The sequence below is a fragment of the Croceitalea vernalis genome (genome assembly GCF_031846405.1).
GTDB lineage: Bacteria > Bacteroidota > Bacteroidia > Flavobacteriales > Flavobacteriaceae > Croceitalea > Croceitalea vernalis.
In genome coordinates, this window is the sequence record NZ_JAVRHU010000003.1 from 318,358 (window position 1) to 376,028 (window position 57,671).

A 57,671-nucleotide genomic window follows, 5' to 3' on the forward strand; every position below is an offset into this window, starting at 1 on the left:
TTGAAATCATAAATTTCCAAACCAATTTCTGAATGATTTTTTTCTATGGTGGAACAGACCGATTCATCAGCTCCAACTATCTCTATAGTCTGTACGGTAGATTCAGCAAAATCAACATTTATCATTTCTTCTTTTCTATTTTTTATAAAATACTTCCGCCTGTTCATTGTGCTGCGTAGCAACAATATATCTTTTATGGTTTTGATCTATAACCTCAATCAAGTGATTTGATTGCTCAGGTACATAAAAACCTGAATCTTTGCTCGGTACAACTTTAAAAAAACCATCCTTTCGAAGTACAAGAATACCTGTTAGGGCATCAAATTTACCGTAGTTTGATTCTGCGGAGTGATCATTGCCAACAGCAAGAAAGTCAATTTGGCCATCAGCATCAAAATCATCAGTCAATATGGTATTAATTGGAGCCACTTGACATTCTTTTGGTAAAGGCAGTAATCTAAATTTACCATTGCCCAAATTTTCAGCATAACAGCTTTCAAAAATATGGGCTGGTAGGGTTTCTTCTGACCAATTTTTTATCTTCATTAGTTTTTCAAAATCTGTTTTGGCAAAAGATTCATACGTGGGATAATCCTTTTTTAAAATTGTTAACTGTTTCATTATATCATCTCTTGTATGAACAGGTAGCAGTTTTTCACCGTTTTCGGTATCAAAATATTTTGCCAATACAGGATCGAAACTACCATTTTGATCAAAATCATTACTGTATACAACTATTGGTTGATCTTGTGTGGGCGACAAAAAACCGTTGACTCCCTGATTTGCCATGATAAAATCAATATCATTATCGTTATCAAAATCGGCTGCTGCTATGTGATTCCACCAACCTGAAGTATTTAAATGCTTGTCACTTTGATCTAACCATTGCACTAAAAGCGGCTCCAGGTTTCCTTTGTTATTTTTGAAGGTTGTGATTTCCATAAATTCTCCGACTACTATTAAATCTTGCCAAGAATCATTATCGATATCTGCCCAAACAGCATGGGTAACCATTCCAATTTCAGAGAAGAACGATTCAAATTTTGATTTAAATTGGGCATTTTCATTTATTAGAAACGAACTACTTGGTGCTGAAGGGTACTCTTTTGGCACAAGTCTTGTTCCCACAAAAAGATCAACATCGCCATCTTTATCAAAATCATTTGGCGCTAAAGTGCTTGTACTTTTAAATGACTTGGGTAGGATGTCTTTATTTTCAACAAAAAAACCTTTACCATCATTGAGATAAATTCTGTCTTGGTAATTTTCTGATTCTTTGTCAAATCTATTTCCACCACTACCAACGTAAAGATCCAAATCGCCATCGGTATCAATATCAAAAAAAACTGCTTGCGAATCATCATAAGCCGAGTCTAATAATTGTTTGGGTTCATAGTTGCCATTTTGATTCTGAAACCAAATGCTACTCGGATTGCCAGAGCTAGCTCCAACAAATATCTCATCACCATCAACACCATCTATATTTGCTGCAATAATGCATGACCCCTTTGAAGTATACTGTTTTGATAACAATCCTTGAAAAGTATATTCATTATTCGCTTTATCTTTTTGTTCATACTCAAATACTCCTTCCGCTCTTGCAAATAAAAAATTGTCTTGTTGTTGTGGTAAAATATTTTCCTCTGCCTCAACCTCTTGAAGACTCAATTTTTGATTTGTTTTGACATCATACTTGGTGGTCACTTTACCGTTTGGCCATATTACCTTCAAAGAATCAATTGCGCTCTTTTTTACACCGAAATGTACAGTAGGTTCTACCGAAGATAAATAACCTCTGATAGTAGACTGATATTGCGTTTGCACTTTACCATTATGATATAACTTGATTTTTGCTCCAATGGCTTTTGTATTATTTTTTCCTCCTATCAAATTAAGACGTAAAAATCTATTTTCTTTATTTTCTGATGCCTTGTTTTCAAGTACAAAAGCATTTTCATTAATATTATTGACAATCAAGTCTAAATCGCCATCCAAATCTAAGTCAGCGTAAGCCGTTCCATTTGAAAAGGACGCTTTCTCTTCAACCCAACTTTTCGAAATATCTTTGAATTCTCCATTAGCCTCTTGTTTATAAAAGAAGTTTGGCAAATAAATTCCTGGCATCTTTGCTATCGATTCTTTCAATCTTCTCTCTTTAGCTTCGGGAGTACCAAAAACAGCATTCTCGTTGGAGTAATTAATAAAATCTAAATCAGTAATGTCTTTTACATACCCGTTCGAAATAAAAATATCTTTGAAACCGTCATTGTCAAAATCAATCATTAACGGTGCCCAGCTCCAATCAGTACTTGAAATTCCTTTTTGAAAACCAACCTCACTAGCTTTTATAGGTTTATCATTAATAAAACCATTGCCTAATTGCAACGTATTGCGTACGTATTGAGAAGAGTAATCATTTCGTTGTGAAAGTAGATACTTGTCATAATTCATACTGCCTAACATCAACTTTTGTCTCTTATATTGTTTTGGCAACATATCCAAAACCAGAATATCAGGAAAAGCATCATTATTGATATCAGCAATATCAACACCCATTGCATTATAGGTTTCATGAGCTAGATACGCTTTGCTTGACTCAACAAATTTATGAGAGGAGTTTTTGTTAGATGCTATATTAATCCACATTAAATCTTCCGTAATAAAATCGTTTGAAACATATAAATCAGGAAGATTATCATTGTTAAAATCATTTATTCCAACACCAAGTCCAAATCCTTTTTTGTTGATATTTAAACTATCTGAAACATTTTTGAACAAGGGGTGGTCTACTCCTACTACCTTATCATTTCTCAATAAATAATCTTTTAAGTGATCCGGGAGGTATCTCTTTGGATATGGAGTATTCTTGTCATAAGTTGTATTTCCGTTATGCACAATATAAACGTCTAAATCGCCATCTAAATCGTAGTCAAAAAAAACGGATTGCTGGGCATAATGGCCATCATCTAGCCCATAGTCTTTTGCTTTTTCAACAAACTTTGGTACACCATCTTCATTTAAACCCATATTCACAAATAACAAATTCGGACAATCATTATTACATGAACTTCCGCCAACATTTAAATAAATGTCATCCCATCCATCAGAATTAATATCGACAATGGCTACGCCTGTAATCCACGATTTGGTAAAAAAATCAGCTTCTTCTGAAATGTCTGTAAAAACTAAATCTCCATTATTCAAATATATTCTTGAAGAAACTTGATTGCCTGTGAAAACAACATCAGGAAGTTCATCATTATTAAAATCTCCAATACCGACACCACCACCGTTGTAACAGTATTGAAAATCAATAATATTGACATCGTCAGTTTCTGTTATGTTATTCGAAAAATTAATATTAGTTGTCTTTGCTGAATGATGAACAAATAAAAAATCTTCAGGTGCAGAGCTACAACCGATTAAGAGAAGTAGCAGCAAAAAAGAAGGAAACCTTATCATAATATGATGTTGAATGAAATATAATTAAAGCCAAGTATTCGCAAAAATACTTGGCTTAAAACTGAACTTAAACTAACTCAACAATTATTAATACCCTGGGTTTTGTACAAGATTAGGATTTGCATCTATTTCAGAAGCAGGTATCCAAACCAATTCATGCTTGTTGGCCTGAAAAGTGCCTCCACTCAAAGATTTTGGGTGTGCACCATGCAAAGAAGTGGCACCCAAATAATCATTTGCCAAGCCCCAACGCACAAGGTCAAAAAATCTATGCCCTTCACCTGCAAGTTCCATGGCGCGCTCCTCAATGATTGCTTGGCGCATGGCTACTTGATCTAAATTTAAATCGGTAATGGTTGAAAGCCCTGCTCTCAGACGAACTTGATCTACGTATGGACCAGCAAGATCAGGTTGGTTACTTTCATTTAATGCTTCAGCCAACATTAACAAAACGTCAGCATATCTTATAACTCTCCAATTGTTTCCAACATTAGTACCTAGAAAATCTACTTGATCTCTAGTTCCTAAATCAAGACCAGCATATTTCTTTGAAAAAATCGGCTCCATGCCAGCATCATTCGCAGTAGCAATGTCATCAGCAAAATCTGTTAAGAAATCTGTACCTCCATATCCTGTTGATCCAGGGTAATCGTAAGCTAAAGTTTCATTCCTTCTTACCTCATCATTATTGGTTTCAAATAAATCTTTTAACCAAGAGTTGACTACATGACTTCTATCAGGGGACTTTGCTGGTGGAGCGTAATCAATATGAAAATTACCCATAGTTCCAGTACCCGGTATGTCAGTACCCCATGCAAAACTTGTCTGCCCTAAAAATTGAAGTTCAAAAACAGATTCTTGATTATTCTCGTTAGTAGTGCTAAAATTTTCGCCATACTGAGCTGTTGGCAATAAACTATATTGTCCCACTAAACTTTGTAAAGCAGTAGCCGCTGCAGGATAATCTTTCATATACAAATAGCTCTTTCCTTTAAGCGCTGTTGCTGCTCCTGAGGTCGGTCTACCTAAGTTATCACCGTCCCAACTTGCCGGTAAAAGTGACTCTGCCATTTCTAAATCGGAAATAATCTGATTCCAAATTTCAGATGCACTGGCTTGATCAACCAATACATTATCCAAATCTGGAAGTCCAACAACCAATGGCACACTACCGTAAATATTAACCAAGTACCAGTAATCAAAAGCTCTCAAAAAATAGGCCTGACCTACCAAACTGTTTCGAGTATCTGTATCTGGAATTCCTTCTTCATTAACATTTTCGATGATATTATTGCAACGGGCAATAGATTTGTATGCTTGTTGCCAAGGTTCAGTTGCCCAACGAGCAGAACCTGGTTCTCCCTGAAAAGTTGACATAGCGGTATTTCCGCCAAATGGGAATACATTGAATTCATCTGATCTTAACATAGCTCCAGTATGGATAATTCTACCCCAAAAGAAAGTATCTGTAATAGGGTGGAAAGCACCATTTACAGCCGCTTCAACTTCAGCAACTGATGACCCAAAATTGGCAGTAGAGGTCGCATTATTATTTTGCTGATCTAACAGTTCATCTGAACAGCCCGACAGGACAACAAAGGCCGTGAAAAACATCAACATTTTTATTGATTTCAAAATCTTTTTCATTTTATAACTTATTTTATATTAAAATTTTGCTTGTACGCCGAACATGATAGTTCTCGCATTAGGATAAGCCCTTGCATCAACCCCTCTACTTAATAAAGGATTTACTGGAGTTCTAAAACCTGGCACACCAGTATTTCTATTAGCTCGTCCGCCATCAGTAGAGGCAACGTCAGGATCATATCCGCTGTATCCAGATATGGTAAATAGATTTTGGATATTAACAGAAAGACGTAATGATTTAAACCAATCAAATCCTCCAACACCATCTCTAAAATTATAACCAACGTCTAAATTACGTAATCTGAAATAAGAACCATCTTCAACAAAGAATGAAGAAGGTGCCTTATTACCTGCCGGATCTGCAATAGACGCTCTTGGTATATTGGTATCTGTATTTGAAGGTGTCCATGAATTCAATACATCGGTCAACTTACCTCCGTCTTGCCATAAAATAGCATAATAACGTCCTACATTATAAATTTCATTACCCTGAACTCCAGTAAAAGCCAATGCGAAGTCAAAATTTTTATAAGCCCCATTCAAATTTATACCGTAAATAAAATCAGGAACAGGGTCACCAATATTAACGATATCGTCTCCATCAATTAACCCATCACCATTTTGATCTACACGAACAAAATCTCCGGTCGTAGGATTAACTTTATCTTCAACAACATAACCGTAATATGCTCCAATTGCTTCTCCTGTAGAAGTACGATTGACAACTCGTAAATCTTCATCAATTGCTGGGCCCAATATTGGATTAGGAATATCGCCTGCTTCGCTTTTCAAAGTAAATGCAATGTTTGCATTAGCGTTAAAAGTAAAATCGCCTGCTGTTTTTCGATATCCGTATTCAAGTTCCAAGCCTTGATTAATTAATGTACCTGCATTTCGGGTAACTGGCAAACTAACACCTGTAGTTGAAGGAACATTAATTGCTACCAAAACATCTTCAATATCTTTAGAAAAATAATCAACTGTTAAGTTCATTTTATTATCAAGGAAGGCCATATCGAGACCTATGTCAAAAGTTTTGGTTGTTTCCCAAACCAAATCAGGGTCTGCCAATGTTGTTTGAGCCAAACCATTGACCAAACCACCGCCAAAAGAGGTATTTGATTGATTAGCTAAAAATACTGCAGAAGTTGGGTAGAATACATCTGGATATGAACCAAGTTCACCGTAAGAAGCTCTTAGCTTGAAGTAATTTATTTTTTCTGAATTCCAAAAATCTTCATCACTTATATTCCATCCAGCAGAAAAAGAAGGGAAATACCCTACTCTGTTCTCTTCAGCGAATCTTGAGGAAGCATCTCTTCTTAAAGTAGCAGAAAGCAAATATTTTCCATCATAACCATAATTGACTCTTCCGAAATAAGATTCTAGACCTGCTATGTTATCAGCACCTATCAAAATGTTATTTTCAGAAGAAGGCAGAGCCCCAACATTTCGAATTAAGTTTGAAGGTGTACCCTGACCAAAAAGACCCCCTATTTGTTGATTCTCTTTAAAAAAAGTATAACCACCTACAATTCCTATTTTGTGCTGATTGAACTCTTTATCATATGATATGGTAGGTTCTACCAAAATATTAACATCATTTTGAGAGACATCAGTCAAATCATTCTCATTGTTCACATTAAATACAGCATCAGTGGCACTCATAAAATAAGTGGGTGTAAATTGAAAAAATCGGGTATTGGTATAATCCAAACCAAAGTTCAAAGATGCTTTTAAACCATCAACTATTTCATAGTCAAGTTTAGCACTTCCATATATGTTTCGTGACGTGATTAAATTGTCTTCTAAAGAAGCTAAACCGTACTGATTGACCCCACCAGGACCATGAATATCTTGATTGGGGGCCTCAAACCCCCCTTCATTGGCACTATTCGTAGTAGCAAGCGTAGGTACTGAAACACCATCCCAACCGAACCAGTTATTTTCTTGAGTTTTACGCTCAGTGATGCCTAAAGACTGAGTCAATGTTAACCTACCAAATTCTGATCTGGTGTTGACCCTGAAATTAATTCTTTTAAATCCTGAGCCAACCAAAATACCTTCTTGACTAAAATAATTTCCTGAAGCAAAATACGAGGTGTTTTCTCCACCACCGCTAACAGAAAATCCAATATCCTGAACAGCACCATTTTTGAGATTTTCATCTTGCCAGTCGGTGTTTACACCATTAAAAGCAACCGTAGTAGCTTCACCATCATTAGCAAACCTTTGGTTTAAGAAGTCAGTATATTGTTGACCGTTGATATAATCTAGCTTTTTACTAGCCGAATCAAAACCAATTCTAGCATCAAAAGTTACCTCAACATCTCTATTCTTTTGACCGTGGTTGGTTTTAACTATAACCACTCCGTTGGCAGCTCTTGAACCATAAATAGCTGAGGCTGAAGCGTCTTTCAAAACCGAAATATTTTGAATATCACGCGCATGAATGTTCTCCATATCATCTACAAACAAGCCATCAACAATAAATAAGGGATCGGCATTACTAAGTGAATTCACACCTCTAATAAAAAAGTTTGAACGCCCCCCGGGTCGCCCCCCCGGCGTTTCAATCTGAACACCTGAGAGTTTACCTTGCAACGCTGCAGAAGGATTACTGGCCACAACGTTTACAATGGCATCTTTTTTAATAGTCGCCACCGAACCTGTAAGTTCTCTTTTGTTTGAAGTACCATAGCCAACAATAACGACCTCATTCAATGCCTCGGCATCAGGTTGTAAAGTGACATTTAAGGTACTTCTTCCTTCAATTGAAATCTCTTGGGTTGCATAACCGATATAACTAAATATCAGTACGCCTTGAGAATCTACATTTGAAATGGAGTAGTTTCCATCAAAATCTGAAGTAACACCATTTGTAGTACCCTTCACTACAATGTTTACCCCAGGTAATGGTCCGTCTGCATCCGAGACAGTACCCGCAACTTGTGTAGCTTGAGCAAATACAACACTACTAAAAAGTGCTATTGCCAAACCCAGAAATTGTTTGAGCGTTTTTTTAGTCATAAGAATTAAAATTTAGTTAATTATTCAAATAAGAAAGTTAGTTATTATAGTAATTTAGGCTATGATAGTCTATGCTACTGTGCAAATATATACTTATTCTTGAAATATCAAAATTTTCTTATCCTAATTTTACGATATTGAAATTATTTTAGATTATAAATGTCAATACCATAAAATCTTTGACAATTGATATAATCCCTAAAGTGAATTTCTTTTAATAAGTGCAGATGGCATAATTACCTTTATATTGCCTCTATCCTTAATGTGGGTAGCAGCCTTTTTTGCCATTTCTTTGAAATCAGTAGATATAGTAGTAATACCTCCAAATATCATTTCCTTTACTACGTGGTCATTGTGCGATAATATACCTATATCTTTTCCTACTTTATATTCACTATTTCTAACGTCTTTCAATACATCCCATAAATAAGTATCACTGACAAAAAAATACAAACGCCCCTTCTTTACAGAACCATTTTTATATTTCTCAACTACAGAACCAGTGATATTATAATCTGTACAAAACCGATTAAAGGCATTCAGTATACCCAACGGATAATCGGCATCATTTCTAAAGAAAAGAACAAACTTTTTATAAAGTTTGATTTTTGGAAGCAATTCAATTAGCTTGGTATAGGTTGATTCTTCAAACTCCTGTGAGATATAAGAATAGGTTGGGTCAAGTTTGATGAACCTATCGATAATCAATAGTTTTGATGATGCTATCAATTCAATAAGTGGTCGCAAACTTTGATTTGGTATAGGTGCAATCACGTACATACCATACTTACCTTGGATATTATGAAAAATACTAGTGAAAATTGTAACATTACTATGATGAAAGAAGACATCAATCTGATACTTTTTACCTAGCTCTTTACGAAAAGAATTATAAAAATCTTCTTGAAAACGCTGAAAAGAAAACATTAATAAAGCTACTTTTGAAACAACCTTAGTTTCGTTACTAATTATAAAGTACCCTTTTAATTTTTTAGATTCTACCAAACCTCTATCTTTCAAATCTTCATAGGCCTTTACAATAGTTTTTCTTGCAAAACCTAATTCTGCAACCATCTGATTAATGGAAGGTAATTTGTCACCTATGTTTAAAACTTTTTCATCTATTGCTTGAATAATGCCTTCAACCAACTGTTCATGTTTTGATAACGTGTTTATTTCTGCTAAATCATTTATTTTATCAAACAATGTCATATGCTATTCTAGTCCTTTTAGAAAGGAGTAATATATAAAAAGAATTCAATATATTGTTTCACTAGCTTGCATACAATAGCGAAATTTCACTAACACTAACACTAATACATGCCAAGGATATTATTTTAATTGAATTGTTTGATAAGATGAAAGTTCATGGCGTGTCAGTAGTACTTAGTAAAATGACAGCATTCAACGATTAATCATGTATAATTAAGAGATGGTTTAAATGTACTCTTTACATTAGGCTTGTTGACCTTCGTTTCATTATTGCAGTTAAACCCCTAATACGTACTTTAAAAAGTTAGACTCTATACAAAATCCGCTTTTTGTTAAGAGTTAAATTCCAATAAAAGAGATTTTTCAGAAACAATCTAAAAGTTCAAGAAAACAACTAATTATCTTTTATAAAGGGAATAGTCCCCAAATCCTTACCCTTAAACTTTGCGCTTGGATTCTGTTTCGATTTTATAGTGTTCGGGAAGATAAGGGTCAGGTAAAATCGAAATAGGGCGCACTTGCTAAGATTTAAAATTAACTTTCATTTTAATTAAGGTATTTCACTTCTATCAATAAGCTACAAAAAGGAACAAATATTATTTAGTAAAAAATACTTTTCAAATTTTAACAAAAAGGCATAAATAATATTTTTTGCAACAAATTTTTTCAGTGTTTACAGGGTCTCCCGCGCTTTTTGTTGCAAATTACTAAAAAAAGAAAAATCGAAATACTTATAATTAATTGATAATCAATTAATTAAAATTCGTAACATCGCTTTAGCGTGTTACCCTCTTGCTTTACATCTTCGTCCTGCAGGCAGGACAAAAAATGTAAACGCTGTCCGTCTTTAAACGATACAAAATTAAAGCAATAAAAATTAATCCCTATTTACCTTTTATATTCAGTTCATATTTTCTTTTTTGAAATAACATATTAAAACAATTAAACTTAAATGTGATGGATTTACTAATGAAATTCATCTTTGCTTAAAGTTGAGGCGAACTACATTCATTTTATTTTTCTTTAAATGGATGGTGTTCAAGATTTTTCAAATGATGCGCTTTGTCCAATCACGATAAGTATCGGAAGAAGGGCAATGGGCGGAGTTTGTGGATGATCTTAACCCAATTCACGGGGTTCTCATTATGCAACCTTTAGTATAAGAAGAATCAAAATCTATACATATCGTTTTTATTATGTAAAGAAAAATCGATTTTCTATACATAAAGAATTATCTTTGTATAGAAAATTAAAAAATCTATACATAGTGTCTCAAGAGAACGGATATAACTTATCGGAGTTACCATTATCCATTGACATGGAAAGTAAAGCTGTATTAAAAAGCTTGCCAGCTGCTCATGCTGCTCTGGCTGAGCTCAAAGGGCTTGCAGCTACAATTCCAAATCAAACAATATTAATCAATACTCTGGGACTACAAGAAGCAAAGGATAGTTCTGCAATAGAGAATATTATTACTACTCATGATGACCTTTACAAATCAGAATTAAATTTAGATGTCTTTAGGTCTCTAGATGCAAAAGAAGTACAGAACTATATTGAGGCATTAAAACATGGATTTGCTTTGACCTCTAAAAAAGGAGTCTTAAACAATAGGGTAATATTGGAAATACAGGAAGTATTGGAAAAAAACAATGCTGGATTTCGCAAATTACCAGGTACTGCACTTAAAAATAGTACAACGGGAAAAACGGTATATACCCCACCTCAAAACTTAACCGATATTCAAAGGCTCATGAAGAACCTTGAGCAATTTATCAATGACAATAATTTAAGTGATTATGACCCAATCGTGAAAATGGCTATCATACACTTTCAGTTTGAGAGCATCCATCCATTTTATGATGGTAATGGTCGGACAGGCAGAATCATGAACATACTTTATCTTATTCTCAACAAATTGCAGACCTTACCAATTCTATATTTAAGTAGCTATATCATTCAACATAAACCAGATTACTATAGGTTGCTTCAAGAAGTAAGAGATAAGAATAATTGGGAGGAATGGTTACTTTTTATGATAAAAGGAGTAGAACAAACATCTAAAGACACCATTAAATTGATTGTGGAAATTAAAAGTTTAATGACTGACTATAAGAACAAATTGAGAACAAACTATAAATTTTACAGTCAAGATTTACTAAATAACTTATTCAAACATCCGTATACAAAAATTGAATTTGTAGTAAATGACCTTTCAGTTTCTAGATTAACCGCAGCTAATTACCTCAATAAGTTAGCTGATGACGGATTACTAGAAAAAAAACGAATAGGGACAGCGAACTACTATATCAATAGACCACTTTTTGATCTATTGACAGAAAGATAAATTATGAGAAAAGGGTATCTATGTTACGTTTTTATTTTTTTATAATACTTAGATTGTAGTATTTACTTCTATTTACATTCAAAAAAGACACCAATATGGAAGTTTCAAATAGAAAGTCACCTATTCGGTGAGCATAAATTTTAGAGCCCTTGAAAAGGCTAATATCTAAGGGTTTTGGAGATAAGGTTCTAGTCTCCCCGGCTCCACAATTCAAATATTCCCTAATTTTAGTTACTCATAATTCGCCATTGTACACCATAATAGACATAGAGACCACCGGTAACGGAATTAAAGGGAATAAAATTACCGAAATTTCTATTTTCAAATTCGATGGCGAAAAGGTAATAGATGAATTTACCAACTTGGTAAATCCACAATGTGAAATACCTTATTTTATTACTGGACTAACAGGTATTGACAACCAAATGGTTGCTAATGCACCCACTTTTAAAGAAATTGCTGATAAAGTTCTTGAAATAACCAAAGACAGTATTTTCATAGCACATTCTGTAAATTTTGATTATGGTGTTATTAAAGAAGAGTTTAGACAAATAGGTGTTGACTTTTCTAGAAAAAAATTATGTACTGTTCGGCTTTCTCGAAAACTCATACCCGGTTTTAATTCTTATAGTTTAGGCAAACTCTGTTCATCACTCTCTATACCATTGACAGACCGACATAGAGCCCGTGGTGATGCACGTGCTACTGTACTATTATTTAAATTACTTTTAAAAAATACTGCGTCGGATAAGGTGATAAAAACGTTTTTAAACGCTCGTAGTCAAGAAGCTACTCTACCACCATTATTGTCCAAATCAACTGTTAATAATTTACCTTCAACACCTGGTGTTTACTACTTCAAAAACAAAAACGGTGAAATCATTTATGTCGGTAAAGCCATTAATATTAAGAAGCGGGTTTTAGGTCACTTTTATGATAAGAGCAATCATGAAATTAAACTTTGTAAAGAAATAGCGGATATTGATTTTGAACTCTCGGGAAGCGAGCTTTTAGCATTGTTAATGGAATCTGCTGCTATTAAAGAACACTATCCAATTTTTAATAGAGCGCAAAAAAAAACTATAAAACAGTATGCCATTTTTAGCTATGAAGACAGACGAGGAATTTTGCATTTAGCTTTTGACTCACTTAAAACCGTTATTAATCCATTAATGGTATTTTACAATCAAACTGATTGTAGAGCTTATCTTGAAAATTTATGTGATGTTTTAGCACTTTGTCCAAAATATTGTCATTTACAAGTTACAAACGGAGCATGTAGCCATTACAAAGCGAAAAGTTGTAATGGAATATGCAAAGGTGAAGAGGCTATTGTAGAATACAATACAAAAGTAATAAAGGCTATTGCTCTGCTCAAGCAACGTGAAGAACGAATTTTGTTAGAACGCAAAGGAAGAACTACTGACGAAAAAGCATTTGTTTTAATGGAAAGTGGAATTTATAAGGGATACGGGTTTATTCAGAACTCAGTTCAAATTAATACTCAGGAGGATTTAGAGGCTCATTTAATTCCTCAGAAAAATACTGTTGAAGCTCTAAGAATAATTCAAAATACAATTCAAAAAAATATAAAGGTTTCTAATTAAAAGTTTTGTATTTTTTACCCTTATTAGTCAACCAACCATGCTTTTAAAGAACGCCAAGACTATACTTGGTTTCAATGATTATCTTTTTGTTTTCGCCGGTGTTTTAATTAACACCCATACGGTCATGGCTATTTATTACACTGGAGCTTTTTTTAAGGTAAAGTTTACGGATTACCTTGTTACATGGTTTGGCGAGTTTTTGTGTATTTTAATTTTATGGTTAGTTATTAGACAATTATACCTGCAGCTACTTAAAAAGTTTAAGGGAATTCAACATATAAAAAAACGACTTTTAATAATACCTACTTTCCTTATTCCTTATTTCTTTATTTGTTTTTGGTATATCAAATTAATTCAGCCTTTTTTTAGATTGGACCATCCTGATTTTACAGATCCGAATGTTGCAGTTCAAATACTAACAGGAGCGGTAATTTTTTTCATAGATATGGGATTCTATGAGGCCTTGCACCTATTTGTTGAACTCAAAAACACTAAAATAGAGGAGGAAATAAGAAAAAAAGAGAGTGTTACTTCACAATTACTAAATCTTAAAAATCAAATTAGCCCTCACTTTTTGTTTAATAGTCTCAATACTTTAGTGCATCTTATTGATGTAGATAAAGAGAAGTCTAAGGAATTTGTTCACAAGCTCGCGAGTATTTATAAAACCACTCTAGAAATTTCTGATCAAAATTTAATTTCCTTAAAAGATGAGCTACGGTATATCAATGACTATACAGATTTGTTGCAAGAACGTTTTGGAGAAAATGTAAATTTCAAAATCGAAATTAATGATTGTGAAAAGGAGAAGAAGCTTATCCCATTATCTTTACAACTGGCAGTTGAGAACGCGGTTAAACATAACATTATCACTACTAAACATCCTTTAAAAATTAATATCCTCACACAAAATGGTTATTTAGTTATAAAGAATAACCTTCAGAAAAAACATAGCAATGGTATTCAATATGGCTTAGGTCTTAAAAATATCAGAAAACGCTATGAACTTTTGAGTAATGAAAGGGTTATAATTGAAAGTGGAAAAGTAGATTTTATTTTAAAATTACCACTCTTAAGCGAGTGACTATTTCTAAGATTAAGTGTCATATTTAAAATCAATATGGTATCTTAACAATAAGTTAGTGGATTTTTTATACAAAATGTCAAGACAATTAAAAATTGCAATTATTGAAGATGAGCCTATTTCTAGAGCTTATTTGAAAAATTTAATAGAACAAACAGGCTTTGAACATCAGATAATTGAAGAACTAGATTCGGTTTCTGATGCTTTAGTGTTTTTTTCTAAAAATCCGGATTTGGACCTAATCTTTATGGATATTCACCTAGGAGATGGTACTTGTTTTGATATACTGAACACAGTCGGTATTGAAAAGCCCATAATTTTTTGTACAACTTTTGACACCTATGCCGTACAGGCATTTAAGTATAACAGTATTGATTACATTTTAAAACCGGCCAAGCTTGATGATATTAAAGACGCACTAAAAAAATACTGGTCTTTTAAGAAATCTGATGAAGATGATTATCTCATTCGTATGGATAAGATGATGGGATCTTTTGTTTCTCCTAATTACAAAAAGCGTTTTCTTATAAGAAAGAATAATAAGCTCATGCTAACTGATGTTAACAACGTAATTTGTTTTTATTCCGAAGGCGGCAATACATTTTTAACCGAAAAATCTGGAACTTCACATGCCGTTGATTTTACTTTAGAAAAGTTAGAAGAATTGTTGGACCCAAATAATTTCTTTAGAATCAATAGGAAAATGATGATTTCAATTGATGAAATTCATTCTGTAGAAGACTATTTCAATAATAGATTAAAAATAAAGCTACAAAACCGAATTGACCTTGATCTTGTGGTAAGCAGAAATAGAGTAAAGCACTTTAAAAATTGGTTAAAGGGGGTTTCGTAAGAACTACTTTTTCATTTTCTTATACATTCGGGCGACAAAGACTAACCACACTAAAAATATTAGTGCTACTACAATGGAATACATGAGAATAAAATCCATTATTTCTTATACTTAAGATAATTCATAAAACCAAGTATGGTTGGTGCCCAGAATGCAATAAATATGGCATCCATCTTTTCTCCACTGAGAAATAAATATTCTGAGACGATGATAATTGATAACACCACTAAGAGCATGATACAATTCATCACTCCTACTCTCTCAATAAAATCTTTAAACATTAAACTATTCGTAATATTATTACTACTAATTTACTTAATATAACGCAGAATTTGTTAATAAAATTGTGATTTTCTTAACGTTTATAAAATGAAGGGAATCAACTGCAGTTTGAAAGAAGCTTCGTTATCTAAATTTTGAAAACCTTCATGTAAATTTTGTTGCTTTACCCTATACGGGTAGAAAGTTATCGGCTCAATACATATCATATTGCCTACCTCGGTCCAACACATAAAATGATCAAATCCTTCAGTTTTTAGAGTAATTGAATGATTGTCCAATAAAGTTATTTCATTGCAGTTTGCAACCTCTAATGCACGACTGCCTACGGCTAAAACCTCATCAAGATTTATACTTTTATCTTTTGTTTTGATGATTGGTTTTGTAGTCTGTAATTTAAAAGCAGGGTGATAGCCTAACATATAAGGCATACCCAATTCACCATCGATTTTAAAACTAATTTCAAGGCCCTCGGAATCAAGCCGGAAAGATTTTTTAAATCGAAAATTATAAGGCCAAGACAACAAAGCCTTATCTGACTTTTTAGGGTATTTCTTATTTTTAATTTTAGTATTGGCTTGATACACTTTTTCAAAAACTGCCGTTAAATCAGTATTCTCAATTAAGCTGTAGGTCATTAATCGTAAATGCCCATGTTGATCTTGAATTGCTTGACCTTTTGGTACTTGTACCATAAAATCAGCTTCATTCACAGGACCAATTATTGGAAACATTTCAGTATCAGCACTACTCCATCCAGGGCTTCCTTTTTGATGTATAAATTCATGTCCATCAACTTGATAACTAATTAATTCACCAGCGTCAATCTTCACAATTTGGTTTCCAAATTCAAGTTTTACCATGATAAATAGATTCTCTTATATTACTTATTGAACTATTTTAGTTAACTCTTCTTATTCAATATAACCCATTTTGTGCATCCAATCGTCATTAAACATTTTACCAACGTAACGGCTTCCATGGTCATGAAAAAGTACTACGACCACGTCATTTTCACCAAACTCTTCTTTAAGCTGTAAAAGCCCCTTAATTGCAGCTCCAGCAGAATTTCCAAGAAACATACCTTCTTCTTTAGCAAGTTTTTGGGTATATATTGCCGCATCTTTATCGGTTACTTTAGTAAAACCATCTATAACTTCAAAGCGGACATTTTTAGGAAGTATATCTTCTCCAATACCTTCAGTTACGTAAGGATAAATCTCGTTCTCATCAAAAATGCCTGTCTCATGATATTTTTTAAATACTGAACCATAGGTGTCAATACCCCAAACTTTTACATTTGGGTTCTTCATTTTTAAATACGAACCTACTCCAGATATGGTACCTCCAGTACCAACACCAACTACAAAATGAGTTATTTTACCCTCTGTTTGTTCCCAAATTTCAGGACCAGTACTTAAAAAATGTGCTTTACAGTTACTTGGATTATCATATTGGTTAACATACCAAGAATTCGGTATTTCAGTAGCCAATCGCTTTGCCGTTGAATAATAACTCCGAGGATCTTCAGGAGCAACATCAGTAGGGCAAACATGCACTTCGCTACCAACAGCTTTCAAAATATCAACCTTTTCTTTGGACTGTTTGTCACTGATAACACAAATCATTTTATAACCCTTAACAACAGCTGCCAGGGCTAAGCCCATTCCAGTATTACCTGAGGTTCCTTCAATGATAGTACCTCCAGGTTTTAATATTCCCAGCTCCTCTGCATCTTCTACCATCTGTAATGCCATACGATCTTTAACCGAGTTTCCAGGATTAAAGGTTTCATATTTAGCTAAGACCAAACAAGGTAGTTCAGTTGTAAGCTTATTTAGCTTTACCAAAGGTGTTTTACCTATGGTTTCTAGTATGTTTTTTGCGTATTCCATATTCAAAAACAAAAATACGGGTTAGGTAATTAGAATCAACTTTAGTTGACTAAATATTCTCAATTCTACTTAATAGACTAATCAAACTTTATCGCTTTGACCGGAGAAATTTTTGCAACAGCATAAGATGGAATTAATAGCATCAATAAACAAAGTACCATTACTCCAAGGTTTAATAGTAAAATATTACCAAAATCTATTTGAACAGGTATGTATTTAATGTAATACTCTTCAGGATTAGGAAAGGTTAAGAATCTGAATTTGTCTTGAAGAAAAATAATGCCAAGACCAATTACATTACCCCAGAAAAGACCAATACCTATAAGGTAAGCCGCATTATATAAAAAAACCTTTCTGATACTCCAATCTTGGGTACCTAAGGCTTTTAAAACTCCAATCATCTGGGTTCTTTCTAAAATCAAAACTAAAAGTGCGGTAATCATATTAATCCCTCCCACAATAATCATAATACCAATGATTAATGCAGTATTAAAATCAAAAAGTTCTAACCATTCGAAAATTTTAAAATACTTACTTTTTATATTCTGGGTATCTAAGTTTGAAGGGGTTTTATTATAAATTTCAACAGTTTTTTCATTTATCTCAGAAAAATCGTCTAGAAAAACTTCAAAATTTCCGAACTCATTCGCCTTCCATTTATTCATGCGCTGAATATGTCGAATGTCGACAAAAATGTACGAGGTATCTAATTCTTCAAATCCGCTCTCATAAATACCAACAATCTTAAATTTTCTATTATTTGGCGTTTTTGTTAAATCTCCATCCTTTAAAAAAACAGCCAAAAAAGAATCCCCTAATTCCAATTGTAATTTTCCTGCTTGAATTTTTGATATTAGAACTTCTTCGTTTAAATCTTCAGAAAAATTGGGCAAGCGCCCTTCAGTTAAGAACTCTTCAAAAAACTGCCAATTGTAATTTTCATTTACCCCTTTAGCAAGTATACCTTCAAAAGTCTCTTCCGTTCGTATTATTCCTGCCTTTACTGCTACCCCTTGTATATGAGAAACACCTTCAATTTTACTTAAATTAGGGTAGAATTCTTTGTTTAACAAAACTGGTTCCACAGAAACGTCTGAAGTGTTGCCATCATAATTTTGAATTTGAATATGACCATTAAAAGCTGCAACCTTTTCCTGAATTTTAAATTGAAGACCCATACTGGTGGCAATCGCAATAAGCATCATTATAATACTGATAGCGATAGCAGCAATGGCTATTTTTATTATCGGAGCAGAAATGCTAATTTTATGTTCCTTCCCTGTAATCAGGCGTTTGGCTATAAAATATTCTAAATTCAAAAGATGCCCTTTTTCTTAAAGTTCAAAAGTACTATTTTATGTTTAAGCATTTGTTTTTTGGCTTGTGGACAAAAACAAAAATCTAGTACAAACGAATCTAATTCTATTTCCACTGAAGTTTCTAAAAAAGATATTCTGGTAGGAGCTAATCAAACTCAAGAATATTTACCAATTATAACAAACAAAAAAATTGGTATTGTAGCCAATCAAACCAGTGTTATTTTCAAAAAGGAAGGTTATACACATTTAGTTGATTCCTTACTCTCGCTTCAAATACAAATTAAAAAAGTTTTTTCGCCAGAACATGGTTTCCGAGGCAAGGTTGACGCAGGTGAAAAAGTAAAAGATGGAATTGATACTCAGACAGGTTTACAAATAACTTCTCTTTATGGCAAAAACAGAAAACCAACTCAAAACCAATTAAAGGGGCTTGATTTAATAATTTTTGATATTCAAGATGTTGGGGTTCGTTTTTACACTTACATCGCTACCTTACAGTATGTTATGGAATCCTGTGCTGAAGCTGAAATTCCAATTGTTGTTTTAGATAGGCCTAACCCTAACGGACATTATGTTGACGGCCCGACTATGAGGGTTGAACATACTAACTTTTTAGGTTTGCAAACTATTCCACTGGTATACGGAATGACTATTGGAGAATATGCAACCATGATCAATGAAGAGAATTGGTTAGCGAATGAAACAAAAGCCGAATTGAAGGTAATTACCTTAGCCAACTATTCACACGAATCCGATTATTCAATTCCTATTAGACCTTCACCTAACTTACCAAATGATCAATCTATTAATCTTTACCCAAGTCTAGGGCTTTTTGAAGGCACAAATATTAACGCAGGTCGGGGAACAGAGTTTCAATTTCAGCGTTACGGAGCTTCTTTTCTAGACAGCACAGCTTTTAGATTTACGTTTACACCACAGCCTAATTTTGGTTCTAAATATCCAAAAGAAAAAGGCCTCAACTGTTTTGGAGAAGATTTATCTGCTTATCAAAAAATGGACTCTATCTCATTGCAATGGATTATTAAAGCCTATAATAATTGTAATGAAAAGGATAAGTTTTTTAATACTAGTGGATTTACAAAACATGCTGGAACAGAAAAACTACAAGCACAAATAGAGGCGGGACTTTCTGAAATGGAAATAAAAGCTAGTTGGCAAACAGATTTGGAGCGTTTTAAACTAATCCGCTCTAAATATCTTATCTATTAGCCTTGTATTGCATGATTACAAGACCAGCACTGGCAATTGTACCAGCAATACCTATAAAATATTTACATTCAAGAATCAAAAGAATACCAGCTAAACATCCTAAAATACCTAAAAGTAAGCCCAGTTTAAATACTTTCTTCCTTTGCGATGTCATAAACTAATGATTAGAGTTCTCCAGTGGTTGGTTTTCTATACTTATGAAAAGGCTGCTTTAACAAACCAATAATGCTACTATTCTCTTTTTCATTAGGAAAAGTATCTACTCCGTAGGTTATTTTATCTGGGTCCAATTCCATAAAGGTTCCGAATATTCGATCCCAAATTGAAAAAATATTACCGTAATTGGAATCTGTATATGGCAACACATAATGATGATGAACTTTATGCATATCTGGTGAAACTACAAGCCAACTAATCATCTTATCCACTTTACGTGGTAATCTGATGTTTGCGTGATTAAATTGAGACAACACGACCGATAGACTTTGATATAACATAATAATACCAATGGGCGCACCAACAATAAAAACCCCAATAAGTGTAAATGAATATCGAATTAAACTCTCTAGTGGATGATGCCTATTAGCAGTAGTAGTATCAACATTATGGTCTGAATGATGCACTAAATGAACCATCCAAAGCGGTTTTACCTTATGTTCAACTAAATGTGCAGTATAGGCTCCTATTAGATCTAAAAGCATTACACCAAGGGTTACATAAAGCCATAAAGGCATTTCAGGCAGCCAGTTAATAATTCCGAACTGATTATCGACGGTCCAATCTGATGTTTTAAGAAGCAAAAAGGCCAATGGAAAATTTATTATGATAGTGGTCAGTGTAAAGAAAAAATTAGGCAAAGCATGTCGCCATTTCTTATACCTCACACTAAAAAGAGGAACAATACCCTCTAGTATCCAAAAAAAAGTAATCCCACCGACTAAAATTAGACTTCTATGAAGTGGAGGAATATTTTCAAAATAATTAATTATTTGTTCCATGAGGTTAAAATACAAATTCAAAATCTAAGTTCAAATAACTAAATGAAGTTGATACGGGAGAACAGCAAAAACATAAACCAATTTACCTTAAAGGAATTCGTTTTTTCATTGCTTCAACAATATTGTATGCCGCAGGACAAATAGCTATATTTTTTAGGGTCAGTTGACTAATTTGTTGGAACTTCTTTCTATCGGTATGCGGAAATTCTCTACACGCCTTTGGCCTAACATCATAAATACTACAATAATTATCTGATCCTAAAAAAGAACATGGCACTTGTTGCAAGACATAATCGTTGTCTTCATCTACTTTTAAAAAAGACTCTATAAATTTCTGTGGTTTCATCCTAAAATGCTTAGAAATTCTTTCTATATCTGCATTTGTAAATAAAGGCCCTGTAGTTTTGCAACAATTAGCACATTCTAAACAATCAGTTTGGTTAAACTCTTGTTCATGCAACTCTTGCATTATGTAATCTAAATTTTTTGGAGCCTTTCGTTTTAATCTTGTGAAAAACTTCTTGTTTTCTTGAAGCTTTTCAGAAGCTTTTTGTGGCAATTCGTTTATTTGCTCTTGCATAGACTACAAACCTAAAAAATATTGTTTCATTTTTGTAACGCAATTAAATTCTATGGATGATATTATTGGGATTGCCCTTTTAGATTATCAAAATGGGCGTTATTCAGAAGATATTAAAACCTTCTCCTCTTTTGACGAAGAAGATACCATACCAATGCCTTACTTATTCCGGCCTTTTATGGCGATGCCAAAATTAGAGCAAATAGCTTTGAAAAAATGTTCTGGTAAAGTTCTTGATATTGGTTGTGGGTCAGGAAGTCATAGCCTTTATTTACAAGAAAATGGTTTTGTAGTAACAGGTTTAGACAAGTCTTCCGGAGCCATAAAAGTATGCCAACAAAGAGGACTTATCAACACGGTTTGCAGTCCGATATTAGAATATTCTGGCTCACAATTTGATACGCTTCTACTTTTAATGAATGGTATTGGTATTGCTGGTTCTTTAGATCAATTAGGCAACCTTTTAAATCATTTTAAATCTTTATTAAAACCTAATGGGCAAATTCTTTTAGATTCTAGCAACATCATTTATATGTTTGAACAAGATGAAGATGGTGGCTATTGGGTTCCAGATAACAACAACTATTATGGTGAGGTAGTATTTCAAATGGGTTATAAAGGGCTAAAAGGAAAATCATTTAAATGGTTATATCTTGATTTTGACACTCTACAGAAATATGCCAATATTCATGGTTTTCATTGTAAACTTGTAAGTGATGGAGAACATTTCGACTATTTAGCTAAACTTACCTTAACACCATAATAGATCAATAGATTAGAACGTTTAACTTTCAAAAGCTTGCGCTATGAGAAAAAGAGGTATTTATTTTTTGACAATTCTTAGTTTGATTTTTGCGGCATGTAGCTCAAATGAAAGTGATCCTGCAGAAACTAATGATGACGAACCACCACAAGTGGTTGATAAATCTCAAAATCTATTAAGCACTGGTGCCTCGGCCAATGATATTCTTTCTAATTCAAATTTTGATCGGTTATTAATTGAAGCCACCTATGCACCTGGTTTTAGACCTACCGATGAAGCAATGTCTAATTTTCAAGATTATCTAAGGACTCATACGTTTAAAACGAATATTGAAGTTACTTACAGAGAGTTAGATGCTACAGGTGAAGAAACTTTGACCCTCAATGAAATTGATGATTTAGAACAAGAAAATAGAACGGCATATAACGACGGAACTACATTGGCTATTTATATCTTTTTTGCTGATGCTCCTTCGGAAGGGGATGATTTAGATGAGGGACTAGTTACATTAGGTGCGGTTTATCGAAATACATCAATGGTGATTTTTGAGAGTACCGTAAAAACTCTTGCCGGACGAAGTCTTCTTATTACAACCGAGGATGTTGAGACTGCAACATTAAACCATGAGTTTGGCCACTTATTCGGATTGGTAAATCTAGGAACCGTTCCTATTAATAATCATGAAGACCCTGAGGCTGAAAATCATTGTAATGTTGACCCTTGTTTAATGCGAGCCCAATTAGAATTTGGTCCAGCTAACAAAGCAATTGCAGTATCTCATTCAAAAATACATTCGTCTTGTTCTTTGAATGGGAATTTTTTGATTGAACAAATGGAATTTCAAGTTTCGAGAGGAAACGCAGCTACTCCTGAATTAGATTCGGAATGCCGCTTAGACCTCGAGAATAATGGTGGAAGACCCAGCATTGATAGCTAAGGAATATTTAAGTATTTATGTGTTTGCAATGACACCTTCCATTTTGGATGCTGCATGACATAATCCACGATTAAAGGCGTTACTTTTTCTCGTACACTCCATTCAGGCTGAAGGTATAATATACAAGAGTCATTAATTTTTGAAGCCTGTTCCTCAGCAAAAATTAAATCATGTTTGTTATAAACAATAACTTTCAGTTCATGTGCTTTATCGTATATATCACCAACCGGAAGTTTATTCTTTTTAGGCGATAAACAAATCCAATCCCATATACCAGTTAAGGGATACGCTCCTGAGGTTTCAATATGTATATTCAGATCTTGGTTCTTGAGTGCTTTTGTTAAAGGACCCATATCCCAAGTAAGAGGCTCTCCGCCTGTAATTACTATAGTATCTGAAGATTTGGTAGCATTTACTACAATTTGCTCAATTTCAGTAGGAGGATGCGTTTCAGCATTCCAACTCTCTTTTACATCACACCAGTGACAACCAACATCACAACCACCTATGCGCACAAAATAAGCCGCAGTTCCTTTGTGAAAACCTTCGCCTTGTATTGTATAAAATTCTTCCATCAAAGGAAGCATCTTACCCTTGTCCACTAAATGCATGACATCTTGTAAAACCATTTTGCAAAGATAATATTAACTAATTCGAAATTTTATATTTATTGCTTTAAAGTAAAGTGCCCATTTCTACTTTCTAATAGGCCGTCAGTGGTAATAAGTTCTAAAACATACCAATAGTCCGAGGGTGGCAAAGAACGTCCATTATAAAATCCACTCCATCCACCTTCAATAGCATTTTCTTGTGCTAAAAGCTTTCCGTAACGGTCATAAATAAAAAGGTTACCACTTTGGTAAAAATCATCGGTAATACCTAAAACCTTCATTTCATCATTAACTGAATCATTATTAGGGGTAAAAAACTTTGGAACTCCAACAATACCTACCTCTATTTCGTCACTTCCGCAGCCTTTTAAATCAACAGCATACAAAGTGTGTAAACCAGGCTCTACATTGGCAAAAGTCATTTCTAACTGATATGGACCGAAAGGATTGTCTAATGAAAACTCATAAAGACCAAGACCTAATTGACCCATATCATTGGTAATTGTTATGGTTTGTTCATCACTATTTACAATTAGGTATTCAGATAACAAAGATGGTGGACTCGATTCAAGAACTGTAAAAAACAAAACCTCGGAACTACAATCATTTATACTCGTTGCAATTACAGTATAGTTACCCTCAATAGAAAGGTTTATTTCAGGTTCATTACCCACAACCTCATCAGATGAATTGAACCACGTGTAGTCATAATCAGCCTGAGGATTTATGGGTGAAACTAGTATGGAGGAATTGGTGCAAAAATTATACTCATTTTGAAGTTGAAAAATAGGTCGTTCAAAAACCGTCAGCAAAAGATGTTCCCCTATACCAAAACAAGTTCCACTGGCCTCATCATCTACCCGAACAAAAAGAGTTTCAGAATAAGGCTGTAGGTTCTGATAAATAGCAGTGTTTTCTATTTGATTTTGTTGTAAAGTGGCTTCTTCGTTAGTTCTAAAAAAAGAAAGTGTCAAATTCTGTTGTGCAGGAAACTGAGCTAATAAGGATTGTTCAGCATTGATTAAATTAAATTCGGCAATCCCGTCGGCTTCATTAGTATCACAAACTTGCAATTCAAACAAAAAATCATCTGAAAATGAAGTAGTAGACACCTCTAAAAATAAGCTCCCAACTTCATAACAGTATTCACCAAAACCTTCTATTCTAAAAAAAATTTCATTAGCAATACTATTATTAAATAAAGTAGCTGATTGCACATTTTCATTGGCTTCAGCTTCTGCCTCAGTCAAATGAAACGTGAATGTATAATCACCAAAATCAGGGTTAATTAATTCCAAATATTGCGTCAAATCAAAATTTGTAAATCCATCGGCAATTCCATCTTCGTCACAATTGGTAATTGTTATTCCATTGTTTATTGCCGGAACTAACTTTACCACGGCTTCCACAGCTATTCTTTGTCCTGTAAAACACCCAGCTTCAGAGGCCAAAACATAAAAGGTTTGGTTTTGAACTAAAAATGGGGTTTCAAAAATTTCACCTGTACCAATAGGCATTCCTCCTGTTTCATTCTCAAACCATAACAAATCACCAGTTGATGCTAAAGCTTCTAAACTCGCAATTCCTGGGCCACATATTTCATCTGAAAATGTTTCCAGCACTTGAGGTGTAGTTATTTTTGTGCTCGCCGAAAGATTTAAAACCGGATCACCTGGCAAACCTCCATACTCAACAACATAACCTTTAGGTTGATAATCTCCACTGGTTTCTCCTGTCAATCTTAAATCATTCCATGAGCCCGGTATACCAACCCCTGGTGCTGTTATATGAGCGTAATCTTCCCCAACTCCGTTTTCTCCGCCTACATTATTAGGTTCTTGATTATTCCAAAATGCAAAATTTGGACTTGTTCCATTGATACCTCCATTCCAAAAAACTTCTCCCGTCTCAGGACCAGTCTCCCATCGCCAAACTCCTTCTTGTTGTGAATCTGACCCACCAATCCATCCTGTTCCCGCCGCCTGTTCTCCAGATAATTGTGCCTCGGCCTGTGAAGTAATAGTCACCAAATAACCTTGTAAGCCAAAAAAAGTGCGATTTGCAGCAGCATCCCTAGCATCATCCCAAGGAATGCCTATAAAAGGAACATATTCATAATAATGATCAGTCTCTGGTAAATAATTAGCACTACCAACCGTCAATGAGAAGAACTTTTCTGCAGTTGGGTTGTTTGAAGTGCTTTCAAAAACCACATTTTGAATTGCAGGTATTAAATCGGTATACAACATAGGAGCTCCAGAGACACCCCTGAAAGTGAGCTTTCCTTCAATGTTGTTCCATGTTGTTTCTATTCCATTATTAACACCAATTAACCTTAATATATCATTCCCACGTTGATAACCCTGAGATATTTGAATAGCAAATTCATCAATTTCCGTATCATCTACATCAACAATATCAAAAGCAGTAACCACAGGAATAGCAGAACCTGGACAATAAAATTGGTCACCTTCAGCAGTTACTACTGGTGCTATATTATCTTGTGCAATGGTCAGGTTCATAAATAAAAACAATACAAAACCATTGAACTTCATCGAAGTCAAAAAATTAAAATTTCGTAATTGATTTACTACTTTTTCCATAGTGTCCACTGCCCAAAAGATCGCTAAACTAAATTATCTGAACAAGTTTGATAGATAAGCTGAATGAAAAATCGGTCCTTTCTTATTTTTTATTTAACCGCTACTACCTCTATTTCAATCTTTGCACCCGCCGCAAGCCCAGCAGCTGCAAAAGTTGTTCGGGCTGGTTTTTTAGTAAAATATTTTATATATACTTCATTAAAGGCCTTAAAGTCATTAATATCACTTAAAATAACTGTACACTTCACCACATTATCCAAACCTAGACCGTGATATCTTAAAACTCCATCAATGTTTTTAATAACCTGTTCTGTTTCGCCTTGAATTCCACCCTTGGCAAGTTTACCAATAGATCTATCCATACCAATTTGTCCAGCTAAAAAGAATAAATTCCCAGCTTGTACCGCTTCACTAAATGGTGCAGAAGCTCTAGCGGGATTCTCGGGTTTATGAAAAATTATTCTTGTTTCTGATTGTGAAAAAACACTTGTAACAAAAATTAAAGCGACAATTACGAGAAAGGGTTTGGTTTTTAAAATCATTTTCTTCTATTTTTTTTCTAATGTCTTGAATCTTTTGTCTTCTGCCAAATTACCCTATTTTTATCGGAAATTGAATTCAATGAGCACCAAAGAAAAATTCTTTGCCCATATTGAAAAAGGGTACCAAACAAAAGGCGATTTTATAACTATGGGAGCAGGTATGCTTAATGGTGAAACAATTACTGACGCATATGTAAAAATCCCTTTGAAAACATTAAACCGACATGGTTTAATTGCAGGTGCCACAGGTACAGGTAAAACAAAAACCCTTCAGGTCATAGCTGAAAATTTATCCAATAAGGGAATTCCTGTATTGTTAATGGATTTAAAAGGCGATTTAAGTGGGATTGCAAAGGCTAGTCCTGGACATCCAAAAATAGACGAGCGACATGCTGCTATTGGTATTCCTTTTGATGCAAAAGGATTTCCAGTTGAAATATTAACTTTATCTGAACAGGACGGAGTGCGTCTAAGAGCCACTGTTTCTGAATTTGGTCCAATTTTACTTTCAAGAATTCTAGATTTAACAGTTACCCAAGAAGGAATAGTTGCTGTCGTTTTTAAATATTGTGATGACAATAAACTACCATTATTAGACTTAAAAGATTTCAAAAAAGTATTACAATACGCCACAGGTGAAGGCAAAACTGAATTTCAAAAAGAATACGGAAGAATGTCAACAAGCTCAACGGGCACCATTCTCAGAAAAATCATAGAATTAGAGCAGCAAGGAGCCGATTTATTCTTTGGTGAGAAGTCTTTTGAAGTTGATGATTTAGTCCGAATTGATGAAAATGGAAGGGGTTATATTAATATTATTCGATTGACTGACATTCAAGATAAGCCTAAATTGTTCTCAACCTTTATGCTAAGTCTTTTAGCCGAGATTTATAGTACATTTCCAGAGCAAGGTGACAGTGGTCAACCAGAATTAATTTTATTTATTGATGAAGCGCACTTAATATTTAAAGAAGCTTCTAAGGCTCTTTTGGACCAAATAGAAAGTATTGTAAAATTAATTCGTTCAAAAGGTATCGGGCTCTACTTTGTAACACAAAACCCAACAGATGTGCCAGATGCTGTTCTATCACAATTAGGATTAAAAGTACAGCACGCTCTTCGAGCGTTTACGGCGAAGGATAGAAAAGCGATTAAGCTCACAGCCGAGAACTATCCTGATTCTGAATATTATGACACAAAAGAGGTTTTAACTTCGCTCGGTATTGGTGAAGCTTTGATTTCGGCATTAGATGAAAAAGGAAGGCCAACTCCACTGGCTGCTACAATGCTAAGAGCACCAATGAGTAGAATGGATGTTTTAACGGACAAAGAGTTAAAAGAAACCTTGAATCAGTCAAAACTGATTAAAAAGTATAATGAAGAAATTGATCGCGAAAGTGCTTATGAAATTTTAAATGAAAAAATTGAAAAAGCAGAAAAAGAAGCTGTCAAAGAAAAAGCAAAATCAACAGCTCGAAAAACAACAACCAAACGAAAAAGCACTAGAATGAATCCTGTTGTAAAGGTGTTAACTAGTGCCACGTTTATCCGAGGTGTATTAGGGGTTTTGAAAAAAGTCATCCGTTAATCAAATATTCATTATTCTTTAAAAATTTAAAATGAAGAAAATAGTTTTAAGTATTGGACTATGTTTTACGCTTATCATAATTAGTTGCACTGAAAAGGATACCACTTTTCTAATTACGGAAGACACCATAGGTCCTTTAAATAAATCGACTGATATAAAAACACTTGAAACAATTTTTAATTTAGATTCTATTGTCAGAGACAGTTCCAACTTAAATTTGGGTGCTTCAACCAAAAAAATCAAAGTTTTCGAGAAAGGAGGCAAACCATTATTACTGCTCACTCCAAACCTTGATACCATTCAGACCATCGAAAATGTTCAGATTTTAGATGATCGATACATGTCTAGCAACGGTATTACTAAAGCAAGTACATTCAAAGACATACTAGCAAATTTTGAAATTAAAAAAGTAGTTACCACCATAAATAGCGTGGTGATTTTCCCTAAAGAGAGCAATCTTTATTTTACCATAGACAAAACGGAATTACCTTCTAATTTAAGATATACTAAAACAGCTATTGAAGCGGTGCAAATACCGGACGAAGCTAAAATTAAATATTTGATGCTTGGATGGGATTAGGTCTTAGAAACAAATTAAATTGAAGAAATATAATCTACAAAAATCACCATTCATTGTACCCACAAGTGATGGTAAATATATAGCCGAATATTTTGGTTTGGCTACTAATGGTGATAGCAACATCAGTATCGCTCATATGAAGGCTCCTTCAGGCTGGAGCGAACCTTTTCAAACTCCTGAATTTGATGAATTCACATTTATTATAAAAGGAAAAAAACAGTTCATTATTAATGGTAAAAAAATAATTTTATCAGCAGGAGAATCTATCAAGGTAGAAAAAAATGTGAGAGTTCAATATTCAAATCCGTTTGAAAAAGAATGTGAATATTTAGCCATTTGCACACCTGCTTTTGATATCAACAAAACCCATAGAGAAGATTAATCAAGCCCGAATTTTTTTCGATTTGCCAAAACCTTAGGGCTATTTTGTTGCATCCATTCTGTTAGTTCAAGAAGTCGTTCTACATAAGTCTTTCCGAAAGTAGTTAAATTATACTCTACTCTTATTGGCACTTCTGCATAAGCCTTTCGCTTGATGTAACCATCCGTCTCCAAAACCTTCAAACGTTGACTTAATACCTTATTTGAAATTCCGTAAACATACTTTTTTAATTTATTAAAGCGCAAAACGGGAAAATAACCAAGCCATAATAGAATTAAAATACTCCACTGATCAGAAGCAACTGACATGACATCTCTAACCGGACAAAGCTCAGGTGGATGCTTATAGTCTATATGACCAAACATTTTTTCTAACTTTTTTGTCATTCTAACATTCTGGTTATCAGTAATAGTTTCCATTTAAATACTTGGTTTTACTTTTGACACCTCTTTTTTCTTAGAAAAGGAATATGTACTTTTGGTTTCTAATAAAGAGTAAGTTACAAAAAGTAACCTTATGAAGAAAATTTTAACCAAATTCATTCCTCTGGCATATGGCAGACTGTTTAACATTATAGTGTTGTTCAATCCAAAAGCTGCTGCTGTTAAGGCATTTGATATTTTTTGCACCATACGAAAAGGCAAAATTTTACCTCATCAAAAAGACTTTTTAGATAGTGCAAAACTAGCGTTAGAAATAGTTGGCGAGCATAAAGTTCAAACATATCAATGGTCAGGAACAGGAGAAACAGTATTACTTATGCATGGTTGGGAAAGCAATACTTTTAGATGGCGAAATCTTATTACAAAACTCAAAAAACATAATTATAATATTATCGCCCTTGATGCTCCTGCACATGGTTACTCAACCGGAAACCGTCTTCATGTCCCTTTATATTCTCAGGCATCTAGGCATATGTTAGACACCTATAAACCAAAATATGTGGTTGCTCATTCTGTAGGAGGCATGACCATTTTATTTGATCATTTTAAAAACCAAGAATCTTCCGTTGAGAAAATAATCACTATTGGAGCACCTTGCGAATTTTCACAGTTTATGGACCATTATCAAGGTCTTCTGAAATTCAATAATAACGTCCGTGAAGCAATGGACATAAGATTGAAAGAATGGTTGGGTTTTCACTTTCATGAGTTCTCTAGTGCACGATTTGTAGCTAATAACACCAAAAAAGGACTCCTTTTTCATGACGAAGACGATTTACAAGTGCCTTTTTCGGCATCAAAAAAAGTTCATGAGCATTGGAAAGGAAGTGAATTAATCGCCACAAAAGGTTTTGGACACTCTATGCATCAAGAATCAGTGAATGAACAAATTATAGCCTTTTTGAAATCATGACCACCTAACTAGCATAATCTGAAGTAGTCGAATATTGTTAACTCCTCTACGAAAACAGGCTGCTTTTGATTATTTTTATTTAAAATTTTAAAATAATGGTTACTCCTTTCCACGTGGCAATTCCGGTTCACAATCTAGCTGAATGCAGAACTTTTTATAGAGAAATTCTGGGTTGTGAAGAAGGGCGCAGTAGCAACCAATGGGTTGATTTTAATTTATTCGGACATCAAGTTGTCATTCACTATAAGCCCAAAACCGAAGAGCAGTTGCACACTAACGCCGTTGATGGCAAAAACGTTCCAGTACCTCATTATGGGGTCGTTTTACCTTGGAATATTTTTGAGTCTTTTTCTAAAGACCTAAAAGCAAAAGAGGTTGATTTTGTGATAGCACCCTACATCAGATTTGAAGGTGAAGTTGGGGAACAAGCCACTATGTTTTTTCTTGACCCCGCCGGAAACGCATTAGAATTTAAGGCCTTTAAGGATATGGATCAGTTGTTCGCAAAATAGTTAACCTAGTGCAATTACCTTTCGCTTTATCCAGAAATGAGCAAAAATAATATTTGGAACCGATGCCAGCCATGACACGATTTTATAAGCTGGTAAAAACGCTCCAAAAGCAATTGTAAGTGAAGGCAGCCAGATACGAAGGGTAACTGCGCCAAAACACGCAGCGTAGCTATAGATTATCATTTTTTGATGTAATGGAATATTACTGTTTCGAATGGCAAAATAAGCACTACCTGTTGTATATAACCAGACAATACCCAGCCCAAGAAAACCTAACATGGTAATCCAGCCTCCGGTGGCGTGAAAAGCAATATAAACACCACATATTCCAATAATTAAAACTGAAATAGCATATATTTTTCCTAATTTTCAATGAAGATTTAGTCGATTCTTTCTAAGTTTTGAACTGAACTGTGACCATCGGGTTAATAAAGCAACAGCTCCAAAGGAAATATGACCATAAAAGCCAATATTCTAAATTGAACTTGCTAAAAGGTCAAGAGCTTTTGATTGTCTAAGTCCAAATTCTCCTTCTTGAAAAGCTTGATAAATATATACTAAGGGATACATACTTACCCCAATAGCCATAAAGGCAAAAACAAACCATGCGACTTTAATTGAAGTATTTTTCATAAGCTTCTTAATACCTCCAACTTTTCAAATCAGCACCTTCTGGCGCACTTTCTTCAATACGTTTCATAATCTTAGGCACATACATAGTATTGTAGCGCATTCTAGTAATATGGTTAGGTAATTCTGGGTCACCATTCCAACAATGCTCCGCCCTATCACCGTACAAAACCTCACCTTCGTAGTAAGGCTCGGTTGTTTGCTCTAAAAAGTCTTCCATTAAATATACGGCATTATTCAAATAATAGTTATCCATATCTCCGCAATAAATATGTATTTTACCTTTTAAATTATCACCAAGTTTGTCCCAATCTCTTTCCAGGATATGCCTTAAATCATAATTTTCTTGCCAGTACTTAGCGACCTCTGGATTAATATCGCCAGTCATTTTATCCCAAATTCTTTCAGGGTATCCTTCTTCATTCTGTGGTGAATAGGTCGCCTCCCAAATATCCCATTGTTGACCAGATCTAGACTTAGTACCTAAAACCAATTCTAAATGATTTTCGTCTTTTATGGTGGAAGAAATATTCCCTAAATAGTCACGATGAGCAGGCACTTCTAATTGCTTATTTTGACTTTTATAGTAATAGGCATTTTCATCTTCATAAATATCCGTTAGACAATAAGCTCTAAAATCTATAGGATCTGGACAGGCCGCAAAACAGCCATTATATTCTTGAGGATATTTAACCTGTACGGCCAAAGCCTCCCAACCACCCGTGGAACCTCCATATAAAAAACGAGACCATCCCTCTCCGATACCTCTAAACTCTTTTTCAATATAAGGTATCAATTCATAGGTTATAGCATCACCATAAGGACCTTGACTTGCTGAATTAACAGCATACGAGTCATCATAATATGGAGTTGGGTGTTGAATTTCAATAATCAGAAAACGAGGGAAATCTGGCTCATTCCATCGGGTATAGAAATCATAAGCCTCTTGTTGTTGGACAATATTATAACCTTCAACATCAAATCGTGCCGAATATTCTGGTTTGGTATCTGGATTCGGTGGTGTGGTTCTAAATCCACCAAAATCAGATGGAAAGTGACCTTGAAAAACCATTAATGGATATTCCGCTTCTGGATGTTCTTTAAAACCTTTAGGCAATAAAATGTGTGCTCCTAGATACATATCACGTCCCCAAAATTCCGATAGCTTTTCAGACTTTATTTTTATATGTTTTATCCATTCTGTATCCTTTACCTCTTCAATAGGCGGTATCACTTTATCCATTGACACCTTTAAATTTTGAATACCATTATCACCAATACTGACTTTAAAAGGTTCACTATACAGATTACCAGGTGATCGATTCCATTGTTGACCCTCGCCGTTGTCCATTGGTAATTTAACCGTATGGCCGGTAGCTAAATCAAAGGTCTCGTATGTATGCAATAAGGCCTGGACATAGTATTCTCCTTTAGGAATATCTAATAGGCTTTTGTAAGGAAAACCAAATATCATATTAGTAAACTCAAACTCGTCACCTGGTTTCATTCCTTCTACGTCCATTCCAAATACTATCTGCGCATTTAATCCTGAATTAATTTGAAAGCGAGGTTCTTTCTCATCATTAGTTGAAAACATTAGTAATAAGCGACCGTCTAAAGATGTTTCACTGACGCTGTTTGTAAAAGAGACTTTTACACTATTTTCTATTGGTTTATTTAAATTACATGATATTAATAGCAGCGTTATCCCTAAGAGTAAAAGGAGGTGATTTTTCATGGTTGAATAAATTTAGTAGTAAAAGATAGGTATTTTAAGCTACGACTCAAAAGATGCTTTGAACCTTTGAATATCGTGCACTAACAACCCATAAAATAACGTTTTAAACAAACTGGCTTTAATCAAAAACGTCTTAAAAAGAATCACATGAAAAAAGTATGGTCGATTATTTTATTAATCACAATTATAAGTTTGCAGAGTTGTACTAATGATGAAGGGGACCAGGATATTGATATCTTAACCCCAGATGAAAAAACACAAAAAGAGGATTAATTGGTCTTGTTAGCGCTATGTCTGCCTCTTGCAATCATTGTGTTCTTTAAAAGCATGGCTATGGTCATTGGGCCTACTCCACCTGGAACAGGTGTTATGTGAGACGCTTTTTTGCTTACATCAGCAAAATCAACATCACCGGTAATGTAATAACCTCGTTCTCTGCTTTCGTCTGGAACTCTAGTAATACCAACATCAATTATAACCACACCTTCCTTGACCATATCTGCCTTTAAAAAATCAGGGACACCAAGAGCAGAAACAATGATATCAGCTTCTTGTGTAAATTTCTTTAAGTCTTTTGTTCTACTATGTGTTAAACTAACGGTAGAATTTGCGGCTTTACCTTTCTGACTCATCAGAATACTAATCGGTCGACCAACAATATGACTGCGACCAATAACAACAGTATGTTTTCCTTCAGTCTCGACATCGTATCTGCGTAAAAGTTCCATAATTCCGAAGGGAGTGGCAGGTACAAACGACTCCATATCTAAGGCCATTTTTCCGAAATTAGTTGGGTGAAACCCATCGACATCTTTATCGGGATCAACTGCCATTAATACCTTTTCTTCATCTATATGTTTAGGTAACGGAAGTTGAACTATATAACCGTCAATATCCGTATTCTTGTTTAAGTCATCTACCTGTTGCAAAAGAGTTTCTTCAGTAGTATCTTCTGGAAGATGGATTAAGGTAGATTCAAAACCGATTTTTTTACAAGACCTTACTTTGCTGCCAACATAGGTTAGACTTGCTCCATCATTACCAACCAAAACAGCAGCCAAATGCGGAACTTTTTCTCCACGCTCTTTTAATTCAGTAACTTGAATAGCTAGTTCGTCTTTAATATCGTTTGATATTTTTTTTCCGTCTAAAATTTCCATATTAAAGTTGGCTCTTGTATTATTTATTAAATAAGGATTTACATTAAAAATTAGCGCATATTTTGCATCATCTGCATCATTTTCTTGCCGCCACCGCCCTGCATCATCTTCATCATTTTACTCATTTGTTCGAACTGTTTAAGAAGTTGATTTACATCTTGAATGGTGCGACCACTACCCTTGGCTATTCGTTTTTTACGACTGGTATTTAATTTAGCCGGATTTGAACGTTCATCTGGGGTCATTGAGTGAATTATGGCTTCTATGTGTTTAAAAGCATCATCGTCAATATCTAAACCTTTTAGAGCCTTTCCCGCACCTGGAATCATTCCCATGAGGTCTTTCATATTCCCCATTTTTTTGATTTGCTGTATCTGACTTAAAAAGTCATCAAATCCGAAACGGTTCTTAGCGATTTTCTTTTGAATCTTTCTTGCCTGTTCTTCATCAAATTGCTCCTGAGCTCTTTCAACAAGTGAAACAACGTCACCCATACCTAAAATACGGTCTGCCATTCTAGATGGATAAAAGACGTCAATAGCCTCCATCTTTTCACCAGTACCAATAAATTTTATTGGCTTATCTACAACTGATTTAATTGATATAGCCGCACCACCACGTGTATCACCGTCAAGTTTGGTTAAAATTACACCATCAAAATTCAGAATATCATTGAAAGCTTTTGCTGTATTTACAGCATCTTGCCCTGTCATTGAATCAACCACAAAAAGCGTCTCTTGGGGTTTTATTACCTTATGAATGTTTGCTATTTCATCCATCATTACCTCATCAACAGCTAAACGTCCAGCGGTATCAATGATGACAACATTGGCACCAACTGCTTTTGCATGTTTTATGCCTGCCTCGGCAATTGATACCGGGTTTTTATTTTCTCTATCGGAATAAACCTCAACTCCTATTTGTTCCCCGACCACATGAAGTTGATCAATAGCTGCCGGTCTATAAACATCACAGGCAACTAATAATGGCTTCTTGCTTTTTTTATTCTTTAAATAGTTGGCTAATTTACCCGAAAAAGTAGTTTTACCAGAACCTTGCAAACCAGACATTAAAATAACAGAAGGACTACCAGTTAAATTAATTTCTTCAGCATCACCTCCCATTAATTGGGTTAACTCATCTTTTACAATTTTGACCATTAATTGGCCAGGCTGCAAATTGGTCAATACATTTTGACCAAGAGCTTTTTCTTTTACGGTGTTTGTAAAGGACTTTGCAATCTTAAAATTAACATCCGCATCAAGTAATGCTCGCCTAACTTCCTTTAGGGTTTCGGCTACATTTATCTCTGTGATTTGACCATGCCCCTTTAGTACATGTAAGGCCTTATCTAGTTTTTCACTTAAATTATCAAACATGGGTTTTCATCATTTTTGAAGAAATACAAATTTAAGAAATACCAATGGATTGTGTTCTTGGGTAGAAATATAAATATCTCTTCAAGATGGAATACTTTTGAAAGTCAATTTTTCTGTGAGTTCTTACATTGAACTGCACTCTACTTGAATAATTGAAGGGCTTTAACTTCGCTTGAAGTAATAGACTTGTAAATAAAATACTTATTGCAAGAAAAAAAAGGACAGCTTAATTAAAAGCTGTCCTTTGCAGAATTGATGTGGGGCAAAAAAGACTACATCTTTTTCTCAAATACTAATTTCTTGAAATTGATATTTTCATCTTCATAAATTAATTCAATTCGGTCAGCACTAACTTCACCAATAAACCAAGCCTCTGTTAATTCGCCAAAGGTCTCATCATCTCCAAGGTTTAAGTAAAACTTAAGGTTATCACCATATCCTCTCAAGATTCTCCAAACTCCAGCTAAAATTGGGTCATCATTTACAGAAACTTCAACTTGATTAAAGTTTGAGAAACTAAAATCCATTCCAGAAAAAGCCTCAGTTTGATCCATTCCTTCGTCATCGTATAACGCAACATTCCATTGACCACCTAACATAATATTTCTAATTTCAGAAACATCTTCGTCACCGGCACTTGAATTACATTCACGTTGTAATACCAATTCATAACCTATTTCTTCGATTTCAAACTTTAAACGATCATCATCTAAATCTCTTAAAGGCCAATTAAAGTTAACTGCAGGCTCACTACCAAATTCTATTAGTAATGACAGAACTTCTTCATCGTTATATCCAATTTCCCAAGAACCTTCACCTGTGGTAATACCGTCACTTAAAGTAGCAACACCTTCTGGTAAAAACTCAAACTCGAATCCTAGTAATCTATCAATCTCTTCATTTTGCAATACTACCTTTCTAATAATCCAAGAACACTCCTTTAGAATTTCTCTCAAAGTATCTGGATCTTGACCCTCCTCGTCATCGTCACATAATTGTTTCAATATAATTTTATCGCTACCATCATTTGCAAACAACTTAATAGTATGGTCACCAATTTCATAAACCAACCACTCTAAGTTAAAGTCTACCAATTGGTCAAACTCTAAAGTTAACAATGGTCCTTCATCTGTAAAGCTTGAACTCCAAGTACCTGGAACCACAATGTCACCCTCAATAATCACATTAACAGTACCGTCTTCCATAAAGTTCATTATATATTCAAGGTATTGTTCAGTTGAGTCAACATCAGCTCTAATTACCTCTCGAACTTCCCACGGGCATTCCGTTAAACAGAAATCAAAACGTTCTTCATCAAAATCGTCATCATTGTAATCATCATCATCGTCTTCATCACATTCATCTTTAGCTGAATCAATTACATTAGCCAACTCGCCATTACTGTTTACAACAATTTCTGTTCCATCAGCTTTAATTAAGGTAACGGGGAAGTCAATACTTACCAGCTCATTATCATCACGTTCTTTGAAGAATAAACGTAATTCCCGATCACTATTGACGGTAACAGAACCAGTTTCTTGTTCATTAACATCAAAGGTAAAAAGAGTGATAGGGTAAACAAAATCAATACACTCTATATCGTCGTCGTCACCGCCTTCTAAACATTCAGCAGCCAATTCACGCAATGCTTCCTTATTTTCTATAACAACTTCTGTAAAATCTCCTAGGGTAATTGTAATAGGGAAAATGATATCAAGAATATCCTCATCATCATCAAACTCATCAAAAATTTCTTCAATTAAATGAAGATCTTCTATTGAATCAATAGTAATTTGAATTCCACCTACTTCAACGGTATAAGGAAATTCAATTGCCAAACAGCTTGCACCATCAACTATGTTATCAAAAGACCCATCATTGGAAGCAGTCTTGATAATTAAATCGGCAGTTGTTGAACTTGTTGTTATGGTTTCTTGTTCTTCACCATTACCACCAACTTCTTCAAACTCTTCTTGGCAAGCATTAAATGAAAGGCCCAAAACCAAAAGGCCGATAAACATTAAATTATTGATTAAATTTTTCATAACGATTTGGATTATTTTTTTGTTACTACAACCCTAAAACAATTTTAATGAGCATTACCCTACCTGATTTTTAATTTTTTTTAAAATATCTTTAACGAATCAAGTAAAGTAAGGATACATGAATAATGTTTGTGAAGAGAAAATCTTCAATTCAGTATTTAAAGACCATTCTAAAACGATTTTCAATTACATATATTATAAATATGGTAATGAAGAAAAGGCTCATGATGCTGTACAAGAGGCTTTTGTAAAGCTTTGGGAAAACTGCATAAAGGTTGCTCCAGAAAAAGCCAAATCATATTTATATACTGTTTCGAATAACTTGTACTTGAACGTATTGAAGGCAGAAAAAGTAAGATTAAAGTATGCTAATCAACATTCAAATTCTATCTCTAACGAGTCGCCTGAATTTGTTTTAGAAGAAAAACAGTTTCAACAAAAATTAGATAACGCTATAAATTCTTTACCAGAAAACCAACGCATTACTTTTTTACTAAATCGTATTGATGGTAAAAAGTATGCCGAGATTGCTGAAATGGAAGGTGTGAGTATTAAAGCTATTGAAAAAAGAATGCATTTGGCATTAAAAACATTACGAGAAAAAATAGAGGGTATCTAAAAGTGTTATTAACCTATCGTGTGAATTTTGATTTAAAGTAATTTCATTTTTAAAAATAATAATTGAACTTAGTTCAAAATAAAGTAGGGTTTTATTAACCTAAGTTGTTATACCACAGTAAAGCATAGAAAACATGCAAGAAAATTACTTAGCAAAATGGCTCAATAATGAACTCTCCGAAGAAGAGTTATCATCGTTTAAAAAATCTGATGAATATGCTTCGTACAAGAGAATTTCAGAGGCTTCACAGCAAATAAAAGCACCTAAATTTGATGTTGACCAGGCTTATTTAACATTCAAGAACAAACAAATGGAAGCTACTGCCAAAGTAGTCCCATTGAATCCATTTAAGCAGTTTTTGCGAATAGCAGCAGTTATAGCAGTCATGTTAGTTGGTTCTTATTTTTATTTGAATTCATTAGATGAATCATTTAATACCGGACTTGCTGAAAGAAATGAGGTTCTGTTGCCAGATAACTCTCAAATTATAATGAATTCTGATTCAAAAGTTTCTTACAGCGAAAAAAATTGGGATAAAGAAAGAGCAGTTGCATTAGAGGGAGAAGCTTTCTTTAAAGTTGCTAAAGGAAAAAAATTTACTGTAGCCACTTCATCAGGAACAATTGCTGTTTTAGGAACTCAATTCAATGTAGAAAATAGAGATGGTTTTTTTGAAGTAACCTGTTATGAAGGTCTCGTTAGAGTTACTTATAACGGTAAAGATAAAAAATTACCCGCAGGTAGTTCATTTGTAGTAATCAATAATAAAATTCAGAATACCCAGAAGCTACAAGCGGTAGAACCTTCATGGGTGCTGAATGAAAGTTCATTTGTTAGTATTCCCCTTGAATTTGTCTTTGATGAATTTGAAAGACAATTTAATATTAAAGTTGACTTAAAAAACGTTAACACTAATCAACTTTTTACAGGCTCATTTAGCAACACGGATTTACAAATAGCGTTAGAAAGTATAAGTACCCCTTCACAGATTAGTTATAAATTAGGTGAAGATAATGTGCTTTTCTATGCTGAGAACACTCCGTAATTATATTTTCTTTCTGTTTTTGGGTTTAATTCTTTTAACCCCATTAACACCAATTATTGCTCAGAAAAATGAACCAGTTGAGCTAAAAGTGTTCTTGAAAACGCTTGAGGAAAAATATGCTATAAAGTTTTCTTTTGTTGATGAAACAATTGATAACGTTTTTATTCAACCATCAATTTACGGTAATCTTAGCCAGAACTTAGAGTCCATTAGGTCTCAAACCCAACTAAAAGTTGAAAAGTTAGATGATCGTTATTATGCGATTTCAAAAAGTCTTTACATTGACCTTTGCGGTAAGGTTCTTGATAATTTTGCTGAGAACACAGTTTCCGGGGCCACAATTGAAGTAATGGGCGAGGATATAGCCATAATCACCAATATTGATGGTTCATTTCAAATATCAAAAGTACCTAAAGATGCTTCTTTAAAAATTCGGTATTTAGGGTATATCACAAAATACATTTCAGTAAACGATTTAGCAGATAACAAAGACTGTTCTACTATTCTTTTAGCCCAGAATTATGAAAAGCTAGATGAAGTAGTTGTTTACGAATTCTTAACTTCTGGAATTATAAAACAAGAAGATGCAAGCATCACTTTAAATACTGCCGAACTCGGTGTTCTACCTGGTTTAATTGAGCCTGATGTTTTGCAAAGTATTCAAGCTTTACCAGGTATTAAAAGTATCGATGAAACTGTCTCTGATATTAATGTTCGAGGCGGCACCAACGACCAAAATCTCACCTTATGGAATGGTATTAAGATGTATCAATCCGGTCATTTTTTTGGGTTAATTTCTGCTTTTAACCCCTATTTAACAGATAAAATAACTGTTTACAAGAATGGTACACCTGCTCAATATGGTGATGGTGTTAGTAGTGTTATTAGTATGGAAACAAAGAATGAGATAGACGGTGTTCTTTTAGGTGGAGCAGGTTTCAATTTTATTAGTGGTGATGTGTTTGGTCAAATACCATTAAAAGATAATCTTGCCTTTCAATTTTCAGCACGCCGATCTACAACTGACTTTTTAAATACTCCTGTTTATGATAGTTTCACAAATAGAGCTTTTCAAGACACCGAGGTCAGAAATGAACAAAATCAAGCAATTGACGAAGGCCTTACGAGAGACGAAAAGTTCTTTTTCTACGATTTTACGGGAAAGCTACTCTATGATATTAATTCCAATCATAAATTACGATTGAGTTTTATTGGTATTGATAATGATCTGGATTTTTCAGAAACAGATATTGAAGTAAATGAAACTTCAAGAAGTTTTTTAGACCAAACCAACTTTTCGGCCGGTTTGAAACTAAAAAGTCAATGGTGGGAAAACTTTACTTCTGATTTAAACATTTATTTTTCAAAGTATAATTTAGATGCTCAAAGCTTTCTTCCTAATCAGATTCAGCGCCTAAACCAAACCAATATTGTAGAAGAAAGAGCATTAAAATTGAATACCAATTTTAAAATTTCACAAGCCATTATATGGCAAAATGGTTATCAGTATATAGAAACAGGAATTACAAACAACATTTTTAATACTGAACCATCGTTCAACCTTAAATCTAAAGGGGTAATAAGAATTCACGCTCCATTTACACAACTAAAATATAGTACAATGGAGGAGAAATTCATAGCTAGTGGTGGTGTCAGAATGAACTACATTGAAAATCTTGGTACTTTTTCCAAAATATTGATTGAACCTAGAATTAACTTAAACTTTAGAATGGCCAATAACCTTAGAGCACAACTTTTAGGGGAATTTAAAAGCCAATCTACAAATCAGGTTATTGATTTGGAACAAAACTTTTTAGGTATTGAAAAACGGCGTTGGACTCTCTCTAATGAAGATGATTTACCAATTACAAAAAGTCAACAAGGATCTGTTGGTCTAAATTACTCCAAAAATGCACTTTATCTAGGTCTAGAAGGTTTCTATAAAAAGGTAGATGGTATAAGTACTAGAACTCAAGGTTTTCAGAATGAAAATCAGTTTGATGGCGAAATAGGAAGTTATGAAATTAAAGGTTTAGAATTTTTAATCAACAAAAAAGGCGATAATTATAGTACTTGGTTGAGTTATACATTGAATACGAATAATTACACTTTTGATAGCATTGTGCCTAATACATTTCCTAACAATCTTGATGTAAGGCACACCATTACTTTCGCTAGCACATATACCATCAACAAACTTAAATTAGGTTTCGGGATTAACTATAGAACTGGAAAACCCTATACAGAACCAATAACATCAAACGCAATTGATAATAACTTTTTTCCTTCAAGAATTATTTATCAAGAACCAAATATGAATCGCCTACCTGATTATCTTAGAGCTGATGCTTCTGCAATTTATGAATGGAATCTTAACCGACGAACTAAAGCAAAAATTGGTGTTTCATTATTGAATATTACCAATAAAAAGAATGTCTTGAATAGATATTACAGGATTGCAGAAGATACTAGCTCGATTGAAGCGGTAGAAAATACCTCATTAGGGATTACTCCAAATTTAAGCTGTAGAATTAGTTTTTAACTTTTTCAAGTCTTGACATTACAATGACATGCGGAAATGTTATTGCTGCAAGGAAGTAAATCAAAATAGAAACGAAAAATTCACTATCATCTTTAAAAATAAAATAAAGTACTACTAAACCGATTAGCGAGCTAAGCCAATAAATCCAAGAAGATTTCAGATATTTCTTTATGCCCTTAACTTCGGCCTTGCCATGAAGCAGTTCTATTTGATCCTTTAGAGAAGGTATACTATGCCATAAAACAAAATAAATAGAGAAAGCCCATAATAAATCAGCCACCCTAAAAACCAACATTAATACTAATAGCTGAAATATCTCTTCAACCAAGTTAACCCTAATCTGTTTTTTTAGCATCAATGAAGTAAAAGTGATTACTAAACCAATAACGGCAATAACAAAGGTTATTTCAAAAAATGATTTGGGAATCGGTAACTCGGTAACTTCTAAAAAAATTGGAAGAGTTTTGTTTATATTAAAATTAAATATCATAAACAAAATGGTTAAACCGTAAAAAAAGTACGCCATTTTAGATAACAATGATTCCTCTTTAATCTTTTCTCTTAAGTGTTGCTCTCCAAAATGAAAACTGCTTATGACTAAAAACAAGAATAGCGCTAGCGCTGGATATATAAAGAATACTGCTAAAATTACAAGAACGGTAAGCACATAGTAGACTAAAACTTTATTGAAACTCAGGCTTTTATTTTTTTTAAATGAAGTTATTCTTATTAAGGTAAGATCATTTGCACCATGTAAAACACCCACCGATAAAATAACACCATAGGCTAATGCTTGCTGAACTTCTTCGTTAAACATAGTCGAAATCCAGAGACTAAAAAAAGTTAATACAATAAGCCAATTTTTCATTTTAGCAAAAATATATACTTGTGTTTAAATATATGACAAAATTATTAAACATTTTTTATGGTATTGTGTTTAATTATTATTACTTTTATCTTAAACAAAATTAATTAACTCTTATTTATATGAAAACGTTTTTATTAAGTATGCCTCTTTGGGCTGATGTTTCAAAAATCGCGACTGACGATTATGTTGGTTTCACATTCTTTGTTGGATGTATGGCAATGATGGCAGCTTCTGCCTTTTTCTTTTTATCAATGAATGATTTTGATAAAAAATGGAAAACCTCAATTTTAGTTTCTGGTTTAATTACATTTATCGCAGCAGTGCACTACTGGTACATGAGAGACTATTGGGCTGGAGTTGGTGAATCTCCTACTTTTTTCCGTTATGTTGATTGGGTACTTACAGTTCCATTAATGTGCGTTGAGTTCTACCTTATATTGAAGGTTGCAGGTGCTAAAAAATCCTTAATGTGGAGATTAATTGCGGCTTCGGTTGTTATGCTTGTAACAGGGTACTTTGGTGAAGCAGTATACACTACAGGTTCAGGTCCAGCAGTTTGGGGTCTTTTCTCTGGTATAGCTTATTTCTATATTGTATATGAAATTTGGTTTGGCGGTGCTAAAAAATTAGCTGAATCAGCTGGTGGAGCAGTTTTAAAAGCTCATAAAACACTATGCTGGTTTGTACTAGTTGGTTGGGCGATTTACCCACTCGGTTATATGGCAGGTACTGAAGGCTGGTATGATGGGGTAGCAAACTTAGGCCTTAACATGGATGTTATTTACAATATAGGTGATGCTATTAACAAAATAGGATTTGGTCTTGTAGTTTATGGCGCAGCCGTTGCAGCCCGTAATAATGACTAATTCTATATTTTTAGTTGGTTACTAAATGAAAGCCCCGACGTAAGTTGGGGCTTTTGTATTATAAAAACCTAGCTACCTTTTAAAAAACTAATGTTGTACATTTTCTCTAAAACATTATAAAGACTATGGTTTCTGCTTTTCAAATCTCTTGGTGTTTCAACAAAATGCTCGGAAATCACTGCTAAAAATTCAAAAGAATTAGCACTGGCATAAGTTCTAAAATAATCGTCTTTAAGCAGTTTACTCATGAGTTTCTCATCCGAATGAATAGTTTTTAATTTTCTAAAACCCCATTGAAAACGAAGTGCTTCCCACGAACTTTTACCCGTAGTTTCAAAATAAAGAGCATGAGCGAACTCATGAATCGCTAAATTCAAATTATCTGAGGCGTCTTCAAACCCTTCCGTTAAGGTATCAGCTGCAAAAGCAAGAGCTTTCATTCCTGGATTATACTCACCTAAATGGTATTGTTTATTAAACCTTGAATAATAATCCGTAGGATGAATCACAATTCTACGAATTGTTCTTATGAATTTATAACTCCGAAACCCCAAGGTAAGTAGCATACCAGCTGCACTTATCAAAAGAATTATTTCTTCCCTATTAACCACTTCAGACTTAAAAGAAAAAGTTTTTTTAGTTTTAAACCAAGCTACCCTTTTGTAAAATTTTTCTTTTTTACTAACACTTAAATACTTGAGGCTTGGTATGTGTTTCTCAAGAAGTCGTTTCTCATATGATTTTAAAGGCAACGGTCTTAAAAAAGGATTCAAATCGTATAACCCAATTGCATAATAAATTAAGTATAGAAAGTACACAACTATGAAAAAGAGAAAGCCCAGTGCAAATATGTTAATTTCCGAATCTTCCAAAATTACATACGCTCTGGTACTTCAACACCTAATAAATAAAATGCATTTTGAATAATTTCTCCTACTTTTTTAGATAAACAAATTCTAAAATTCTTCTTTTGATCATCAAGCTCACCTAGAATTGAAACTTGTTGGTAGAATGAATTAAATTCTTTTACTAAATCGTATGTATAATTAGCCACAATTGCCGGACTATAATTCTCAGCAGCTAATTGCACTACATTTGGAAATTGTTGGACTTGTTTTAATAATTCCTTTTCTTTTTCATGAAGTGTCAAAGATGAACCTATGGAATCAGAATTAATTGTTTCAGCCTTGCGCAGTATTGATTGAATACGTGCATAGGTGTATTGAATAAAAGGCCCTGTGTTTCCTTGAAAATCTACAGACTCTTCTGGGTTAAAAAGAATTCGTTTCTTAGGGTCAACTTTAAGAATGTAATATTTTAAAGCCCCCAAGCCGATTGTTTTGTAAAGTGCTTCTTTTTCTTTGTTTGAATACCCTTCTAACTTTCCTAATTCTTGTGAAATTGAAGCGGCAGTAGCGGTCATATTTTCCATTAAATCATCCGCATCAACTACTGTTCCTTCTCGACTTTTCATTTTACCAGATGGTAAATCAACCATTCCATAACTTAAATGATATAGCTTTTCAGCCCATGAATAACCTAACTTCTTTAGTATTAAAAAAAGTACTTTAAAATGATAATCTTGCTCGTTACCAACAGTATAAACCATACCATTTATATCAGAAAAATCAGTAACACGTTGAATTGCGGTTCCAATATCCTGTGTCATGTAAACAGCTGTTCCATCAGATCTCAATACAATTTTTTCGTCTAATCCTTCATCTGTCAAATCAATCCAAACGCTTCCATCTTCTTTTTTAAAAAAGATTCCTTTTTCCAGTCCATTTTTAACAACATCACGGCCTAGAAGATAAGTATCACTTTCATAATACAGCTGATCAAAATCAACTCCCATATTTTTATAAGTAATATCAAAACCAGCATAGACCCATCCATTCATTTTTCTCCATAGTGAAACCACTTCATCGTCACCGGCCTCCCACTTTCTTAGCATTTGTTGAGCTTCAACTAGTATGGGAGCTTCTTTCTCTGCAGCATCTTTCTCTCTACCTTTGGCAACTAAATCTTGAACTTGACCTTTATATGCTTTATCAAAAGCCACATAATATTTACCTACTAAATGGTCACCTTTCAATCCTGAAGACTCTGGGGTTTCACCACCTCCGAACTTTTGCCAAGCCAACATACTTTTGCAAATATGAATACCACGATCATTAATGATTTGGGTTTTATAGACCTTATGACCTGCAGCTTTCAAAATTTCAGCTACAGAATATCCTAAAAGGTTATTTCTTATATGACCTAAATGCAGTGGTTTATTGGTGTTTGGAGAAGAATACTCCACCATTATGGCGTCTTTAGAATCGGGCTTAGCGTACCCATAATCTGTAGAAGCAACAATATTTGTGAAAAAATCCAAGTAATAGCTATCGGCTATAACTAAATTCAAAAACCCTTTAACGACATTAAAATCTGAAACTTGACTAACGTTGGTTTTAAGATATTCGCCAAGCTGAGTTCCAATTTGAACCGGGTTACCCTTAATTACTCTTAACATTGGAAAAACTACAATAGTGACATCACCTTCAAAGTCTTTTCGAGTAGGCTGAAATTCAACCGAAGGTAGTTCAGTATCAAACAATGAAACAACTGCTTCTTTTACCTGCTCTTCTAATATCTGCTCTAACGCCATTAAAATGTAATTTTCAAGGAGCAAAACTACGTTATTTTAACCTTTTTAGATAAGATTAAGAGTGTTGAAAGTAATAAAGAGTTGTATTTCATTAATTTTAATTATGCTTTTAAATGTTTCGTACAACGACAAAAAAATAACTTCAAAGATTGATAATGAAGTTGGTAAACCATTCACTCTTAAAGAAAGATTTAAGCTAGGAGGTATTGGCTCACCCAAATTAGAAATTAAAGAAACAAGTGTTGAAATCAGAAACTTATTGATTTTAGATAATAATGCTAATATCTGCAACATAGAAATAAGACCGAAAGGAATTATCGTCGGATTTCGTTCCCTTCTCGAATCCTACGCTCTTGTAATCCCCTTTTACAAATTGACCATTTATAAAGGTGATTTTGCGATTTACTCCATTTATAAAGACAGCTATTTTATCAAGGTAAAGTCTGACACAAAAGCCATTCAAAAATTCTTTAGAAAACTGTTAGATTATAAAGCAGATAACGCTCCAACTTCAATAGAAGATTTATGAAAATTCTACTAACAGGAGCAAATGGCTATATTGGCATGCGCTTATTACCACAATTATTAGACGCTGGTCACAATGTAGTTTGTGCCGTAAGAGACGAAAAACGATTATCAATAGATATTAAAACCCGTAAAAGAGTAGAGGTTATTGAAATTGATTTTCTAGATACTTCTCAAGAAAATAATATGCCTGCTGATATTGATTACGCCTACTACCTGATACATTCAATGACATCTTCACTAACCGATTTTGATAAAAAAGAGGCTCAAGCCGCAAAAAACTTTAACAAATGGGTTGAAAAATGCAATTTAAAGCAGGTGATTTATCTCAGTGGTATAGTCAATGATGAGAAACTTTCCAAACACCTATCTTCTCGAAAAAATGTCGAAGACATATTGTATAAAGGCCATTTTAACTTATCGGTTTTGCGTGCGGGCATTATTGTTGGGTCAGGAAGCTCTTCATTTGAAATCATACGTGATTTATGCGAAAAATTACCTTTTATGATAACTCCTAAATGGGTTTTGACTAAATCTCAACCCATAGCCATACGTGATGTGATTAAATTCTTAACAGGTGTTCTAGGCAACTCCAAAACCTATGGTGAGTCCTATGATATTGGAGGACCTGATATTCTTACCTATAAACAAATGTTACACAAATACGCCAAGGTACGTGGCTTTAAAAACTGGATATATACAGTACCAATCATGACGCCTAAACTCTCTTCATACTGGTTGTATTTTGTTACGTCAACTTCTTATAAACTGGCAATGAATCTAGTTTCTAGTATGAAAATGGAAGTTGTAGCCCGAGATAATAAACTTCAACAATTACTAAATATTAAAACCCACACCTATGAGGAAGCAATTGCGATGGCCTTTAAAAAAATTGAACAAAACCTTGTAATAAGCAGTTGGAAGGATAGTGTCGTAAGTGGGCAGTTAGACCAAAACCTTGAAAAATATGTTCAAGTTCCAAAATTTGGGGTTTTAAAAGATGAGAAAAAAATAAAAGTTGAAAAACCTCAACATGTTTTAAATAATATTTGGAGCATTGGAGGTGCAACTGGCTGGTATTATGGTAATTGGCTTTGGAAAATTAGAGGTTTTTTAGATAAACTTAATGGTGGTCCAGGACTAAGGCGAGGTAGAACTAACGCAGATAAAATATTTCCTGGTGATGCTCTTGATTTTTGGAGAGTTCTTTTAGCTGATAAAACAGGTAAACGTTTACTATTATTTGCCGAAATGAAACTACCAGGAGAAGCTTGGCTAGAATTCAAAATTGACAAAGACAATGTTTTGCATCAAACTGCAACTTTTAGGCCAAAGGGGCTGAGAGGACGACTATATTGGTATAGTATTTTACCATTTCATTGGTTTATTTTTGGAGGCATGATTAGAAATATTGCCAAAACATAAATATAGCCATGAAACAAATATTTACATAAATCGTCATGGGTTAGGCAACCCTATCAATAAAATATGCGTTTTCTTTATAAGTAATCATCATCAAAAACATCATATGACCTTCAAATTTCAATCAATTATTTTCATTATCCTTTTTTTTTCTTTTCACATAGTTTCAGCACAAACATTTAGTTCTAAAATTGTTGATGGAAAAACCAAAAAAGCTATTCCATATGCCACTATACAGTATGGTGAAAACCAAGGAGTAATAACTAATGAGGAAGGTAAATTTAGTTTTACCCTGAATGAAGATACCACACCTTTAGATTCTATTTATATCTCTAGTATGGGTTATCTACAAACAGGTTTCACCTTAGACCAACTTAATGATAGTATTCTTTTCATAACTCCAAAAGCAATTGAATTAAGCGGAGTCTACTTATTTGACAAAGAACTTGGCGCTAATGAAATTATAGAAAAAATGATTGAGGGATTACCAAAAAATGTAAATAAAGCTCCAATTAAACAAAGGTTTTTCTTACGTCAGTCTGTTTTTGGCAACATTCAAAAAGTTGATTTTGGCTTCGAAAAGTCTTCTATTGAAGAACTTGATAAAACCTTTGTTGATAGCCTAAGCGCAGCTATTCCAAAATATTCATACCATTACACCGAAAGTCTTGGAGACTTTTACACAAATGATTCTAAAAACAAAATTGACATTTTAAAAGCGGCTGAACTTTATGACAAAAAAGATGTTGCTTCATTTGAAGATTTTAGTAAAAAAATGAAAAACATCTTTGAAAACAACATAAAAACAGATTCTTATTTAAAGATTAAATCTGGAATTTTCAGTGAGAAAGTCCAAGTAGATTCTATCATGTCTGATTTTGAAGCCGAAGAAGCAGCACAAATTGAAAGGGAAATGGAAAATGATACCGTTTCAAATTTAATAGATAGCCAAAAATATATTTTCGATGAATTATTAGGTGAACTATATCATCAAGAAGACACCAAATTAAATGTGGTAGACAAATACAGAAAATATAATTTCGAATTAGTTGGATACTCTGACATTGAGGAACAAGGAGTTTATATTATTGATTTTGAACCAAAAGGCGGTGCAGATTTTCGTGGACGTCTTTTTATTAATATTGAAGATTTCGCGGTAATGCGAGTCGATTTTGAAAATCTTAAAAACCTAAGAAATTTTAGGTTACTGGGTATTTTCTACAGAGAAATAATTTATAAAGGATCAATGCAATTTTCAAAATTATCTAACGGCAGTTATGACCTCAAATTTGTGGACTTTACATTTGGTCGTTGGTTTAGAATTGATCGTCCTTTAGATATAATTGAAAAAAACAAAAACGTTAAAGGCCGAAGAAAGCAAAACGAATTAAAGCTAAATATCGACTTTAGAATGACAAACACCAATAAATGGGAACTAGTAATTTTTGAAAATGAATTAATTGAACCCTCACAATTTGATGCATTCAAAGAAAATAAACGTGTAAAAGCTACTTATCTAGCTAGGTATGATCCAGATTTTTGGAAAGGTTATAATATCATGGAGCCAAATCAGGCTATCAGAGAGTTTACCGTAACTGAAAGCAAGTAAATTTATAGTACTTTCTACACAAGTTTTTTAAAAAAAATGAGTTATAGAATAGCAATTCCCTAATTGTTATTCATGAATTTAAGAAAGCAATTTATTTTCTTGTTTTTATTAAGCTGCTTTTCTTTATGCGCTCAGCGCTATTCTGCAACTATTATTGACTCCGAAACTAAATACTCAATCCCCTATGCCACAGTTCAATACGGTGATGACTTGGGTACTATTACAAATGAAAACGGTGAGTTTAGTTTTCATTTAGGTAGAACGGTAGCGCCTTTAGACTCAGTTTATGTTTCTTGTATGGGTTACGGTAAAAGTGCTTTCACCTATTCAGAATTAGCTAAAGACACCCTACAACTGCATGCAAAATCACTAGAATTAGTTGGTGTCGAATTAGTCGGCCAAGGTCTCACAGCAGAAGAAATTGTGGAACGTATGAAAATTCAGGTACCTGACAATTATCAAACTCTTCCTGTTCAAAAACGATTTTTTCTAAGGCAGTCAACCAATGATAAAATCGAAAGGGCTGAATTAAAACTTGTTTCATCAAGTATTGACAGAATAAATCAGCTTTTGCTAGATAGTATTACCAAGGCCTTGCCAAAAAAATCAGAATACCACACTGAAACTCTTGGAGAACTCTATAAAAAACAAGACAGTATAAAACTGATTGTAACAAAGGCCGCTGAATTATATGATTTAGAAAATCAAGCAACTTTTGAAGCTCTTGGAGGGCGATTAGAAAACATTATTAAAAAACATACTAAATCAGACTCTTATTTTAAGATTAAAACAGGTCCGATATCATCAAAATATCAGTTTAATAATGGGCCTAATTCAATTTTGAAAGATGGTAAGAATGATATTGAATTAAAAAAACTTACCCAACGCAATTTTATAAGTAAGAGAAAGGAACGTTTAAGGCTAATTGAAACCCAGGTTTTTGGTAAAAAATCACGTTTAGATGTAATTAGCAAGTCAAACCGTTACATCTTCACTCTTCAAAACACCATTAAAACGAGCGAGAATAATCGTCAATATATTATTTCTTTCGCTCCAAAAAAGTATGCAGCACTTAACGGTAAGCTCTATATAAATACTGATGATTTTGCCTTGACAAGAATAGAATATACTAACGAGAAACCTATAAAACCTTTAAAATTATTGGGAGTACATTATGAAGAAACACTCTATAAAGGAGTAGCGGTATACTCTAAAATGAATAATGGTAAATATGAACTTACTTTCTCCAAATTGAGTCATAATCAGTACTTAAATGCTGAACGCCCTTTAAAAATTGTAGAGAAGAACAAAAACACAAAAGGCAGACGCCAACAAAATGAAATAGTATTAGAGCTTTACTACACCTCTAAAAATGAACACACGTTCGAGTGGGTCGCTTTTGAAAGAAAAGGGTCTAGTGAAGCGGCATTTAACAAACTGCCTGATAATTCAACTACTGAATTAACTTACTTATCTAAATACGAACCCAATTTCTGGGAGGGTCATACTATAATAGAACCAAACGAAGCAATCAAATCTTTTGAAGCAACTTCGACTAATTAGCTTTTGGTAAAAATACCTCAGCCATCATACATCTCGCACTACCTCCGCCACATGTTTCAATTGTTTCTAAGGTACTATGGATTATTTCACAATGTTTTTCAATAGCATTTATTTGGTCTTTTCGTAAAGAATAATAAGCAGCAGAACTCATGACCATAAATCGTTTTTCTTGTGCACCAATAACTTGAAGCATGTTACCTGCAAATTGGTGCATTTGTGCTTCACTAATGGTAATAATTTCTTTCTTGGCTTGTTTTAAATGATCAACAACATTTTTACGTTCTTTCTTATCATCAATAGTGTCTAAACAAATTACGGCAAAAGTCTGTGCCATGGCCATCATTACATTGGTATGATAAATGGGCAATCGTTTGCCCTCAACAGTTTGATTAGCAGTAAAGATTACTGGAAAAGAATTAAAATCTTCACAGAACTCTATAAACAATTCTTCGTGCGCTCTTTCTGATAAGGCGCAATAGGCCTTTTGATTAACTCTATCTTTTAAGATACTGCCTGTACCCTCTAAAAAGAAGCCTTCTTCTTCTGCAGAAGTATAATCAACAATATTATCAATACGAAAACCATTTTCTTCAAGAATATCAAATATGTCCTCACGACGTTCTCTTCTTCTATTCTCAGCGAACATAGGATAAACCACAACGGTTCCACTTTCATGAAAAGAAACCCAATTATTTGGGAAAATTGAGTCAGGAGTATCGGTTTCTAATTTATCATCTACCACAATTACATTAACACCACGCTTACGCAAAATTTCAACAAAATCATCAAACTCATTTTGGGCCTTTAGGTTTATAGACGTGTTAGTTATCTCTAATTCTTCTTGAAAATAATTGTTCACGGCAGTCTGCTCATTCATACGAAAAGCCACAGGACGAATCATTAAAATTGTATTGGTGATTTGCATTCTTATAGTAGGGTTTATTGAACTTCTGATATATTTAAAAACTACAATTTGGTTTAGGTTTTATTCTCTAATTAATGGTAATGTACTGCAACGAAGCAGTCCTTCTTGTTTGGCAATTTCTGCATACGGAATTTCTTCGACAGTAAATCCTTGTTCTCTCAACCAATTATTGAGTCTTGTAAAGTTTTTTTCCGATACTACCACCTGAGGTGAGATAGAAAAAACATTACTAAACATCTGATACATCTCTTCTGACGATATCTCGAATATATTTTCCTCGCCAAAATACTCTACTAGCCATTGATATTCTTCATCAATCAAAAAACCATTCTTATGTAAAATCGCCTTATTATTACCGATAGGTTGAAAACAACAATCTAAATGCAAGGCATTCTCTTTTGCATTAGTATTTGATTTTCTAAGCTCAAAAGACTTTATTTTTTTATTTGGAAACTGAGCTTTTAAAAATTCAACTGCTTCTTTATTGGTTCTAGCAGTTATATAATCTGGGTAATCTTTCCCTGTGTAAGTTCCAACAAAAATATATTCATTCCATGGCATTACATCACCTCCTTCAACATGAACCTCTTCAGGTGGATAAATAATTTTATCTGGACTTATTTGGTCAACAACATGTTTAATGGCCTGAAACTCTTCTTCTCTATCAGGTAAAATATTCGCATGAATCAAAACATCATCTATAACAAATGCTATATCTCTAGAAAAAATCTGATTGCAATTTTTTAATACAGAAGGTCTAAAAACTTGAACATTATGTTTTTCTAGAGCTTTGACAAAAGCATTCATCTCTTCTATCATATCTGACTCTAAAGGATATGTGCCAGCCAATATATGCTCTAATGATTTTGGGTCGTAGGCTTCTTCAAGTTTAGGTACAGGACCACAACTTTCAGCAGTACCTAACACAACAACCCTTAATCTTGCAGTTTCATTTTTAATATTTAATTGATGCATATTTTTAATTACTTAAATATTATATCCAAAAAAAGCCCTTTCAGTGAACTAAAAGAGCTTTTTGTTTTTTATTAAGGTAGCAATCTACCTTTTATCAACTTCGACAAAAGAGCGCAGATTTTCACCTGTATATATCTGTCTTGGTCTACCAATAGGTTCACCTTTCAATCGCATTTCTCTCCATTGAGCAATCCATCCAGGCAATCGTCCTAATGCAAACATTACGGTAAACATTTCAGTAGGTATGCCTAAAGCTCTATAAATAATACCAGAGTAAAAATCAACGTTAGGATATAACTTACGTTTTACAAAGTATTCATCTTCCAAAGCCTCTTTTTCAAGTCCTTTAGCAATCTCTAGAATCGGGTCTTCAATGCCTAAACTACTCAAAACCTCGTCTGCAGATTTCTTAATAATTTTTGCTCGCGGGTCAAAATTCTTATATACTCTATGTCCAAAGCCCATCAATCTGAATGGGTCGTTTTTATCTTTGGCCTTGGCCATATATTTCTTGGTATCTCCTCCATCAGCTTCAATTGCCTCAAGCATTTCTAAAACCGCTTGATTAGCACCACCATGCAAAGGACCCCATAAAGCAGAAATACCTGCAGATAAAGAAGCGAATAACCCGGCATGAGATGATCCAACTATTCTAACAGTTGAAGTAGAACAATTTTGTTCGTGATCCGCATGTAAAATCAATAATTTATCAAGAGCCTCTATTACAATTGGATTCTTTTTGTATTCTTGATTAGGTTTTTTGAACATCATTTTATGAATGTTCTCCACATAACCCAAAGTATCATCTCCATAATCTAATGGTAACCCCTTTTTCTTTCGTTGGGCCCAAGCTACTAAAACAGGAAACTTCGCTAAAATTCTTACAATTGAATGGTACATTGCTTTTTCTGAAGATATATCAACAGAAACTGGATTAAAAGCAACCAAAGCACTAGTTAAAGAAGATAAAACACCCATTGGGTGGGCGGACTTTGGAAAACCATCCAAAATCTTTTTCATTTCTTCATCTACTTGAGATTCTTCTTTAATATCATTATGAAAAGTCTCCAATTGTTCCTTATTGGGTAACTCCCCAAAAATCAATAAATACGCTACTTCAAGAAAATCTGCTTTTTCAGCTAATTCTTCTATGGAATAGCCACGATAACGTAGAATTCCTTTCTCACCGTCTAAAAAGGTTATAGCACTTTCACAGGAACCAGTATTTTTATATCCTGGGTCAATAGTCACAATCCCACTTTCGGCACGGAGTGTTTTAATATCAATTGCCAACTCACCTTCTGTTCCCTTAATTACTGGGAATTCATATTTTTTTCCTTCAAATTCTAACGTTGCAGTATCGGACATTTATTTCAATTGTATTTTAAAAATAGGAATGCAAATTTACGAAAAATGAAAGGTATTAACAATTTAAAATACAATATTGGATTATTCTTAACAAAATTGAAACATAAGTGAAAATAACCTACAATTTATACAATAAGTCGTAGTACTTCTTCACAGATTTTTCCCAGGTGAACCTTGCCTTTTTTGCGTTTGATTGAATTTTATTCCAAGTAGGTTTATCATTAACAAATATGTCTAAAGCCACATCGAATGATGTCAGCATATTTGCAATCTTTTCATCATAGGTTTTACCATCAAACCCGAAACCAGTTTTCATATGTTTTACAGTATCTATTAATCCACCCGTATGATGAACTAAACAAGGGTTTCCATTGCGCATTGAAAGCATTTGACTAATACCACATGGTTCAAAAAGACTTGGCATAAAATACAGATCTGACTCTAGATACATTGAGTCAATAAGACTTTCGGATTGGCCGTTCGTAAAGATGAAGTTCTTATGCTTATAACTCATGTTTCTAAATAGTTCTTCATATTCAGGCGCACCTGTGCCTAATAACATAAAAATACCATCAACTTTCTCAAGCTTATTCAAAATTGCCACAAATGCCTCTGGAGAGCGTTTAAAAAAGTAAAATTTTTGTTCCGTTAAACGAGCTACACTAGATACAATAAACTTAGGCCTATTGCCGACATAATTCATAGTTTTCTCTCCAGTATGAGCTAAAAAGTCAGCCTTATACTTTTTTGATTCTTCTTGAAGCCATCTAAAAAGTGCTTTTACAGTATTGCGATAAATCTGCCCTTTTACCTCTACATTTATATTTTTATAATTACAACCATTCAGAATACCAAACAACCTTTTTTCTTTATTAGCTAATTGTAAATCTAACTCTAAGCCTTCTCCTCCAATAAATTCAGGTGGTGAACTAGGTAACATTACGTCTTTTTTGTATGATGGAGAAACGGTGTGAACGGCGTCTGCAAAACGAATACCAACCGCCATAAGGTTTATACAATCAGTGTATCTATAGTCTTGTAGACTTTCTCGATCATACCTAATATGAGGAAACCAATTGTCTAATGAGGAATAATTATCTTCAAAAGGACGAATACCTTGAATTGCAAGATTATGAATACTATAAATGAACCTAATTTTTTTTAGATTTTCATATGCCAAATCGTACTCTCTTAAAAAAAGTAATAAACTAGAATGCCAATCATGAAGATGAATCACATCTAATTCGCCGAAAGCATTGCGTTTTACAGCCTCAGCAACAGCTGTGCAAAAAATAAAATATTTTATTGCGTCAGTAAAAAACGGTTCTTCAGGGTCATCGTGATAAATATGTGCAATACCACCAGCTTCTATTTCGGGATGATGAATGACATAGTGATGAATATTTTTGATTGTTTTTTTAGGTACAACTTCATATAATTCTGCCGTATAGGTTAAGCCTCTAAGTTCAAAATTTAAAGTTGTTACCAGGATTCCTTTTTGATGTAGTCTACCATAAGAAGGAACAACAATATGCGTAACATCGCCTTTTTCAGCTATTTGCCTTGGCACATCTCTTACCACATCGCCCATACCTCCAGCCTTACAATAGGCAATTGCATCATTTTCTGCGGCTGCAAATAAAAAGTTATTCATTAAAAACAATATTTAAGACTAATAATATACGTTTAAAACAGCGCAAAAAAAAGCCTTTCTAATTAAAGAAAGGCTCTTTTCTATGCTAAAAAAAAGTTATGTATTATTTAATCTTAAAGGCTTTTTCTTGTGGATAATACGCAACACCACCTAGTTCTTCTTCAATTCGTAATAACTGATTATACTTTGCCATACGGTCACTACGAGAAGCAGAACCTGTCTTTATTTGACCAGTGTTAAGTGCAACTGCCAAATCTGCAATAGTATTATCTTCAGTTTCTCCTGAACGATGAGACATTACTGAAGTGTATCCTGCATTTTTCGCCATATTAACTGCAGATATTGTCTCCGTTAATGTACCTATTTGATTAACTTTAATCAAAATTGAATTAGCTATACCATTTTCGATTCCTCGACTGAGTCTTTCGACATTAGTAACAAATAAATCATCTCCAACAAGTTGAACCTTATTACCAACTTTTTCAGTCAATAATTTCCAACCATCCCAGTCATTTTCGTCCATTCCATCTTCAACAGAAATTATAGGATATTTTTCGCATAAATCAGCAAGATATTGCGCTTGTTCTTCTGATGTGCGCACTTGACCCTTTTCTCCTTCAAATTTCGTATAATCATATTTTCCATCAACATAAAATTCCGCCGCAGCG

At 33.8% G+C, this 57,671-nt stretch carries 50 protein-coding genes (2 of these 50 only partly in view); 21 read left to right on the forward strand and 29 right to left on the reverse strand.

Translation table 11 applies throughout. The features are described 5' to 3' along the window. From RM520_RS11830 to RM520_RS11850, 5 genes are all read right to left on the reverse strand, one after another. Positions 1–125 carry the 5' end (the start) of a glycoside hydrolase family 36 protein gene (locus tag RM520_RS11830; RefSeq protein ID WP_311388159.1) on the reverse strand. Its footprint begins 1,648 nt before the window's first position, so the window shows 125 of its 1,773 coding nt (coding positions 1–125); it begins with the start codon at positions 123–125; its stop codon lies beyond the left edge, outside the window. A 10-nt stretch (positions 126–135) separates the two neighbouring features. Next, positions 136–3,462: a VCBS repeat-containing protein gene (locus RM520_RS11835; RefSeq protein WP_311388160.1), complete on the reverse strand. Its 3,327-nt coding sequence runs from the start codon at positions 3,460–3,462 to the stop codon at positions 136–138. 87 nt (positions 3,463–3,549) lie between these two features. Further along, positions 3,550–5,109 carry a RagB/SusD family nutrient uptake outer membrane protein gene (locus RM520_RS11840; RefSeq protein ID WP_311388161.1) on the reverse strand — a complete coding sequence of 520 codons (1,560 nt, stop codon included), beginning with the start codon at positions 5,107–5,109 and terminating at the stop codon, positions 3,550–3,552. Positions 5,110–5,127: 18 nt separating this feature from the next. After that, complete coding sequence (locus tag RM520_RS11845; RefSeq protein WP_311388162.1) at positions 5,128–8,139, reverse strand: SusC/RagA family TonB-linked outer membrane protein; 3,012 nt, start codon at positions 8,137–8,139, stop codon at positions 5,128–5,130. Positions 8,140–8,337: 198 nt separating this feature from the next. Next, on the reverse strand, positions 8,338–9,351 hold the full coding sequence (locus RM520_RS11850) for a GntR family transcriptional regulator (RefSeq protein WP_311388163.1): 1,014 nt from the start codon (positions 9,349–9,351) through the stop codon (positions 8,338–8,340). Between the two features lie 1,318 nt (positions 9,352–10,669). Here RM520_RS11850 and RM520_RS11855 point away from each other — a divergent pair. From RM520_RS11855 to RM520_RS11870, 4 genes are all read left to right on the forward strand, one after another. Next, a complete protein-coding gene (locus RM520_RS11855; protein ID WP_432264899.1) occupies positions 10,670–11,698 on the forward strand; it encodes a Fic family protein in 1,029 nt (342 codons plus the stop codon). A 248-nt stretch (positions 11,699–11,946) separates the two neighbouring features. After that, positions 11,947–13,305 (forward strand): exonuclease domain-containing protein, encoded by a 1,359-nt coding sequence (locus RM520_RS11860; RefSeq protein WP_311388283.1) that lies wholly within the window; start codon positions 11,947–11,949, stop codon positions 13,303–13,305. A 37-nt stretch (positions 13,306–13,342) separates the two neighbouring features. Then, entirely contained in the window at positions 13,343–14,389 is a 1,047-nt protein-coding gene (locus RM520_RS11865) for a sensor histidine kinase (protein WP_311388165.1), read from the forward strand. Between the two features lie 76 nt (positions 14,390–14,465). After that, on the forward strand, positions 14,466–15,242 hold the full coding sequence (locus tag RM520_RS11870) for a LytR/AlgR family response regulator transcription factor (protein ID WP_311388166.1): 777 nt from the start codon (positions 14,466–14,468) through the stop codon (positions 15,240–15,242). 362 nt (positions 15,243–15,604) lie between these two features. Here the strand turns inward: RM520_RS11870 and RM520_RS11875 are convergent, their stop codons facing one another. The 3 genes from RM520_RS11875 to RM520_RS11885 form a co-directional block, all read right to left on the reverse strand. Further along, positions 15,605–16,384, reverse strand: a complete 780-nt coding sequence (locus RM520_RS11875) for an aldose epimerase family protein (RefSeq protein WP_311385898.1) — start codon at positions 16,382–16,384, stop codon at positions 15,605–15,607. Positions 16,385–16,435: 51 nt separating this feature from the next. Next, positions 16,436–17,416 carry a PLP-dependent cysteine synthase family protein gene (locus tag RM520_RS11880; RefSeq protein WP_311388167.1) on the reverse strand — a complete coding sequence of 327 codons (981 nt, stop codon included), beginning with the start codon at positions 17,414–17,416 and terminating at the stop codon, positions 16,436–16,438. A gap of 77 nt (positions 17,417–17,493) precedes the next feature. Next, positions 17,494–18,735, reverse strand: a complete 1,242-nt coding sequence (locus RM520_RS11885) for an ABC transporter permease (protein WP_311388168.1) — start codon at positions 18,733–18,735, stop codon at positions 17,494–17,496. Between the two features lie 3 nt (positions 18,736–18,738). Between RM520_RS11885 and RM520_RS11890 the strand changes: the two genes are divergently transcribed. After that, positions 18,739–19,965, forward strand: coding sequence for an exo-beta-N-acetylmuramidase NamZ family protein (locus RM520_RS11890; RefSeq protein ID WP_311388169.1), 1,227 nt, complete (start codon positions 18,739–18,741; stop codon positions 19,963–19,965). Here RM520_RS11890 and RM520_RS11895 read toward each other — a convergent pair. The 3 genes from RM520_RS11895 to RM520_RS11905 all read right to left on the reverse strand — a co-directional run bounded on the left by RM520_RS11895 (position 19,955) and on the right by RM520_RS11905 (position 21,543). After that, positions 19,955–20,119, reverse strand: a complete 165-nt coding sequence (locus tag RM520_RS11895) for a hypothetical protein (RefSeq protein ID WP_311388170.1) — start codon at positions 20,117–20,119, stop codon at positions 19,955–19,957. The genes RM520_RS11890 and RM520_RS11895 overlap by 11 nt on opposite strands. Positions 20,120–20,129: 10 nt before the next feature. Continuing rightward, entirely contained in the window at positions 20,130–20,963 is an 834-nt protein-coding gene (locus tag RM520_RS11900; protein ID WP_311388171.1) for a sterol desaturase family protein, read from the reverse strand. An 82-nt stretch (positions 20,964–21,045) separates the two neighbouring features. After that, entirely contained in the window at positions 21,046–21,543 is a 498-nt protein-coding gene (locus RM520_RS11905; RefSeq protein WP_311388172.1) for a YkgJ family cysteine cluster protein, read from the reverse strand. Between the two features lie 52 nt (positions 21,544–21,595). On the opposite strand from RM520_RS11905, the gene RM520_RS11910 reads away from it, so the two are divergent. Both RM520_RS11910 and RM520_RS11915 read left to right on the forward strand, forming a co-directional pair. Continuing rightward, positions 21,596–22,306 carry a class I SAM-dependent methyltransferase gene (locus tag RM520_RS11910; RefSeq protein WP_311388173.1) on the forward strand — a complete coding sequence of 237 codons (711 nt, stop codon included), beginning with the start codon at positions 21,596–21,598 and terminating at the stop codon, positions 22,304–22,306. 43 nt (positions 22,307–22,349) lie between these two features. Further along, positions 22,350–23,243, forward strand: coding sequence for a hypothetical protein (locus tag RM520_RS11915; RefSeq protein WP_311388174.1), 894 nt, complete (start codon positions 22,350–22,352; stop codon positions 23,241–23,243). On the opposite strand, the gene RM520_RS11920 is transcribed toward RM520_RS11915, so the two are convergent. From RM520_RS11920 to RM520_RS11930, 3 genes are all read right to left on the reverse strand, one after another. Beyond that, entirely contained in the window at positions 23,240–23,872 is a 633-nt protein-coding gene (locus RM520_RS11920; protein WP_311385907.1) for a 7-carboxy-7-deazaguanine synthase QueE, read from the reverse strand. The genes RM520_RS11915 and RM520_RS11920 overlap by 4 nt on opposite strands. A 38-nt stretch (positions 23,873–23,910) precedes the next feature. Then, positions 23,911–26,457: a T9SS type B sorting domain-containing protein gene (locus tag RM520_RS11925; protein WP_311388175.1), complete on the reverse strand. Its 2,547-nt coding sequence runs from the start codon at positions 26,455–26,457 to the stop codon at positions 23,911–23,913. 89 nt (positions 26,458–26,546) lie between these two features. Beyond that, positions 26,547–26,999 (reverse strand): Rid family detoxifying hydrolase, encoded by a 453-nt coding sequence (locus RM520_RS11930; protein ID WP_311388176.1) that lies wholly within the window; start codon positions 26,997–26,999, stop codon positions 26,547–26,549. Between the two features lie 79 nt (positions 27,000–27,078). Between RM520_RS11930 and RM520_RS11935 the strand changes: the two genes are divergently transcribed. Genes RM520_RS11935 through RM520_RS11945 form a run of 3 tightly spaced genes read left to right on the forward strand, consistent with a single transcriptional unit; the run spans position 27,079 to position 29,549 of the window. After that, on the forward strand, positions 27,079–28,587 hold the full coding sequence (locus tag RM520_RS11935) for a helicase HerA-like domain-containing protein (protein ID WP_311385910.1): 1,509 nt from the start codon (positions 27,079–27,081) through the stop codon (positions 28,585–28,587). A gap of 31 nt (positions 28,588–28,618) precedes the next feature. Further along, positions 28,619–29,167 (forward strand): hypothetical protein, encoded by a 549-nt coding sequence (locus RM520_RS11940; RefSeq protein WP_311388177.1) that lies wholly within the window; start codon positions 28,619–28,621, stop codon positions 29,165–29,167. A 13-nt stretch (positions 29,168–29,180) separates the two neighbouring features. Then, positions 29,181–29,549, forward strand: coding sequence for a cupin domain-containing protein (locus RM520_RS11945; RefSeq protein ID WP_311386103.1), 369 nt, complete (start codon positions 29,181–29,183; stop codon positions 29,547–29,549). On the opposite strand, the gene RM520_RS11950 is transcribed toward RM520_RS11945, so the two are convergent. Then, the gene (locus RM520_RS11950) at positions 29,546–29,968 is read right to left on the reverse strand and encodes a winged helix-turn-helix transcriptional regulator (RefSeq protein ID WP_311385912.1); all 423 of its coding nucleotides are present in this window, start codon (positions 29,966–29,968) and stop codon (positions 29,546–29,548) included. The two genes, RM520_RS11945 and RM520_RS11950, sit on opposite strands and share 4 nt — an antisense overlap. 97 nt (positions 29,969–30,065) lie before the next feature. Between RM520_RS11950 and RM520_RS11955 the strand changes: the two genes are divergently transcribed. Both RM520_RS11955 and RM520_RS11960 read left to right on the forward strand, forming a co-directional pair. Then, entirely contained in the window at positions 30,066–30,905 is an 840-nt protein-coding gene (locus tag RM520_RS11955) for an alpha/beta fold hydrolase (protein ID WP_311385913.1), read from the forward strand. A gap of 95 nt (positions 30,906–31,000) precedes the next feature. Beyond that, entirely contained in the window at positions 31,001–31,417 is a 417-nt protein-coding gene (locus RM520_RS11960; protein WP_311385914.1) for a VOC family protein, read from the forward strand. Here the strand turns inward: RM520_RS11960 and RM520_RS11965 are convergent, their stop codons facing one another. The 3 genes from RM520_RS11965 to RM520_RS11975 all read right to left on the reverse strand — a co-directional run bounded on the left by RM520_RS11965 (position 31,418) and on the right by RM520_RS11975 (position 33,785). Next, positions 31,418–31,774: a DUF2306 domain-containing protein gene (locus RM520_RS11965; RefSeq protein ID WP_311386104.1), complete on the reverse strand. Its 357-nt coding sequence runs from the start codon at positions 31,772–31,774 to the stop codon at positions 31,418–31,420. A gap of 117 nt (positions 31,775–31,891) precedes the next feature. Then, a complete protein-coding gene (locus RM520_RS11970) occupies positions 31,892–32,050 on the reverse strand; it encodes a hypothetical protein (protein ID WP_311388178.1) in 159 nt (52 codons plus the stop codon). Between the two features lie 7 nt (positions 32,051–32,057). Further along, the gene (locus tag RM520_RS11975) at positions 32,058–33,785 is read right to left on the reverse strand and encodes an alpha/beta hydrolase-fold protein (protein ID WP_311388179.1); all 1,728 of its coding nucleotides are present in this window, start codon (positions 33,783–33,785) and stop codon (positions 32,058–32,060) included. Positions 33,786–33,932: 147 nt separating this feature from the next. Here RM520_RS11975 and RM520_RS11980 point away from each other — a divergent pair, with 147 nt between their 5' ends. Next, positions 33,933–34,058 carry a hypothetical protein gene (locus RM520_RS11980; protein WP_311385917.1) on the forward strand — a complete coding sequence of 42 codons (126 nt, stop codon included), beginning with the start codon at positions 33,933–33,935 and terminating at the stop codon, positions 34,056–34,058. Here the strand turns inward: RM520_RS11980 and folD are convergent. From folD to RM520_RS11995, 3 genes are all read right to left on the reverse strand, one after another. Then, the gene (gene folD / locus RM520_RS11985; RefSeq protein WP_311385918.1) at positions 34,055–34,945 is read right to left on the reverse strand and encodes a bifunctional methylenetetrahydrofolate dehydrogenase/methenyltetrahydrofolate cyclohydrolase FolD; all 891 of its coding nucleotides are present in this window, start codon (positions 34,943–34,945) and stop codon (positions 34,055–34,057) included. The genes RM520_RS11980 and folD overlap by 4 nt on opposite strands. A 50-nt stretch (positions 34,946–34,995) precedes the next feature. Continuing rightward, the gene (ffh, locus tag RM520_RS11990; RefSeq protein WP_311385919.1) at positions 34,996–36,324 is read right to left on the reverse strand and encodes a signal recognition particle protein; all 1,329 of its coding nucleotides are present in this window, start codon (positions 36,322–36,324) and stop codon (positions 34,996–34,998) included. Positions 36,325–36,596: 272 nt separating this feature from the next. Then, positions 36,597–38,369 carry a hypothetical protein gene (locus tag RM520_RS11995; protein WP_311385920.1) on the reverse strand — a complete coding sequence of 591 codons (1,773 nt, stop codon included), beginning with the start codon at positions 38,367–38,369 and terminating at the stop codon, positions 36,597–36,599. A 118-nt stretch (positions 38,370–38,487) separates the two neighbouring features. On the opposite strand from RM520_RS11995, the gene RM520_RS12000 reads away from it, so the two are divergent. The 3 genes from RM520_RS12000 to RM520_RS12010 all read left to right on the forward strand — a co-directional run bounded on the left by RM520_RS12000 (position 38,488) and on the right by RM520_RS12010 (position 42,575). Further along, the gene (locus tag RM520_RS12000) at positions 38,488–38,988 is read left to right on the forward strand and encodes an RNA polymerase sigma factor (RefSeq protein WP_311385921.1); all 501 of its coding nucleotides are present in this window, start codon (positions 38,488–38,490) and stop codon (positions 38,986–38,988) included. A 133-nt stretch (positions 38,989–39,121) separates the two neighbouring features. Then, positions 39,122–40,033, forward strand: a complete 912-nt coding sequence (locus RM520_RS12005) for a FecR family protein (protein WP_311385922.1) — start codon at positions 39,122–39,124, stop codon at positions 40,031–40,033. Further along, positions 40,014–42,575, forward strand: coding sequence for a TonB-dependent receptor (locus RM520_RS12010; protein ID WP_311388180.1), 2,562 nt, complete (start codon positions 40,014–40,016; stop codon positions 42,573–42,575). Before RM520_RS12005 ends, RM520_RS12010 begins: the two co-directional genes overlap by 20 nt. Here RM520_RS12010 and RM520_RS12015 read toward each other — a convergent pair. Next, on the reverse strand, positions 42,565–43,392 hold the full coding sequence (locus RM520_RS12015) for a Brp/Blh family beta-carotene 15,15'-dioxygenase (RefSeq protein ID WP_311388181.1): 828 nt from the start codon (positions 43,390–43,392) through the stop codon (positions 42,565–42,567). The genes RM520_RS12010 and RM520_RS12015 overlap by 11 nt on opposite strands. 170 nt (positions 43,393–43,562) lie before the next feature. Between RM520_RS12015 and RM520_RS12020 the strand changes: the two genes are divergently transcribed. Further along, complete coding sequence (locus tag RM520_RS12020; protein ID WP_311385925.1) at positions 43,563–44,309, forward strand: bacteriorhodopsin-like; 747 nt, start codon at positions 43,563–43,565, stop codon at positions 44,307–44,309. Between the two features lie 68 nt (positions 44,310–44,377). Here the strand turns inward: RM520_RS12020 and RM520_RS12025 are convergent, their stop codons facing one another. Further along, positions 44,378–45,082, reverse strand: a complete 705-nt coding sequence (locus tag RM520_RS12025; RefSeq protein WP_311385926.1) for a zinc-dependent peptidase — start codon at positions 45,080–45,082, stop codon at positions 44,378–44,380. 101 nt (positions 45,083–45,183) lie between these two features. Then, complete coding sequence (gene argS / locus RM520_RS12030; protein ID WP_311388182.1) at positions 45,184–46,962, reverse strand: arginine--tRNA ligase; 1,779 nt, start codon at positions 46,960–46,962, stop codon at positions 45,184–45,186. 103 nt (positions 46,963–47,065) lie between these two features. Here argS and RM520_RS12035 point away from each other — a divergent pair, with 103 nt between their 5' ends. The 4 genes from RM520_RS12035 (at position 47,066) to RM520_RS12050 (ending at position 52,081) form a co-directional block, all read left to right on the forward strand. Continuing rightward, the gene (locus RM520_RS12035; RefSeq protein ID WP_311388183.1) at positions 47,066–47,491 is read left to right on the forward strand and encodes a hypothetical protein; all 426 of its coding nucleotides are present in this window, start codon (positions 47,066–47,068) and stop codon (positions 47,489–47,491) included. Then, complete coding sequence (locus RM520_RS12040) at positions 47,488–48,912, forward strand: SDR family oxidoreductase (RefSeq protein WP_311388184.1); 1,425 nt, start codon at positions 47,488–47,490, stop codon at positions 48,910–48,912. Before RM520_RS12035 ends, RM520_RS12040 begins: the two co-directional genes overlap by 4 nt. 103 nt (positions 48,913–49,015) lie before the next feature. Further along, the gene (locus RM520_RS12045) at positions 49,016–50,518 is read left to right on the forward strand and encodes a peptidase associated/transthyretin-like domain-containing protein (RefSeq protein ID WP_311388185.1); all 1,503 of its coding nucleotides are present in this window, start codon (positions 49,016–49,018) and stop codon (positions 50,516–50,518) included. Positions 50,519–50,590: 72 nt separating this feature from the next. Continuing rightward, positions 50,591–52,081 (forward strand): peptidase associated/transthyretin-like domain-containing protein, encoded by a 1,491-nt coding sequence (locus tag RM520_RS12050; RefSeq protein ID WP_311388186.1) that lies wholly within the window; start codon positions 50,591–50,593, stop codon positions 52,079–52,081. On the opposite strand, the gene ctlX is transcribed toward RM520_RS12050, so the two are convergent. The 5 genes from ctlX to eno form a co-directional block, all read right to left on the reverse strand. After that, a complete protein-coding gene (gene ctlX, locus RM520_RS12055; RefSeq protein WP_311388187.1) occupies positions 52,074–53,006 on the reverse strand; it encodes a citrulline utilization hydrolase CtlX in 933 nt (310 codons plus the stop codon). The two genes, RM520_RS12050 and ctlX, sit on opposite strands and share 8 nt — an antisense overlap. Before the next feature lie 60 nt (positions 53,007–53,066). Then, the gene (locus RM520_RS12060) at positions 53,067–53,981 is read right to left on the reverse strand and encodes a dimethylarginine dimethylaminohydrolase family protein (RefSeq protein ID WP_311388188.1); all 915 of its coding nucleotides are present in this window, start codon (positions 53,979–53,981) and stop codon (positions 53,067–53,069) included. A gap of 84 nt (positions 53,982–54,065) precedes the next feature. After that, the gene (locus RM520_RS12065; protein WP_311385934.1) at positions 54,066–55,349 is read right to left on the reverse strand and encodes a citrate synthase; all 1,284 of its coding nucleotides are present in this window, start codon (positions 55,347–55,349) and stop codon (positions 54,066–54,068) included. 118 nt (positions 55,350–55,467) lie between these two features. Then, entirely contained in the window at positions 55,468–57,003 is a 1,536-nt protein-coding gene (locus RM520_RS12070) for a glycogen synthase (protein WP_311385935.1), read from the reverse strand. 103 nt (positions 57,004–57,106) lie between these two features. Further along, a protein-coding gene (eno, locus tag RM520_RS12075) for a phosphopyruvate hydratase (protein WP_311385936.1) crosses the window boundary here: on the reverse strand, positions 57,107–57,671 show its final stretch. It continues 728 nt past the right edge of the window; the window shows 565 of its 1,293 coding nt (coding positions 729–1,293); its start codon lies beyond the right edge, outside the window; its stop codon occupies positions 57,107–57,109.

Coding starts and splice junctions, on each gene's coding strand:
- RM520_RS11835 (WP_311388160.1), bottom strand. CDS start 3,462: ATGATAAGGTTTCCTTCTTTTTTGCTGCTACTTCTCTTAATCGGTTGT.
- RM520_RS11940 (WP_311388177.1), top strand. CDS start 28,619: ATGAAGAAAATAGTTTTAAGTATTGGACTATGTTTTACGCTTATCATA.
- RM520_RS11975 (WP_311388179.1), bottom strand. CDS start 33,785: ATGAAAAATCACCTCCTTTTACTCTTAGGGATAACGCTGCTATTAATA.
- RM520_RS11925 (WP_311388175.1), bottom strand. CDS start 26,457: ATGGAAAAAGTAGTAAATCAATTACGAAATTTTAATTTTTTGACTTCG.
- RM520_RS11865 (WP_311388165.1), top strand. CDS start 13,343: ATGCTTTTAAAGAACGCCAAGACTATACTTGGTTTCAATGATTATCTT.
- RM520_RS11880 (WP_311388167.1), bottom strand. CDS start 17,416: ATGGAATACGCAAAAAACATACTAGAAACCATAGGTAAAACACCTTTG.
- RM520_RS11920 (WP_311385907.1), bottom strand. CDS start 23,872: ATGGTTTTACAAGATGTCATGCATTTAGTGGACAAGGGTAAGATGCTT.
- ctlX (WP_311388187.1), bottom strand. CDS start 53,006: ATGCAAATCACCAATACAATTTTAATGATTCGTCCTGTGGCTTTTCGT.
- RM520_RS12070 (WP_311385935.1), bottom strand. CDS start 57,003: ATGAATAACTTTTTATTTGCAGCCGCAGAAAATGATGCAATTGCCTAT.
- argS (WP_311388182.1), bottom strand. CDS start 46,962: ATGGCGTTAGAGCAGATATTAGAAGAGCAGGTAAAAGAAGCAGTTGTT.
- RM520_RS11980 (WP_311385917.1), top strand. CDS start 33,933: ATGAAAAAAGTATGGTCGATTATTTTATTAATCACAATTATAAGTTTG.
- RM520_RS12035 (WP_311388183.1), top strand. CDS start 47,066: ATGCTTTTAAATGTTTCGTACAACGACAAAAAAATAACTTCAAAGATT.
- RM520_RS11900 (WP_311388171.1), bottom strand. CDS start 20,963: ATGGAACAAATAATTAATTATTTTGAAAATATTCCTCCACTTCATAGA.
- RM520_RS12060 (WP_311388188.1), bottom strand. CDS start 53,981: ATGCATCAATTAAATATTAAAAATGAAACTGCAAGATTAAGGGTTGTT.
- RM520_RS12000 (WP_311385921.1), top strand. CDS start 38,488: ATGAATAATGTTTGTGAAGAGAAAATCTTCAATTCAGTATTTAAAGAC.
- RM520_RS11875 (WP_311385898.1), bottom strand. CDS start 16,384: ATGGTAAAACTTGAATTTGGAAACCAAATTGTGAAGATTGACGCTGGT.
- RM520_RS11955 (WP_311385913.1), top strand. CDS start 30,066: ATGAAGAAAATTTTAACCAAATTCATTCCTCTGGCATATGGCAGACTG.
- ffh (WP_311385919.1), bottom strand. CDS start 36,324: ATGTTTGATAATTTAAGTGAAAAACTAGATAAGGCCTTACATGTACTA.
- RM520_RS11850 (WP_311388163.1), bottom strand. CDS start 9,351: ATGACATTGTTTGATAAAATAAATGATTTAGCAGAAATAAACACGTTA.
- RM520_RS11995 (WP_311385920.1), bottom strand. CDS start 38,369: ATGAAAAATTTAATCAATAATTTAATGTTTATCGGCCTTTTGGTTTTG.
- RM520_RS12040 (WP_311388184.1), top strand. CDS start 47,488: ATGAAAATTCTACTAACAGGAGCAAATGGCTATATTGGCATGCGCTTA.
- RM520_RS12010 (WP_311388180.1), top strand. CDS start 40,014: ATGCTGAGAACACTCCGTAATTATATTTTCTTTCTGTTTTTGGGTTTA.
- RM520_RS12005 (WP_311385922.1), top strand. CDS start 39,122: ATGCAAGAAAATTACTTAGCAAAATGGCTCAATAATGAACTCTCCGAA.
- folD (WP_311385918.1), bottom strand. CDS start 34,945: ATGGAAATTTTAGACGGAAAAAAAATATCAAACGATATTAAAGACGAA.
- RM520_RS12020 (WP_311385925.1), top strand. CDS start 43,563: ATGAAAACGTTTTTATTAAGTATGCCTCTTTGGGCTGATGTTTCAAAA.
- RM520_RS11960 (WP_311385914.1), top strand. CDS start 31,001: ATGGTTACTCCTTTCCACGTGGCAATTCCGGTTCACAATCTAGCTGAA.
- RM520_RS11845 (WP_311388162.1), bottom strand. CDS start 8,139: ATGACTAAAAAAACGCTCAAACAATTTCTGGGTTTGGCAATAGCACTT.
- RM520_RS11910 (WP_311388173.1), top strand. CDS start 21,596: ATGGATGATATTATTGGGATTGCCCTTTTAGATTATCAAAATGGGCGT.
- RM520_RS11905 (WP_311388172.1), bottom strand. CDS start 21,543: ATGCAAGAGCAAATAAACGAATTGCCACAAAAAGCTTCTGAAAAGCTT.
- RM520_RS12045 (WP_311388185.1), top strand. CDS start 49,016: ATGACCTTCAAATTTCAATCAATTATTTTCATTATCCTTTTTTTTTCT.
- RM520_RS12065 (WP_311385934.1), bottom strand. CDS start 55,349: ATGTCCGATACTGCAACGTTAGAATTTGAAGGAAAAAAATATGAATTC.
- RM520_RS11895 (WP_311388170.1), bottom strand. CDS start 20,119: ATGACATCGCAAAGGAAGAAAGTATTTAAACTGGGCTTACTTTTAGGT.
- RM520_RS11935 (WP_311385910.1), top strand. CDS start 27,079: ATGAGCACCAAAGAAAAATTCTTTGCCCATATTGAAAAAGGGTACCAA.
- RM520_RS12050 (WP_311388186.1), top strand. CDS start 50,591: ATGAATTTAAGAAAGCAATTTATTTTCTTGTTTTTATTAAGCTGCTTT.
- RM520_RS11840 (WP_311388161.1), bottom strand. CDS start 5,109: ATGAAAAAGATTTTGAAATCAATAAAAATGTTGATGTTTTTCACGGCC.
- RM520_RS11930 (WP_311388176.1), bottom strand. CDS start 26,999: ATGATTTTAAAAACCAAACCCTTTCTCGTAATTGTCGCTTTAATTTTT.
- RM520_RS11950 (WP_311385912.1), bottom strand. CDS start 29,968: ATGGAAACTATTACTGATAACCAGAATGTTAGAATGACAAAAAAGTTA.
- RM520_RS11855 (WP_432264899.1), top strand. CDS start 10,670: ATGGAAAGTAAAGCTGTATTAAAAAGCTTGCCAGCTGCTCATGCTGCT.
- RM520_RS11915 (WP_311388174.1), top strand. CDS start 22,350: ATGAGAAAAAGAGGTATTTATTTTTTGACAATTCTTAGTTTGATTTTT.
- RM520_RS11970 (WP_311388178.1), bottom strand. CDS start 32,050: ATGAAAAATACTTCAATTAAAGTCGCATGGTTTGTTTTTGCCTTTATG.
- RM520_RS11870 (WP_311388166.1), top strand. CDS start 14,466: ATGTCAAGACAATTAAAAATTGCAATTATTGAAGATGAGCCTATTTCT.
- RM520_RS12015 (WP_311388181.1), bottom strand. CDS start 43,392: ATGTTTAACGAAGAAGTTCAGCAAGCATTAGCCTATGGTGTTATTTTA.
- RM520_RS11890 (WP_311388169.1), top strand. CDS start 18,739: ATGCCCTTTTTCTTAAAGTTCAAAAGTACTATTTTATGTTTAAGCATT.